This is a genomic window from Chryseobacterium sp. ERMR1:04 (assembly GCF_001297705.1).
In the GTDB taxonomy this organism is placed as follows: Bacteria; Bacteroidota; Bacteroidia; order Flavobacteriales; family Weeksellaceae; genus Chryseobacterium.
In genome coordinates, this window is record NZ_LIRF01000003.1 from 1,614,803 (window position 1) to 1,672,473 (window position 57,671).

Annotated in this window: 46 protein-coding genes and 1 pseudogene (1 of these 47 cut by a window edge); 21 read left to right on the forward strand and 26 right to left on the reverse strand. The window is 34.7% G+C overall.

Annotated elements, in window-relative coordinates:
* Positions 1-70: 70 nt before the first annotated feature.
* Positions 71-1,675 (reverse strand): AraC family transcriptional regulator, encoded by a 1,605-nt coding sequence (locus AMQ68_RS07330; RefSeq protein ID WP_054509912.1) that lies wholly within the window; start codon positions 1,673-1,675, stop codon positions 71-73.
* A gap of 289 nt (positions 1,676-1,964) precedes the next feature.
* Here AMQ68_RS07330 and AMQ68_RS07335 point away from each other — a divergent pair, with 289 nt between their 5' ends.
* The gene (locus AMQ68_RS07335; RefSeq protein WP_054509913.1) at positions 1,965-3,125 is read left to right on the forward strand and encodes a thioredoxin family protein; all 1,161 of its coding nucleotides are present in this window, start codon (positions 1,965-1,967) and stop codon (positions 3,123-3,125) included.
* Positions 3,126-3,186: 61 nt separating this feature from the next.
* On the opposite strand, the gene AMQ68_RS07340 is transcribed toward AMQ68_RS07335, so the two are convergent.
* The 7 genes from AMQ68_RS07340 to AMQ68_RS07370 all read right to left on the reverse strand — a co-directional run bounded on the left by AMQ68_RS07340 (position 3,187) and on the right by AMQ68_RS07370 (position 12,289).
* Positions 3,187-3,765 (reverse strand): hypothetical protein, encoded by a 579-nt coding sequence (locus tag AMQ68_RS07340; RefSeq protein WP_123905634.1) that lies wholly within the window; start codon positions 3,763-3,765, stop codon positions 3,187-3,189.
* Positions 3,766-3,977: 212 nt separating this feature from the next.
* Positions 3,978-5,333, reverse strand: coding sequence for a hypothetical protein (locus AMQ68_RS07345; protein ID WP_054509915.1), 1,356 nt, complete (start codon positions 5,331-5,333; stop codon positions 3,978-3,980).
* 316 nt (positions 5,334-5,649) lie between these two features.
* Positions 5,650-7,305: a hypothetical protein gene (locus tag AMQ68_RS07350; RefSeq protein WP_054509916.1), complete on the reverse strand. Its 1,656-nt coding sequence runs from the start codon at positions 7,303-7,305 to the stop codon at positions 5,650-5,652.
* A 286-nt stretch (positions 7,306-7,591) separates the two neighbouring features.
* Positions 7,592-9,220 (reverse strand): hypothetical protein, encoded by a 1,629-nt coding sequence (locus AMQ68_RS07355; RefSeq protein ID WP_054509917.1) that lies wholly within the window; start codon positions 9,218-9,220, stop codon positions 7,592-7,594.
* Between the two features lie 315 nt (positions 9,221-9,535).
* The gene (locus AMQ68_RS07360; protein ID WP_054509918.1) at positions 9,536-9,778 is read right to left on the reverse strand and encodes a hypothetical protein; all 243 of its coding nucleotides are present in this window, start codon (positions 9,776-9,778) and stop codon (positions 9,536-9,538) included.
* 54 nt (positions 9,779-9,832) lie between these two features.
* Positions 9,833-10,642, reverse strand: a complete 810-nt coding sequence (locus AMQ68_RS07365; protein WP_123905635.1) for a hypothetical protein — start codon at positions 10,640-10,642, stop codon at positions 9,833-9,835.
* A gap of 624 nt (positions 10,643-11,266) precedes the next feature.
* Positions 11,267-12,289: a 3-oxoacyl-ACP synthase III family protein gene (locus AMQ68_RS07370; RefSeq protein ID WP_054509920.1), complete on the reverse strand. Its 1,023-nt coding sequence runs from the start codon at positions 12,287-12,289 to the stop codon at positions 11,267-11,269.
* 73 nt (positions 12,290-12,362) lie between these two features.
* Here AMQ68_RS07370 and AMQ68_RS07375 point away from each other — a divergent pair, with 73 nt between their 5' ends.
* From AMQ68_RS07375 to AMQ68_RS07400, 6 genes are all read left to right on the forward strand, one after another.
* Positions 12,363-13,262, forward strand: a complete 900-nt coding sequence (locus tag AMQ68_RS07375) for a CorA family divalent cation transporter (RefSeq protein WP_054509921.1) — start codon at positions 12,363-12,365, stop codon at positions 13,260-13,262.
* 323 nt (positions 13,263-13,585) lie between these two features.
* Positions 13,586-15,172, forward strand: a complete 1,587-nt coding sequence (locus AMQ68_RS07380; RefSeq protein WP_054509922.1) for a patatin-like phospholipase family protein — start codon at positions 13,586-13,588, stop codon at positions 15,170-15,172.
* Between the two features lie 43 nt (positions 15,173-15,215).
* On the forward strand, positions 15,216-16,685 hold the full coding sequence (locus AMQ68_RS07385; RefSeq protein WP_054509923.1) for an FAD-binding oxidoreductase: 1,470 nt from the start codon (positions 15,216-15,218) through the stop codon (positions 16,683-16,685).
* A gap of 8 nt (positions 16,686-16,693) precedes the next feature.
* Positions 16,694-17,194, forward strand: a complete 501-nt coding sequence (locus AMQ68_RS07390; RefSeq protein WP_369678615.1) for a DUF2199 domain-containing protein — start codon at positions 16,694-16,696, stop codon at positions 17,192-17,194.
* A gap of 2 nt (positions 17,195-17,196) precedes the next feature.
* On the forward strand, positions 17,197-17,682 hold the full coding sequence (locus AMQ68_RS07395; RefSeq protein ID WP_054509924.1) for a hypothetical protein: 486 nt from the start codon (positions 17,197-17,199) through the stop codon (positions 17,680-17,682).
* An 11-nt stretch (positions 17,683-17,693) separates the two neighbouring features.
* The gene (locus AMQ68_RS07400; RefSeq protein WP_054509925.1) at positions 17,694-18,167 is read left to right on the forward strand and encodes a hypothetical protein; all 474 of its coding nucleotides are present in this window, start codon (positions 17,694-17,696) and stop codon (positions 18,165-18,167) included.
* 565 nt (positions 18,168-18,732) lie between these two features.
* Here the strand turns inward: AMQ68_RS07400 and AMQ68_RS07410 are convergent.
* Positions 18,733-19,263 (reverse strand): NAD(P)H-dependent oxidoreductase, encoded by a 531-nt coding sequence (locus AMQ68_RS07410; RefSeq protein ID WP_054509927.1) that lies wholly within the window; start codon positions 19,261-19,263, stop codon positions 18,733-18,735.
* 91 nt (positions 19,264-19,354) lie between these two features.
* Between AMQ68_RS07410 and AMQ68_RS07415 the strand changes: the two genes are divergently transcribed.
* Together AMQ68_RS07415 and AMQ68_RS07420 are read left to right on the forward strand one after the other, a co-directional pair.
* A complete protein-coding gene (locus tag AMQ68_RS07415; protein ID WP_054509928.1) occupies positions 19,355-19,723 on the forward strand; it encodes a helix-turn-helix domain-containing protein in 369 nt (122 codons plus the stop codon).
* A 407-nt stretch (positions 19,724-20,130) separates the two neighbouring features.
* Entirely contained in the window at positions 20,131-20,535 is a 405-nt protein-coding gene (locus AMQ68_RS07420; protein ID WP_054509929.1) for a hypothetical protein, read from the forward strand.
* Positions 20,536-20,983: 448 nt separating this feature from the next.
* Here the strand turns inward: AMQ68_RS07420 and AMQ68_RS07425 are convergent, their stop codons facing one another.
* The 9 genes from AMQ68_RS07425 to AMQ68_RS07465 all read right to left on the reverse strand — a co-directional run bounded on the left by AMQ68_RS07425 (position 20,984) and on the right by AMQ68_RS07465 (position 32,008).
* The gene (locus AMQ68_RS07425) at positions 20,984-21,535 is read right to left on the reverse strand and encodes a DNA-3-methyladenine glycosylase I (protein ID WP_054509930.1); all 552 of its coding nucleotides are present in this window, start codon (positions 21,533-21,535) and stop codon (positions 20,984-20,986) included.
* A complete protein-coding gene (locus tag AMQ68_RS07430) occupies positions 21,532-21,852 on the reverse strand; it encodes a MazG-like protein (protein WP_054509931.1) in 321 nt (106 codons plus the stop codon). Before AMQ68_RS07430 ends, AMQ68_RS07425 begins: the two co-directional genes overlap by 4 nt.
* Positions 21,853-22,018: 166 nt before the next feature.
* Positions 22,019-23,419 carry an efflux transporter outer membrane subunit gene (locus tag AMQ68_RS07435; protein WP_241775072.1) on the reverse strand — a complete coding sequence of 467 codons (1,401 nt, stop codon included), beginning with the start codon at positions 23,417-23,419 and terminating at the stop codon, positions 22,019-22,021.
* 1 nt (position 23,420) lies between these two features.
* Positions 23,421-26,579 carry an efflux RND transporter permease subunit gene (locus tag AMQ68_RS07440; protein ID WP_054509933.1) on the reverse strand — a complete coding sequence of 1,053 codons (3,159 nt, stop codon included), beginning with the start codon at positions 26,577-26,579 and terminating at the stop codon, positions 23,421-23,423.
* A 37-nt stretch (positions 26,580-26,616) separates the two neighbouring features.
* Positions 26,617-27,732, reverse strand: coding sequence for an efflux RND transporter periplasmic adaptor subunit (locus AMQ68_RS07445; RefSeq protein WP_054509934.1), 1,116 nt, complete (start codon positions 27,730-27,732; stop codon positions 26,617-26,619).
* Positions 27,733-28,080: 348 nt separating this feature from the next.
* The gene (locus tag AMQ68_RS07450; protein ID WP_054509935.1) at positions 28,081-28,845 is read right to left on the reverse strand and encodes a LytTR family DNA-binding domain-containing protein; all 765 of its coding nucleotides are present in this window, start codon (positions 28,843-28,845) and stop codon (positions 28,081-28,083) included.
* On the reverse strand, positions 28,842-29,945 hold the full coding sequence (locus AMQ68_RS07455) for a sensor histidine kinase (protein WP_054509936.1): 1,104 nt from the start codon (positions 29,943-29,945) through the stop codon (positions 28,842-28,844). Before AMQ68_RS07455 ends, AMQ68_RS07450 begins: the two co-directional genes overlap by 4 nt.
* Positions 29,946-30,119: 174 nt before the next feature.
* Positions 30,120-31,052, reverse strand: coding sequence for an AraC family transcriptional regulator (locus tag AMQ68_RS07460; protein WP_054509937.1), 933 nt, complete (start codon positions 31,050-31,052; stop codon positions 30,120-30,122).
* 149 nt (positions 31,053-31,201) lie between these two features.
* The gene (locus AMQ68_RS07465; RefSeq protein WP_054509938.1) at positions 31,202-32,008 is read right to left on the reverse strand and encodes an SDR family oxidoreductase; all 807 of its coding nucleotides are present in this window, start codon (positions 32,006-32,008) and stop codon (positions 31,202-31,204) included.
* Positions 32,009-32,186: 178 nt separating this feature from the next.
* On the opposite strand from AMQ68_RS07465, the gene AMQ68_RS07470 reads away from it, so the two are divergent.
* The 3 genes from AMQ68_RS07470 to AMQ68_RS07480 are packed head-to-tail and all read left to right on the forward strand — an operon-like array spanning position 32,187 to position 34,256.
* The gene (locus AMQ68_RS07470; protein ID WP_054509939.1) at positions 32,187-32,792 is read left to right on the forward strand and encodes a hypothetical protein; all 606 of its coding nucleotides are present in this window, start codon (positions 32,187-32,189) and stop codon (positions 32,790-32,792) included.
* A gap of 17 nt (positions 32,793-32,809) precedes the next feature.
* Positions 32,810-33,187, forward strand: a complete 378-nt coding sequence (locus AMQ68_RS07475; protein ID WP_054509940.1) for a hypothetical protein — start codon at positions 32,810-32,812, stop codon at positions 33,185-33,187.
* A 55-nt stretch (positions 33,188-33,242) separates the two neighbouring features.
* Complete coding sequence (locus AMQ68_RS07480) at positions 33,243-34,256, forward strand: TQO small subunit DoxD (RefSeq protein ID WP_054509941.1); 1,014 nt, start codon at positions 33,243-33,245, stop codon at positions 34,254-34,256.
* 257 nt (positions 34,257-34,513) lie between these two features.
* Here AMQ68_RS07480 and AMQ68_RS07485 read toward each other — a convergent pair whose 3' ends face one another.
* The 4 genes from AMQ68_RS07485 to AMQ68_RS07500 form a co-directional block, all read right to left on the reverse strand.
* On the reverse strand, positions 34,514-36,088 hold the full coding sequence (locus AMQ68_RS07485) for a DHA2 family efflux MFS transporter permease subunit (protein ID WP_054509942.1): 1,575 nt from the start codon (positions 36,086-36,088) through the stop codon (positions 34,514-34,516).
* A 604-nt stretch (positions 36,089-36,692) separates the two neighbouring features.
* On the reverse strand, positions 36,693-37,796 hold the full coding sequence (locus tag AMQ68_RS07490) for an HlyD family secretion protein (RefSeq protein ID WP_054509943.1): 1,104 nt from the start codon (positions 37,794-37,796) through the stop codon (positions 36,693-36,695).
* A gap of 14 nt (positions 37,797-37,810) precedes the next feature.
* A complete protein-coding gene (locus AMQ68_RS07495) occupies positions 37,811-39,124 on the reverse strand; it encodes a TolC family protein (RefSeq protein ID WP_054509944.1) in 1,314 nt (437 codons plus the stop codon).
* Positions 39,108-39,734, reverse strand: coding sequence for a TetR/AcrR family transcriptional regulator (locus AMQ68_RS07500; RefSeq protein ID WP_054509945.1), 627 nt, complete (start codon positions 39,732-39,734; stop codon positions 39,108-39,110). Before AMQ68_RS07500 ends, AMQ68_RS07495 begins: the two co-directional genes overlap by 17 nt.
* Positions 39,735-40,022: 288 nt before the next feature.
* Here AMQ68_RS07500 and AMQ68_RS07505 point away from each other — a divergent pair, with 288 nt between their 5' ends.
* Entirely contained in the window at positions 40,023-40,616 is a 594-nt protein-coding gene (locus tag AMQ68_RS07505) for a hypothetical protein (protein WP_054509946.1), read from the forward strand.
* Positions 40,617-40,651: 35 nt separating this feature from the next.
* Here AMQ68_RS07505 and AMQ68_RS07510 read toward each other — a convergent pair whose 3' ends face one another.
* Positions 40,652-41,770, reverse strand: a complete 1,119-nt coding sequence (locus tag AMQ68_RS07510; RefSeq protein WP_054509947.1) for a DNA polymerase III subunit delta' — start codon at positions 41,768-41,770, stop codon at positions 40,652-40,654.
* Positions 41,771-42,028: 258 nt separating this feature from the next.
* Here AMQ68_RS07510 and mdlD point away from each other — a divergent pair, with 258 nt between their 5' ends.
* The 4 genes from mdlD to AMQ68_RS07530 all read left to right on the forward strand — a co-directional run bounded on the left by mdlD (position 42,029) and on the right by AMQ68_RS07530 (position 46,486).
* Positions 42,029-43,348, forward strand: coding sequence for an NAD(P)-dependent benzaldehyde dehydrogenase MdlD (gene mdlD, locus AMQ68_RS07515; protein ID WP_054509948.1), 1,320 nt, complete (start codon positions 42,029-42,031; stop codon positions 43,346-43,348).
* Positions 43,349-43,545: 197 nt separating this feature from the next.
* Entirely contained in the window at positions 43,546-44,841 is a 1,296-nt protein-coding gene (locus tag AMQ68_RS07520) for a hypothetical protein (protein ID WP_054509949.1), read from the forward strand.
* 1 nt (position 44,842) lies between these two features.
* Positions 44,843-45,433, forward strand: coding sequence for an LPS export ABC transporter periplasmic protein LptC (lptC, locus tag AMQ68_RS07525; RefSeq protein ID WP_054509950.1), 591 nt, complete (start codon positions 44,843-44,845; stop codon positions 45,431-45,433).
* Between the two features lie 9 nt (positions 45,434-45,442).
* Positions 45,443-46,486 (forward strand): anhydro-N-acetylmuramic acid kinase, encoded by a 1,044-nt coding sequence (locus AMQ68_RS07530; protein ID WP_054509951.1) that lies wholly within the window; start codon positions 45,443-45,445, stop codon positions 46,484-46,486.
* A 31-nt stretch (positions 46,487-46,517) separates the two neighbouring features.
* On the opposite strand, the gene AMQ68_RS07535 is transcribed toward AMQ68_RS07530, so the two are convergent.
* Positions 46,518-46,907, reverse strand: coding sequence for a hypothetical protein (locus tag AMQ68_RS07535; RefSeq protein WP_054509952.1), 390 nt, complete (start codon positions 46,905-46,907; stop codon positions 46,518-46,520).
* Positions 46,908-46,943: 36 nt separating this feature from the next.
* On the opposite strand from AMQ68_RS07535, the gene AMQ68_RS07540 reads away from it, so the two are divergent.
* On the forward strand, positions 46,944-47,555 hold the full coding sequence (locus AMQ68_RS07540) for an NUDIX hydrolase (RefSeq protein ID WP_054509953.1): 612 nt from the start codon (positions 46,944-46,946) through the stop codon (positions 47,553-47,555).
* On the opposite strand, the gene murF is transcribed toward AMQ68_RS07540, so the two are convergent.
* Together murF and gldJ are read right to left on the reverse strand one after the other, a co-directional pair.
* Positions 47,548-48,819, reverse strand: a complete 1,272-nt coding sequence (gene murF, locus AMQ68_RS07545) for a UDP-N-acetylmuramoyl-tripeptide--D-alanyl-D-alanine ligase (protein WP_054509954.1) — start codon at positions 48,817-48,819, stop codon at positions 47,548-47,550. The genes AMQ68_RS07540 and murF overlap by 8 nt on opposite strands.
* Positions 48,820-48,974: 155 nt before the next feature.
* Complete coding sequence (gldJ, locus tag AMQ68_RS07550) at positions 48,975-50,576, reverse strand: gliding motility lipoprotein GldJ (protein ID WP_054509955.1); 1,602 nt, start codon at positions 50,574-50,576, stop codon at positions 48,975-48,977.
* Positions 50,577-50,741: 165 nt separating this feature from the next.
* On the opposite strand from gldJ, the gene porU reads away from it, so the two are divergent.
* The 3 genes and pseudogenes from porU to AMQ68_RS07565 form a co-directional block, all read left to right on the forward strand.
* Positions 50,742-54,641, forward strand: a complete 3,900-nt coding sequence (gene porU / locus AMQ68_RS07555) for a type IX secretion system sortase PorU (protein ID WP_054509956.1) — start codon at positions 50,742-50,744, stop codon at positions 54,639-54,641.
* Between the two features lie 59 nt (positions 54,642-54,700).
* Positions 54,701-55,864 carry a type IX secretion system outer membrane channel protein PorV gene (gene porV / locus AMQ68_RS07560; RefSeq protein WP_054509957.1) on the forward strand — a complete coding sequence of 388 codons (1,164 nt, stop codon included), beginning with the start codon at positions 54,701-54,703 and terminating at the stop codon, positions 55,862-55,864.
* Positions 55,865-56,167: 303 nt separating this feature from the next.
* Positions 56,168-57,671 (forward strand): annotated as a pseudogene (locus tag AMQ68_RS07565) (hypothetical protein); its annotated part runs 682 nt beyond the window's last position; the annotation flags it as partial.

Sequence of the window (57,671 nt, forward strand, 5' to 3'; positions counted from 1 at the left end):
TATTACATAAAACAAAAGGCTGTCTGTTTTCGGGAAAATGAAAAGCATTCGTTAATACTGGCTTAACATTTTAATTGTTTTCCTGAAAATGAACATTCTTATCTAATTGGTTTTCAGCATCAAGAAGCTTAATATAGGAGGATGGAGATAAATCGGTCACCGCTTTAAAGACAGAGGCAAATTTACTATGAGATGAGAAACCACATTCTTCTGCCAGGATACTGATCTTATATTGTCTGTATTTATCATCATTAATGAGCTTATCAACAATATAATTGATCCTTAATCTATTGATATATGTTTTGAAATCAGCACTTTTATGTTGGTTGATTATATAAGAAAGATATTTGGTATTGGTATTGAGTTCTCCAGAAAGAAAAGGAAGAGACATATTCTTGTTATTATATAGATTTCCCTTTTCAAAATCAGTAAGAAATTCCAACAATTTAGTTTCTGTTTCCAGGGTCATCAAAGATTCAGTTCGCTTTTTACCAACTTCTTTTTCTTTATCCTCCACTTCTTCTACAGAGATATTTGAAAACTCGGGTTCTTCGGTTTCTATATTTTCTTTTTCAGTTAGTTTTTGCTGACTTCTAATAATCGTTCGAAACTTTGAACGTTGTTTTTTCTGCTTTGATCTAAAAAAGATAAACAATCCGCCCAGCGCAATACACAGAATAACAATAGCAATATTTTTAGCAATATTTATTTCACCATTTCCTTTATTGGGTATTTCTGCATTTAGCTTTCCATTGGTAAAGGCATTGTTTTTAGCATTAATCTGCTCATACACTTTTACGTATTTTACGGCATATACAGAAGCATTATCGCCATCCTCTATTCCTTCATAATAATCATTAAGGTTAGAATAGACTCCTTTTTTAAGATCCAGGTGATTATATTTTTCAGCAATGTCTTCCGCTTTACTAAGGTAAAATTCTGCTTCTTTCCAAAGTTTCTGCTTCAGCCTGATCCCTCCCAGCCCATTATAGATCCAGCCTAACAGACATGATTGCTCTTTTACTAAAGCTTCAGCCTGTTTATAATAATTTTCGGAGACGGTATAATTATTTTGTTTAAAATAAACATCACCCAATAATCGGTAAGAAGCTGCCGTAACCACTTCCTCTCCCATTGTTCCTGCTTTTTTAAAGAAGTTCAGAGATATTCCAAGGTATTTTACAGCGATAGGATAATTCTCAAGTTCCATTTCACAATGAGCCAGCTCCTGATTAAGAATTCCCAGTGTTTCATTATGCCTTTTAGGATCTTCTATCCTTTTTGCTATTTCAAAGCCTTTGTTGATGTATTTTTTGGATCTTTCGCGGAGGCCAACCAATCTATATTGGCGGGCAAGAAATTCAGTAATTCGGGAAGCCAGATCCGGATCATTTACTTTATTGATCAAGAGATCAGCATTTTCTGCATAGTAAATGGCTTTCTTAAAATCTCCTTGTTGCTGATATAAATGAGCCGTAAGCATCAGACTTTTCATCTTATGCAAAGGATCTGGTGAAGACCGATACAGAGAGTCTGCGGTTTTCAGAGCCCCCGGCAGTTTTTGTTGAGTCGTTTTTGCTGTTGTTTTATCGTATATACAATCAAAATCATCTTGAGCGTATATGGACCCGGTTGTGATTAGAAAAAACACGAGGCCTGTCAGGATTTTGAGCATAAATCAATAAATTATTATTTTTGTTTTATAATAATTCATTACTATCATGGTATTTAGTTTTAGTTTTTACAAAAGTAACGATATTTTATTTTTTACTAAAACATTATTATATATTTAACTTTTTTAACAATAAATCACTTTTACATTAATTTTAATAACAAGATTCGAATAATAAATTTTTAATATTAAATCAATCTTTATTTCAAAAGAAAAATGATGTAACTATTTTTTATTGGCAACGACTTATGTATTTACATAATTATTACATTTGCAATCAATAAAAAGTATTATGAAAAAAATAGCCATATTCTCATCCCTTTTTATCGGGGCTCTTGCAATGGCGCAAGGAATTAAATTTGAAGACAGTAACTTCACTGCTATTCTGGCGAAAGCTAAGAAAGAAAACAAGCTTGTATTTGTAGATGCCTACGCTTCTTGGTGCGGACCATGTAAGCTGATGGTGAAGAATATCTTCCCTCTTCAATCTGTTGGAGATTATTATAACGCTCATTTCGTCAATGCAAAAATTGATATGGAAAAAGGAGAAGGGGTTGGTCTTGCTAAAAAATATAACGTAAAAGTTTTCCCGACGTATTTATTCATTGACGGAAACGGAGAAGAAGTACACAGAACGATAGGGTATGTGGAAGAAAAAGATTTTATACAGTTTGCAAAAGATGCCGGAGATCCTACTAAAAGATTGGTTGCTTTAAAACAACAATTTGAAAACGGAGAAAAAGATCCTGAATTCCTAAAAAACCTTGCCGGACTTACCCTTTATACAGATGCTGAGTTTACAGGTAAAGTATTGGACCGTTATTTCAAATCTAAGCCAAGCCTGGATCAGGAAGATGTTGAGATGTTACTTGCAGGAACACAAAGCACGGAAAGCCCTTTATACAAAATTTTCCAAGCTAAAAAAGCAGACATCCTAAAAGTACTTCCTGAAGATAAGTACCAAATGTTTGATAAGAACATCAAGCTTACGACCATTCTGAAAAAATCATACAATGCTGATGCTAAAACATGGAATGATGCTTATTTTCTAACAGAAACACAAAGCTTTTTAAGCAAAGAAGAAGCTGAAAAGATCTTAAAAAGAGCAAAATCAAACAGAGCTTTAAAAAACAAAGATATTCCTACGTATGAAAAACTATCTTTAGAGCTTTATAAAGATTATTCTGCAGCAAATTCTGATGAACTGAATGCCATTGCCTGGAACTTCTTTGAAAACGTAAACAATAAGGCTTCTTTGGAAAAAGCAGTAGCATGGGCTCAGGAATCTGTAAAAAAGAAAGAAAGCTATGCGAATACAGATACGTTAGCTAATCTTTACAACAAAATTGGAGACAAAAAGAACGCTAAAATATGGGCAGAAAAAGCAGTTGAACTGGCAAAAAGTTCAGGTCAAGATTTTTCTGACACCGAGAAGTTATTAAAGACTCTTTAATTTCTATCAAAAATATAGACCAAGCCGCAGATGATCTGTGGCTTTTTTATTTCTGTAAAACCTACTCTCCTAAGTAAATAAATCTATTGGAAGCTGCATCCGAAGAAACAAGAGTTGAAGCTTCAGCTATTGATTTACCGCTTACTGATCCCGATCTACCGCTTACTGATCCTGATCTACCACTTACTGATCCTGATCTATTGGCATTCAATACTTGACCATTTTTAGGTAATGCTCCATTTTCAGCACTTACAGCTGCTACCTGCTGTTCTGTTCTTTCAGACTCGGTAAGACGTTCTTTAAATCCTAATGTATTTGCCTTTTTCTGTAGAGGCATCGGTAAATCTGCAATCGCACGTCCGTTCATCAGATACCATCCGTTATGATCGGTTGATTGTGCATCATTCTTAATATCTCCAATTGCAGGAGTTTCTACCGAAGTCATCTGCTCTGTTTTTTGAGAATTGACTGTTGTATTTACATTTGCTGTTCTCGTTTGAGAAAACCCCAGGCCAGAAATGGTAAAGGCCAAGATGATAAAGATATTTGTTCTCATAGATTCAAAATTTTTAACCTGCTGAGCGGTGATAAGAATACGCATTAAAATCTGAGGATATTTCAATATTGTTTTCTTGCTCACTGACTCTGTATTATGGTCCATCGTTTTCATTGATTATGGATACAAAACTAAGCCATTATTTTATGTTTCCATTCAGTATAAGTTACTATTTTTTGATGAATTTATAAAAAAACAATTAGAGGGAAATGAGCTATTTCACTAATATAACGGGACATTATTACAAAAAAAATCCGCTAAGGGAATAGCGGATTTATATGTGTTTTTAGAATCGTTTAATTATTATAAACCAATACCTGCATTTTTGTCAACATCGCTTCTGTATCTCCGTTATACCCTGCATAATTAGTTGGATTATAATTTACAATTTGGTCCCCGGACCATGCAGAATACTGAACTTTAAAGGTATAAGTTCCTGCAGCAAGCGTCACAGCCTTTAAAAAAGTTACAGAACTTGGTAACCTTACTAATTGGCTTCCACTTACCATTGATGTATAAGCAGAAGATATTTTAACTCCGTTTTGCAATAAAGAGAAGGCTCCTTGTGATTCTGTACTTACAGTACTTGGTGCAAATCCTAAAATAGTAAAAAGAAAAGTCTGTGTAATTCCTGCAGGTACGGTTAACGTAATCGTTACTCCAGGAACATCTGAAGTTGTTCCTTGAACCACTGTTAATGCTGTTGTTCCTTGCACATAATTTGCAGTAGAAATGGTTCCACTTACTGTATTAAGTGTTTTCCAAGTGGGGGCAACACCTGCACCGTTAGAGGCAAGAATTTGCCCTGTGGCACCTGCACTTCCCGCCGTAGAAGCATTTCCTCCTACATTAAGTTCGTTGGTAACCTGTAAAGCACCGTTTACATGCAATGTTTTTTGAGGCGTTGAGGTCGCAATTCCGACATTTCCTGATCCTTTGATACGCATCAATTCATTAGATCCAGCCCCACCAGTTAATCCTGCATAAAACACATGATCAGTCGTTGTTCTATCTGCCTGATAACGCATAATACCGGAATTTACACCAAAGCCATAAAATTCATTATCATTATCCCCTGTTTCATACATTACGATCTTACGGCTAGCCACCGTACTTCCTAAATGTATCTGCGCATGAGGAGCAGCCGTTCCAATTCCTACTCTACCATTAAGAGCATCTACTGAAAATGTATTTCCTCCTACAGAAAACCCGTTGACCAAACTATTCGTAAATGTTAAAGGAAAAGCACCTTGAGCTACCGTTCTGTTACTGTTAAGAGCACCATCTGTTGTATAGATATTCCCTAAAACATAAGGAGCATTACTAGGATTATATAATTTCACCCATACAAAACCATCAAAATAATAATACCCCATAGAGTCTATGTTCACTGCCGTTCCTGCTGCCGTTCCTGTAGCAACACTATTTACATACAATAAGGTAGAAGCAGGAACACCTACCATACTTTGGGCTCTTTGTCGGTCTACACGGGGGATAAGAACCCCATCTACAGTAGGAGAATTACCTGTCGCATTTTTAGCGGTAATATCTAGTGAAGCAGCAGGCAAAGCCGTATTAATGCCTACCTGAGCGCTTGTTTTAGCGTATATTGCTGATAACGCAACAATAATTGATACTATTAATTTTTTCATATTTTTTTAAGTTTTCTGGTATTTAGTTTATTGATACTATAAAATTACAACAATAAATTATTAAATCACGCATTATATTTCTATATAAAGTGAAAAGTTAAAATATAATTTATATTCAGAAGGTTTATTTACAAATAATTACACTATTTTAAATAAATGTCTTAAAAAATTATTTCACAAAATGAAAGACGAGCCAAACAGACTCGCCTTTCTTGAAGATTGTATAAAAAATTGTTATTTTTTAGTTATAATTTGACTTCCATTATCCAATGAAAGCATTAAGATTAATTGTTTTATAATTTGAAGATACAGCTGATTAATCTATACGTACAATATTCAGTGTAAAAGCACCCACTATAGGAATTGCTACAGTAGGTGTTGAACCAAAAGTAAGACCATCAAAGGTAAGTGTATTACCCGTAACCATTTTTACCAACCCCGAATACGTCGCAGAAATAGAAGCAGGAGCCCCACTTGTTTCATTCACTGTTACTTTTACAATCTGAACATTACCATATTGTACTCCACCCAAGCTCATTCTTGCATACGCAATATATCCGTCTCCTCCATCTTCAGCAGTTGTTCTTTGAGGATAATTAATTTGAAAATCTACCTTATATAATCCATCAGCTGCGGCTGTAAATGTATTCCCTCCAAACTCATTGAGGTTATCAAACGTTTCTGCTACTGTCGTAATACCTGTAAAAGTATTGTTAACGGTAACATTAACGGTTCCCGTAGCTCTTACCGCACTGATACTAGCTGAATTACGCAATTGTACAACACCTGTACTGTTTACTGCTAATGTACCTGCTGAACCGGAAGAAGCCTGTAGACCTTGAAGTCTTAAAGGATTGGTTGCATTTACATGTAAAATATTAGTAGGCGCGGCAGTACCAATCCCCACATTTCCAGATCTGATAGAAACAACCCCTCCAGACGAATTATTTACGATTGTACCTCCTAATGAAACATCTCCATTATCATTAAAAACCATTCTTCTCACACTATTCACACGATCAACTATTTCAAATGAATTTGACGCACCCGTAGTCCCTCCAAGCGATGGTGATAATGCCCATGCAGAAGTTCCCGAACTAAATCGAGACTCTCCGCCATCCACATGAAATCTGGCTAAAGGCGTTGTAGTTCCTACTCCCACTCGTCCTGCATTTCCGTCTGTTAGATACATCAATTCGTTGGGTACTATTCCTACACTAAATGATAGATATCGTGGTCCCGCCGCAGTTCCTAAACTCGTATCCCCGAAATTAATACGCGAAATCGTTCCTGGAAAAATAGAAGATAAAGATTTCATATTGATCCCATAATTATCTGTACGGTTACCGTATCCAAAGCCATCTAATCCTACATTAATATCTAATGCATTTTTTGTGGCAGCTCCTGTTACTGCGGCATTCAAAAGCTGACTGCCCTGCACATCTAATTTTACTGAAGGTAAAGCATTTCCTATCCCAACTCGGTTATTAGCTGCATCTACAGAAAAGTTAGCTCCTGCTACCGAAAAGGCATTCACTATGTTTCCGGTAAAAGTTAATGCATGGGAAGCTTGATTTACAATTCTATCTGTTTGAAGCGTACCATTCGTTGTATAAATATTTCCCAAAGCATACGTAGCATTCGTAGGGTTGTATAGTTTCACCCAAACAAAGCCATCAAAATAATAGTATCCCATAGAATCTATGTTTACCGCGGTTCCTAATTGCGTTCCGGTAGCAACGCTATTTACATACAATAAGGTAGAAGCAGGAACGCCTATCATACTTTGGGCTCTTTGTCGGTCTACACGGGGGATTAGGACCCCGTCTACAGTAGGAGAATTCCCTGTCGCATTTTTAGCGGTAATATCTAGTGAAGCAGCTGGCAAAGCCGTATTAATACCTACCTGAGCGTTCGTTTTAGTGTATATTACTGATAATGCAACAATAATTGATACTATTAATTTTTTCATATTTTAAGTTTTCTGGTTTTAGTTTATTAGTATTGTAAAAATAGTAAAAAAATAGTATACAATGTATAATATTTACATTTAAAGCGAAAAATTAAAATACAATTTACATTCAGAAGATTTATTTACTAATAATTATACTATTTTAAACAAATGTCTTAAAAATGGTTTGACAAAAAAAGACGAGCCCCCATAGACTCGCCTTTCTTGAAGATTGTATAACAACTTGTTATTTAGTTAAAAAAATATAATGATGTGTTTTTAGAATCAATTTTAATAATTATGAACTTTAATTTACGGTAATGATCATTCTTCTGTCTTCTGCATTTGTATTAACGTTACCTCCTGTTGCATTAACCCTAAAAATAATCGTATGACTACCGGGTGCCAATGTAGTTGTCCAGTTCCCTACACTACTGTATCTGTATAAAAAGTTACCTGCATTCTGAGTTGAATATCTCAAGTTACCACCTACTACAAGACCATCTATCAGTATTTGATAGGTACCCACGGCATTAGCATCCACTCCATTTGTAAATGTTTGTGGGTTAAAACTTACCTGTACGGTTACATTTTGTGTTCCTGCTAAACTAATAGTCTGTGTAAGGTCAGATGAGCTCCCAATCGCAACTTGTACTGCTCCTCCTGAGCTTTGCTGAAAAGTTCTTGCACATAAACTTCTCCAATTGGTTCCGTTAAACAAAAATGTACAGTTTTCATCCGTATTATACACTTGAAGACCAGCGGCAGGTGTTGCAATAGCATTCATCTGGCCAGAATTCATTCGTGGCATCAAAAGACCTGAAGAGGTAGAAGCCACATCTAAAATAGCAGAAGCACTAGGTGTTGAAGTACCTATTCCTACACGACCAGCGGAAGTAACTCTTATGCGTTCTAAATATCCACCTCCTAAAGAATTCCCAAGCATAAATTCTTCTTCAGACGCTAGTCCTAGAGCTCCTGTACGTATACTTCCCATTCCCCATGCCGCACCACCAGAAGTAGGACCCGCGTTGGTAAATCCTAAAAGAGCATAATTTCCTGTTGCTATAGGAGATGTATTTCTTAATGCCGTTATCACAAATTGATTCCCAGCAGAAGGCGCATCGAACAGTGTATATCTATTGGAGACAGCTGTTGCGCTTACTACTTGAAATCTATTTTCAGGAGCTGATGTTCCTATTCCGACATTTCCTGTTCCTTTGATACGCATCAATTCATTCGATCCAGCTCCACCAGTTAATCCCGCATAAAATACATGATCAGTTGTTGTTCTATCTGCCTGATAACGCATAATACCAGAATTTACACCAAAGCCATAAAATTCATTATCATTATCTCCAGTTTCATACAATACAATCTTACGGTTAGCCAATGTACTTCCTAAATGTAATTGCGCATGAGGAGCAGCTGTTCCAATTCCAACTCTACTATTAAGAGCATCTACTGAAAATGTGCTTCCGCCTACAGAAAACCCATTGACCAAACTATTCGTGAATGTTAAAGGAAAAGTAGCCTGATTTACGACCCTATTACTATTAAGGGTTCCGCTTGTCGTATAAATATTTCCCAAAGCGTAGGTAGCATTCGTTGGGTTGTATAATTTCACCCATACAAGACCATCAAAATAATAGTATCCGATAGAATCTATGTTTACCGCGGTTCCTAATTGCGTTCCGGTAGCAACGCTATTTACATACAGTAAGGTAGAAGCTGGAACACCTATCATACTTTGGGCCCTTTGTCGGTCTACACGAGGGATAAGAACTCCATCTACAGTAGGAGAATTTCCGGTCGTATTTTTAGCGGTTATATCTAATGAAGCCGCCGGTAAAGCCGTATTAATTCCTACTTGAGCCTCTGCTGTTCCATACAGCCCTGATAAAGCAACAACTACTGAAAATGTTAGTTTTTTCATATTATTCAAGTTTTATGATATTAAGTTTTTGGTATCATAAAAATATAAAAAATATTAATCAAAAAATCAAAATACACACATAAATTACTAATAAACAATAATTTGTATTAAAATATATCTAATTATAGTGAAAAACATAAATATAATTCATTTTGATTAAATTTAATCCTAAAAAACATCTCTTTATAGTGATATAATTGAATAATTGCTAAAAAAGACAAACCGTAACGGCTCGCCTTTTTCAGAACATTAAAAAAAGGAAGTTGGAAAACATTAAAATACGACCACTTTTTATAAAATAATGGGTTATTAAAATTAATCACCCATTCTAAAGACAAGTAACTGAGTAGAGCCTGCATTTAAAATCATACCTGTACCACCACAGTTACCGGATTGCCCTCTGCCAAGATTTATCTCCCAATTGGTATTTGCAGGAAGTGTAGTGGTATATGTGATAGCATTACCATGAACAGAAAGGCCTCCCTGAACATGAGCTGCTGTATTATGTACCCTTTGGAAACCAGAAGTAAGAGGAAAATCTACAAAATAAGAACTCAATGTACACCCTGTATTATTATGAGAAGCTTCATATACAAAAGCTATCTGATATGTTCATGCAGGAAATGTAATAGTACTTGAACCCGCATTATAAGTTAAACCCGGTATTGTACTTTTAACAAAAGACATCGGTACAACTTGAGAGCCTCCTGCACCATATCCATTTAAAAAATTATTTTGATCTGTTGCTAATTTAAAAATAGCCGGATCCGGGATAGATAAAGAAGCTAGCGTACTGATTGTTTTTACGACTCCTGTAGCACTAAGCACCATTAATTTATCAGTTTGTTTATCTCCTGTGGTGATGCCTTCTAACCGTAAAGGATTATTTCCTGTTACATGCAGTTTATTAGAAGGCGTAATGGTTCCAATACCTAATCGGTCGTTGGCTGCGTCTACAGATAATGTAGTTCCAGCTACAGAAAAAGCATTGGTTGAAGTACCTTTAAATGTAAATTTCTTCGCTCCCATATGTACAACCCTGTTTTCAGTAATCGCACCATCTACATTATAAACATTTACATTTGAATTTGTACTAGCAGAATTTAGTTTAGACCATGCGATACCATCATAAAAATAATGTCCAACAGCATCTACATTCGCTGCAATTCCTGTCTGTGATCCTGTAGCAATGCTATTTATATAAATCAAAGTAGAAATAGGAATTGCATTCATACTTTGCGCTCTCTGTCTGTCTACCCTTGGAATCAAAAGCCCATCTACAGTGGTTGCTGTACCTGTTGTATTTTTCGCCATGACATCCAGAGTAGACGTGGGTGAAGATGTATTAATGCCCACCTGTCCATTTAAATTCATTGAATACGCTAAAATAGCCAATACACTAAATAATTTACTGTTTTTCATTTGTTTATTTTTAATTATAGTTTTATTTATATGCTATACTTAAACCTTGTATTCAATAAACTTCTTGGTACATCAATCTAAAAAACCATAGAACCAATACTGAAATTTCTGAAAATGAACTGATCCTTTTTTATTGAGAATTAAAATTCTTTACAATGGCAAAAGTGCTCGGCAAAACTATGTGGAGCATACTTAAATTGATGATAAAAGACCGTTAATTAATGTTAGTTGTAGACATAACATCAATGAGAAAGTGTTAATTAAAAAAATACAAACAAAAGAATTACAAACTATTACATATTTTAAAGTGCTATTTTAATTGAAAATCCTATACGATTAATCCTATCAGTCAAAAAAATAAACCCATCCGTTACCTCTGCCTCTCAACCATTTTAGAAGTTAAAAAGACGGTATACATTATGAACTAAAAGGCAATCTTGGGGGAATATTCAAAAAGCTGCTTTTCATTTTATAGCTTGAAGATCAGGCAAATCAGACACATTTTTAATACCACTTAATTTGTTCTATTTACTTCCGTTTTTCAAGGATTAAAATTCAAAAAAAAAATCACAAAAAAAGGTGAGAAAAAAATTCTCACCTTGTCTTATATGGATATCAATAATTTTAATATTCAAACAAAATACTTCCCCAAGTAAATCCACTTCCGAAAGCGGAAAGAAGAACCAAATCTCCTCTTTTAATTTTACCCAGCTCAATGGCTTCGCTTAGCGCAATAGGAATAGAGGCTGCGGTTGTATTTCCGTATTTCTGTATATTATTATGAATCTTTTCATCCGGCAACCCAAATTTCTGCTGCACAAACTGCGCAATTCTTAAATTCGCCTGATGCGGGATAAACATATCAAGATCCTCAATGGTTTTTCCTGCTTTATCTAATGCTTCCTGCATGGTTTCAGGAAATCTGGTTACTGCATGCTTGAATACGAAATTACCGTTCATGATCGGGTATACTTCTTTATTCGTTACATTTTCAGGTTCTTTTCTCATCCTGTCACTCCATCCGTATTTAGAACCCGGAAACTGCGTACACAATTCGTCTGCATATTTCCCCTCAGAATGCATATTCATCGCTAAAATATCTCCAGCATTAGCATCTTCTGTTGCAGAAAGAACAATCGCTCCTGCCCCATCTCCGAATATTACAGAAACCCCTCTTCCTTCATCAGAAAAATCTAATCCGAAAGAATGAATTTCAGCGCCTACCACCAAGATATTTTTATACGTTCCCGATTTAATAAAGGCATTCGCAACACTCATCGCATACACAAACCCTGAACACTGATTTCTCACGTCCAACGCACCAATGGTATCACAACCCAACATATCCTGAAGCAAAACTCCACATCCAGGAAAATAATAGTCCGGAGAAAGAGTCGCAAAAATAATATAGTCTATGTCTTTAGCCGTTAAACCTGCTTTTTCTATAGCTTTTTCAGAGGCTTTAAAACCTAAATAAGCGGTTGTTTCCTGAGAATCATTTCTGTTGGTACGGTGTCTTCTTTCTTTAATACCAGTTCTTTCCGTGATCCATTCATCATTTGTGGTCATTAATTTAGCTAGATCATCATTCGTTACAACATTATCCGGCACATAAAATCCGATCCCTTTTATTGTACTTTTAATCATATAGTTTTTTAATTTTGGCAAAGATAAAACTTATTTAACACATAGTATTTCAAAATATTAGTATTTTTACTTTATGCCAATTGATACGATATACAGAGACTCCCAATGCGAATGGGTGGATGTAGAAGCTCCCACAGCGGAAGACATGAAATTTCTTCACGAAAGATATGAGATCAACAATCTCCTTCTGGAAGATACCTTAGACCCTAATCACCTCCCAAAATATGAAGAAGACGGAAACGTGAAGTTTTTCCTCTTTCGTGAAAGCACCGAGCTTGAAAGGAAGAACCTAAACACCATTAGCGACATCAGTACCAAGATTGGCGTTTTTTTGTTGGATAAAACCATCATTACCATCCACCGGATGAAAACCAAAAGTATTAATGAAACGAAAAAACAACTTTCCAACTCAAAGGAAGAAACCACTTCGCAGAACATTGCATTAATGATTGCTTTATTGATGATGAAAAGTTTTGATGATGAAGCGGTAAGCTTAATGGAAACGATGGATAATATTGAAAATGAGATCTTCCTTAAAAATACAAACCATACCAATCAGATCCGAAGATTGTATAAACTGAAAAGAAAATCAGGATTAAATTCCCGGGTATTAACGATCTCCACAGATGCAATTGATAAATTTAAACTCTTAGGATTACAGGATTCTGAAGTGGTGGATTTAAAAGATAAACACAAAGATGTTGTGGCAGATTTTGATCATCTCAATATCCAAATCACCAACTTAATCGGGATGTTTTTAGCCCTTTCTGATCAAAAAGCGAATCAGGTGATGAAAGTTTTGGCGATCTATTCCGTTTATTTTTTACCGATTACTTTTATTGCCGGAGTTTACGGAATGAATTTCGAAAATATGCCCGAACTGCATACCCAACACGGTTATTTTTATACGCTAGGTTTAATGGCGCTGATTGTGATCTGTACTTTTATTTATGCAAGGAGAAAGCAATGGTAGGATTACTTACTCATTACAGTGAGCAAGCATATACATACTGTAAAGATTGATTTTGGTAAACGCAAAGGCGCAAAGCTGATTGAAATATGTTGTCTTTAAGGCGCAAGGATTTTATCTTTGATAAAATTGATTGTGTTATAATTGAACGTACACTTTGTCATTCCGGAGGAATCTAGATTTATTAATTGATCAAGATGATAAACTTTGAATATTTATTCTCGCAGATTGAGCGAATAATGCAGATGATTATGTGAAAATTAAAAATCCGTTGAAAGATCTGCGCTATCTGCTTAATCTGCGAGAGAAAAAAAATAAAACCAACCATGAAAACCGAAATTCTTAACAAAATCATTGAAGAAAATGTTCTTTCCCAAGAATCAAAAGAAAAGCTCAAGGCTTTGCATGAAAATATTTCATCCAAAGAGTTTTCTGATCTTTTGGATGCTCATGGAAATCAATATGTAGAATTTGTGCAGGAAGGTGGCGGCGTTTGGGGAAGCGCGTTGGTGGGTTATCTGTATGGATTGGAAATCTTCGGAGTTCGTTTTCTGAAAATTGCAGGAACGAGCGCTGGTGCTATTAATACGATGTTAATTGCTGCCTGTAAAACCAAAGAAGAATCTAAAAGTGAAGTCATTAAAGAAATTCTGTTCAACTGGAACTTCGCCGATTTTATGGATGGAAAAACCTATGTAAAAACCACCATTCATGCAATGTTGAATAACAAGAACTTCCTGAAAATAAACGCCATTATTGCGGCTGTGATGATGATTATTCTTGTCATTATTCCATTTGCACTTTCCTCGAAAACTACCCTGAATGCAAAACTCCTTTTTCTTGTTCCGCTTATTCCCATTACCATCGCATTCTTTTGTATTAAAAAGTTTTATAATGATTTCAGGAAACAAAATAGCGGACTTAATCCCGGAAAAGTTTTCTTAGATCAAATGACGGATGTAATGAACGGATTCGGAATCAAAACAGTAGCCGAGCTTAATGAAAAATTCATTCAAAAAGAACGTGAGCTTAACCTCAACTACCGCTACGGAAATAATCAGGAATATTACAATATTGCTTTACAAAGTATTGAAGCCATTAAAGCAAAAAATATAGAACATATTGATCAGACTCAATATAAAATATTCTACGAAAGTGCGGTTAATAACGATTACTATAAAAATAATCCGTTTCATTTATTACGATCAGAATATATTGTTATTACCACCGATATCAATGCCAAAATAAAAGTTGAACTGCCAACAATGGCTAATTTATATTGGTCTGAAGAGGAATTGAAACGCATCAGCCCGGCCGAGTTCGTTCGTGCTTCTATGTCGGTTCCTTTCTTTTTTGAACCTTTCCAAAAAGCAATTGATAAGAATGATGATTCTGTGAAATACGCCTGGAAATTCTGGATGAATACCAAACCCGAAGACATCTACCCTGTCGGTGTTTTTATTGATGGCGGAAGTATTTCTAATTTCCCCATTGATCTTTTCCATTCAAGCGATGTTTTTTATCCCAGAATGCCTTTGTTTGGCGTACAGCTCACCAATGATTCAGATATTCTTTCCGAGAAAGGAAAAACCAGTGAACAGATTCTGAAAACTCCCTTCTCATTTGCCGGAAATATTATCGATACTTTAAAAGGTTTTAACGATAAATCATTCCTTACCAAACATACTTTTTACCATTTGTACAGCATTCAAACCGTGAATTGCGGAACCAGCAGCTGGCTCAATTTCTTTATGAAAAGAGAAGAAAAAGAAGAACTTTTCAACAAAGGTTTTCTCGCCGCTTTGGATTTCCTCAATCAATTCGACTGGGAAAAATACAAATACGAAAGAATGATGCTCTCCATGAAAGAGAAAAAAATATTGAAGGAAGAGGATACGAAGACGGTGGGGTAAGGGAATTTGAGTATTTTTAGCCTTTAAATATTTTATATCGTAAATGAAGAAAAAACATTTTTTTATTCTTGGATTTCTGTTGATCTTACTTTTCATTTCAATTCCTATTATTCATGTTTTCAAAACAAAATGGGGAGAATCTAAAAATAAGGTCATCATTCCAAATGGATATAGCAACGACGCCAGTCAGCTAAACCTAACAAAAATAGATACCTTAATAAAAGTTCCCGAAACTAAAGTTGAAATAGAAAAGCAACTTCGCCAAATACTAAAATATGCGAAGGAAAAGAATTTAAAGATCTCTATTGCCGGCGCCCAACATAGTATGGGAGGACATTCTATTTATCCAAACGGAATTCTCCTCAATATGCTTCCTTACAAACAAATGGAGCTTGATACTAAAAATAACATTCTTACCATCGGATCGGGTGCACTTTGGGAAGATGCAATCAAATATCTAGACAAATATGGAAAGTCAATTGCTGTCATGCAGGCCTTTAGTTCGTTTTCAGTAGGAGGTTCTATGAGTGTGAATGGTCATGGTTGGCAAAAAGATTCGCCTCCAATTTCTTCAAGTGTAGTATCATTTACTTTGATGAAAGAAAATGGCGAAGTGATTAATTGCAGCAGAAATGAAAATCCTGAACTTTTCAAATTAGTTATTGGTGGATATGGACTTTTCGGAATCATTCTCGATGTGAAACTAAAAGTAGTAGATAATCTTGCTTTACAATATAAATATATCCGTATAAGCTCAAAGAATTATCCTGATTATTACAAAAAATTCGTCTCAGATAATCCGAATGTGAACTTAGTTTTTGGAAGATTAAAAATATCCAACAAACATTTTCTGGAAGATGCAACGATTAATTATTTTGAAAGAACAGATGAAAAACCGTTATCACTTCCAGCACAAAATGCTAAAAATGAAGAGACAAAGCGTTTAGTTTTCAGAAGTACCGTGAATAGCGAATATGGAAAAAGACTTCGTTGGGATCTGGAAACCGGAATGAACAGGATTACAAGAAATACTGTTTATTCAAGAAATGAATTGTTGAATGATCATGTTTCCCTAATAGAAAATAAAGATCCAAATTCTACAGATCTTTTACAGGAGTATTTTATTCCAGCAAGAAATTTCAACCAATTTATAGAAGATATAAAACCGGTGCTAAAATTTTCTCAAATTGATTTACTCAACATTACGATTCGAGCAGTAAATAAAGATGAAGACAGTTATATGAATTATGCAAAAGAAAATGTTTTTGGTTTCGTTCTTTTATTTAATCAAAAGAAAACAGATCAACAGGAACATAAAATGAAGATACTCACCAACAAACTAGTTGATGCAGCCCTAAAAAATGAAGGAACTTTTTATCTACCGTATCGACTTCACATAGACCGAGTGAAAATGAGAAAAGTTTATCCTCAAACTGACTCATTTTTTCAACTCAAAAAGAAATATGACCCTAAGGAAATCTTTGAGAATAAATTCTATCTCCACTATAAATAAAAAATAACATGATGAAATACCTCTGCCAATGCTGCGGCGAAGAAAAAGAAGACTGGCCTGCCATAGCTTATTCTGCTCCATACCCGTATTTTCAATTGTCTGAAGAAGAATTAGAAAACACAGAGTTAACCTCTGATTTGTGTATTATAAAGTATTCCGACGAAACCTGCTATTTTATCCGAGCAGTTCTCGTACAGGAAGTCAATGATAGTTGCCAAGATCTCGAATATGGGATTTGGGTTTCGTTAAGTGAAAAAAGCTTCAATGAATACGTTGAAAATTATGACAATAAAGATTTTGAAGGAGGATATTTCGGATGGCTCTCCAACTATCTTCCTGATTATGAATTTAAAGAAAGTATTCCTACTGATGTATTTGTAAACAATACAATAGGAAGACCTTTTATTCATCCTCATGAAAGTTTTGACCATCCTTTTGTTCATGATTTTTATAATGGAATTTCAAAGGAAGAAGCTGAGGAAAGAATTAATAAAATGCTTAAAAACTAATAATGGCAAGTTGTTTTATTATATTTAAAGATGGGAGATGTTTCTCCAGAAGATGGACTGGATATGATTATATTATTAAAATTGTCATCCATGAATTATATCTGATTGAAAATGGAAAAGAGCTCGCAGCATGGCTGGAATTACAGATTCCTCCTGACCATGAAGACGAGTCTGAAAGAGCAGAAAGTGGATACGGTTTTTATAGTGAACGAACACACGAATGGATTAACAGAGATTTGGACACACGAAGTCTTACAGAAGAAAACCAAAAATTGTTCTGGCAAGCTATCGAAAACGGACGTCCAAAAGTACACGATTCAGAATTACCAGATTATACTGATCTAAATCCGGAATATTTTGAAATCTTCTATGAAATGTACAGGCTTTCTGAGGAAGGAGCTCCACCGCTGGAACACTCACACTGGGGAAGAGTCACGGAATGTAATATCAAAAATGGCCCGGGCTGGGAAGAAGAAACAAATGAGTAAATTATAAGACTATGAACTGGATTATCAGAAGCACAAAAATTGTAAAATTTCACACTAACCTACATGAGGTTTTAAAACCAATTTGGGAAGACCTTATTGATTATGACTGGGTTTTAACAGATTTAGATTTTGTAACAAACAATGAGATCCCCATCAGTTTGGATAAAGATTATTTTGTTTTAAGTAATGAAGAATTTGAAACGCTTTATCAATCTAGAACTCAAATAATCTGGGGAATTATTTCTGCTATTCCTAAAAATTCTCAATTAGACTTTAGTATTATTTCAAAATTACCTGCAGAGCATGAAAATGCATGGAAACCCAACGAATTTTTAATTAAAGAATCATTTCTTGAAATTGTAGCATTCGACAGTGGGTATACTATCGTTAAATTTAAGGATGAAAAACTTTCAAATCAGTTTAAAGAGTATTTTCAGGAACAAGCTATAGATTTACAAAAGTTTAATGATAAACATATCCAATGAGATTAAAATCTATTCATAAAACGTTTTTTTTCACAGGAATATCTATGGGTATCCTTTCCATCTTTATGTTTCTAATAGGTATAAGTATATTTAGTTCTACAGGACAAAATCCAATAAAGGTTAGAATAGGTGAGTTCTGTTTTGCATTTTGGCTCCCCTTTTTAGTAATTGGTTTTCTTTTATCTATTCTTGGGCTTATATTGTATCTTATAAAAAGTAGTACAAAATAAATAGCAGAACACTTAGATACCTTTTTAGAATTAAAGGCATTGATTATGTTGGATATGGATATTAATAATCACCTTTATTAAATTATGCAGATTTCTCCTCCGTCGAAATGACAGACAGTATAAATCCTAAACTTCATTTTAAAACGCAAAGTTTTACTATGCAACTATATTATTTTTAGGAAGCAAAGAAATGCAATAAAGTCGCTCATGAACTAAACTTCTTAAGAATCAATTATATTGATTCTTTTCATTGCTCCCTTAAATATCCAGAATTCAAAATAAATCTTTGCGTTAAAATACTTTCCTAAGGCAAACACAGGATACAAAATCAGTATCTACAACCCATCAATAAACTCCAAATACAACGGTATACTTCTTTCAATGGTTTCTTCAGAAGCGTCCTGCTCCATTCCGTAAAAAACAAACGGTTCTTTGTAGTCTGCCTTTATATAATCGAAGGTTAGTTCAAAAGGAGTTGTTAGTTCTTTCATCGTGTATTTATATTTTCCGGATGCGCTGTAACCTTCTTCATCAATTCCTGCGGTGATGGCCAAAGAGATCTTTTTCCCTTCTACTTTGTAACCACTTTTGCTTCCGTATGCCCAGCCATACAATACCACCTCATCAAACCATTTCTTTAAAAGCGGCGGACTGCTGAACCAATAAAACGGAAACTGAAAAACTATTTTATCATAAGATTCTATCAGTTTCTGCTCTTTTAGAATATCGATCTTTTCGTCAGGATATACTTGGTATAATTCATGAACCGTATATTTTTCGGGGTATTTATTTAATTCATCGATCCATCTTTTATTGATGACAGATTTTTCTATTTGCGGATGAACGACTATAACTAATGTTTTCATTGTATTTAAATTTCTATTGCAAAAATAATATACGTAACTTACATTTTCAATAGTAGTACCCCATTGTACGGTACTATAAAAAATGTAAGTAATGACTAAAATAAAGGAAACATCCACCAATTTTGCCAACAAAAAAGCCCTTGCTGACGTATGTCTGGAAATCTATGCCTCCAATGTTATTGGCGGACAATGGTCTTTGGCTATCTGCTGTTATCTTATCAATGGAAAGCTGAGGTTTGGCGAACTGAGAAAATGTCTTCCCAATATTACCGAACGTATGCTCACCCTTCAACTCCGCAAGTTGGAAGAAGATAAAATCCTTACAAGAACGGTATTCGCAGAAGTTCCTCCCCGCGTTGAATATGAACTCACCGAGATTGGCTACAAACTAAAACCCATTATTGAAGAGCTCGAAAAATGGGGAAAAGAGCATAAAGAAATACTGAATCCAGAAGAGTAATAAGATATTAGATTTATAATACAAACTTGTTTACACTTTTTATTTTTAACCGCAAAAGAATCAAAAGAATTACATATTATTTAAGTTAATTTTGAACTGTAAACAAGTATACATAAGTTTTAAAAAATCTTTGCATATTGAGCCGAGTCGAAATATTATTCTTTTGTAAGCTTATGTTTTCAAAATAGCTAAGCTTTATAATAATAGAATAAGCTAATATAAGTCATTCTTCAAATCTTATTTTCCATTCATAATTTTCGTAATTTTAAGTATTATTAAACACAATATAAACTAATTACGTTATTAAAAATTCAATTCTTTTATTTCTGTTTTTTGCAGTAATCAGCTTTGGAAATTCACTGAATGCTCAGAAAATTACGGATGGCCAGACCATAGAGGTCAACGGCATGAGCGTCACTTTTAACATTACCAATAAAGAAAGTATTGAGGCAGGCGGAAAACCCTATGACCGTTACAAAGTTTCTGCTACGGTAAAAAATACCTCACCCCAATCTTATAATATCAGATTATCTTCCTTCCCACAAATTGTCAGTAATATTGGTCTTGTAGAATTAGACTGCATCAATGCAACCGGTGCCAAACTGACCTCAAAAAAGATTGAACTGAAAATGAAAGCACAGATCATCAATGTGACCTATTCTGCTTATGATAAATCAGGAAAATTCACCAATGGGATAATTCCTGTCACCGGAAGTTATTATTTTGATGCAGGAGATACCATTAGTGATCATGCTATTTTTATTGTTCCTCAGGGGCAGGCACCAGATGTTACGGTGAGAAGCTTGAAGTAATGCACTTTGTGTCATTCAGAGCGAAACGAAGTGTAGCGTGGAATCTTTTTAAATGTATAATAGATGCTTCGACTTCGCTCAGCATGACAGTTCTAATACTAACTGTTTTATTGTAACGGTATATTTTTAGCAATTTTACACTGAGCGGAGTCGAAAATTCTAGTAATAGTTGTTCTAAAATAAATGCTAATTGATTTTTCAAACACAAATTACACGAATATTCTTCACAAATAATACAAACATTATTTTCAACAATATCAATAGGAACGGGCTTTAGCCCGTTTTCATTTTAAAATACCTCCAACTGGCTTTAGCCAAAACTTACTGTAAATAAAATGAAATGCTTCGACTTCGCTCCAGCATGACATTTCTAATACTAACGGTTTTATGATATCGTTCTTTTTTAGCGTTGTCATCCTAAGCGAAGTTGAAGCGTTTTAACAGAAGTCTAGATCTTATTCCACATCGGATGATGCTTTAAAACATCCTGATACACAGGGCAGCTTTCTTCATGACATCCTTTTAAAAATCCGATGCTCATTAGAAATTCATTGATGATTTCTCCGCCTGTAAACTTGAATGTTTTTTTGAATATTTTCATCCATTCCTCTAATGTTTTAGGATGATGATGCTCCAGCCATTTTTCAAATGAGCCGAATTCTTTTTGTAATGCAATAATGGTTTTCGCATTTTCGATGGCGGCGTTTACTTTTAATTTATTTCTGATAATTCCCGGATCACTCAACAATCTTTCACGATCCTGTTCTGTGTAAGCTGCTACTTTTTGAATATCAAAGTTATCGTATGCATTTCTGAAACTCTCTTCTTTCTTTAATATCGTTTCCCAGCTCAACCCTGCCTGATTAATCTCCATAATTAGTCTTCCGAATAATTCATTATCATCATGAATCGGAAATCCGTAATGGTTATCATGGTATTTTTTGTGAAGCTCTTTTCTGCTTTCGGGCTGCATTCCTTCTATTGCTGAACAATAACTCATTTCAATATATTTTCTGTTTTGGTTAAAAATTTATCTAACGCCTCTTTCATATCAATTCCGGTTCGGTCTGCTAATATAATCAACCACCAGATATTTTCACCTAATTTATGCTCGAGTTCTTCTCTGGAGTTTGCTTTTGTCCATGTCTTTTCATGTGACATGATATTTCGCCCTACCAAACCTGCATCTGTAAGATAAGCCAAAGCATCTTGCTCTAAGATCCATTCTTTACCGTTCTGCTGAATTTCCAGTTGGTGGTATTTCTCTCTGATTTCAAGAGAACGTTTTATGATTTCGTCGAAATTATTCTGACTCATTTTTTTAGGTTTAATGGTATAAAGATATAATTGTATTGTGACAACTACCTGTCAGTAGCATCCATAATGTATATCAAAACATCATTTTTCATTGAATAAAAAAAGCCCTGAATTACTTCAGGACTTAGAAAAAACCTATAACCATAACCTCCTTCATTGTCAAACATCAATTCGTTCCACCTCCTAAAGCCCTGTAGAGATCTACTTCTGCAATAAGCTTTTCCTGAACCACATTAATATATTCTAAGTCGTTCTGGAGTTTATTATTTTGGGCAGTTATTACGTCAAGGTAAGTCGCCATCCCATTTTTATATAATTTCAGGGCATCATTAATTCCTTTCTCTAAAATTTCTGTTCGTTGTGACAGTAAAGCCAATCGTTCAGAAGTTCCTTTAGATTTTGCCATAGCATCAGAAACCTCAGCAACGGCTGTCATTACCGTTTGCTTAAAAGTTACCGCAGATTTTTCCTGCTCAATAATGGCTGTTTTATAGGCCGTACTCAATTGTTTTTTCTGTAAAAGCGGCATTGCAAGATTGGCAGCAATCGTTTTGGTGAGTGATCCGGGAAGGTCAAACCATGTATTAAACTTACTGGAATTCACCCCAATTTGTGGTGTTAGACTAAGACTGGGATACATTGCGGCTTTCGCCAATCCCGTTTTTGAATTAAGGCTAATGACCGCAAATTCTGCAGCTCTTACATCCGGTCTGCGACTGAGTAGCTCAGCTGGAACTCCTTCAGATAATGTATTTTCAAACATCATACTTTTTAAATTTTCTCCACGAGAGACCTGAGTTGGATATTCTCCGCAAAGAATACTTAAAGCATTTTCCTGCACCGAAATATTCTGTTTGGCTAAAGGAATCAGCAGTTCGGCTGTTTTCTTTTGTGCTTCAGATTGTTGAATAGCCAACGAATTGATCTGTCCGGCATTAAATTGCAGATTCATCATCTGAAGTGTACGGTTACTCAGTTCAATATTTTTCTCGGCTATTTTTAACTGTTCATCCAAACTTACCAAATTATAATAGGCCTGTGCTACCTGCACAATGATTCTTGTTTTAAGCGCATTCAGGTTTTCTCTTTGCGAAAAATAATCTGCAGCGGCAGATTCTCTTTGCATTTTAGCTTTCCCCCAAATATCAACTTCCCATGACAGTCTTATGGTTGCACTAAAATCATCAATATACTTCTGTCCTGAAAATTGTTGATTCAACGACCCGTTCAGTGAATTTCCTGATGCCCAACTTCTATTGGCTCCTGCACTTACATCCACGGTAGGCATCATAGAATGTCTGGCCTGTTTGTATGCCAGATCCAGCTGATCCATTGTTTTTAACGCATTCACTACTTCATTGTTTTTATGTAAAGCTTTATCAATCAGATCCGTTAATTTTGGATCTTTGAAAAACGTCTTCCAAGGAAGCAAAATACCATCTCCGGTTACCTGTACAGAATTATTATACTGTTGAGGAATAGCAAGCTCCGTTCGTGTATATATTTCCCCTACGGAACAAGAGACCACTAATGCCGCCATTGTACCTGTTAAAAGGATATTTTTCATATTAATTATTCTCATCTGTTGAATTATTGTGTGAAACAATTACTTGTTTTTTAGAGGATAGTTTTTCGTCCACATATTGGAAAAACATATATAAAACAGGAATTACAAAAATCCCCAATACCACGCCGCTCAGCATTCCCATCGCAGCACTTACACTGATGGATTTATTTCCTGCTGCCATTCCACCTCCTGATAACATTAAGGGGATCATTCCCACAATAAATGCCAGTGATGTCATGATAATCGGGCGAAGTCTTGATCTTGCTCCTTCCAATGCAGATTCAAGTATAGATAAACCGGACTGTCTTCTTTGTACGGCAAATTCCACAATCAGAATGGCATTTTTCGCCAATAGACCAATCAACATAATTAATCCGATCTGTACATAAATATTATTATCTAAACCGATGGCTTTAATTCCCAAAAAGGCTCCGACAATACCCGTCGGAATAGATAACAATACCGCCAAAGGAAGGATATAACTTTCGTACTGTGCAGATAAAAGCAGGTAAACGAAAAGCAAACAAAGTCCTAAAATCATCATCGTTTGATTGCCCGAAGATTTTTCTTCTAAACTTAAACCCGTCCATTCGTAGCTGTAATCCGAAGGTAATTTGTCTAACACTTTTTCAAGATTACCCATTAACTGTCCGTTACTTACCCCCGGTTTTGGGCTTACATTGATACTTAAAGCATTGTAAAGATTATATCGGCTTACCGATTCGGGTCCATATACTTTATGTAGCGAAATCAGCGTGTTGGCAGGAACCATTTCTCCTTTATCATTTTTAACAAAAATATCATTGAAGGCCTGCTCATCCATTCTGTACACTCCGTCTGCTTTAATATTTACTCTGTAAAATTTACCAAATCTTGAGAAATTCTGTGATTGGTCTCCTGAGAAATATGTCTGAACCGTTCCTAAAAGACTGGCTACACTTACGCCTAACTGTTCTGCTTTATCTTCATCTACTTCCAGCTCAAGCTGCGGATAATCTGCACGGAACATGGTGTACGCATAGGCAACTCCGGGCGTTTGCATTAACTGTCCTATAATTTCGTCGGCTTTCGCTTTCAATACTTTGGGATCTCTTCCCATACGGTCCTGAAGCATAATTTCAGCATCACTCGTCATTCCGTAGCCTTCAACAGGAGGCATTCTGATGGTCATTATACTTCCTTCTTTAACAACCGCTAATTTTTCATTAACAACTTCTAAAATGGCATCAATATCCTTAATTGCTCCCCTTTCTTTTTTAGGTTTTAATTTCACAAATCCAACAGCATAAGCAGGTCCTGTACTATTGCTCAAAATATTAAACCCTGTGATAGAAACATTTTCATGGATGGCTTCTACCCCTTTTAAAATCTTATTGACCTTATCTGCCACTTCTGTAGTTTTCATTAATCCTGTTCCGGGTGGCATACTGATGCTGTAAATAAATAAGCTATCATCTTCCATGGGAACAAAACTTTTTGAAGTGCTCGTCATTAACCAAGCTGCCAAGCCAATTATTACGACTACTATGCCGGCGCACAGCCATTTTTTAGTAATTAAAAATCGGACTCCTTTTACATATCTGTTGGTTAAATTATTGAAACTTGCATTAAATGCGGTAGAAAACTTCTGCCCGAATCCTTTTTTCTCCCCATGTCCTTCTGCATGATTATTTTTAAGGAATACCGCACACAAAGCAGGCGTTAATGTCAATGCATTTACAGCTGAAATAATAATCGCGATGGCTAACGTATAGGCAAACTGCTTATAAAATATCCCTGCAGATCCGGTCATAAATCCAATCGGGATAAATACCGCAGACATCACCAAAGTAATGGATATAACTGCCCCCGTAATTTCGCTCATCGCTTTATGAGTTGCTTCTTTACCGGTGAGATCAGTTCCTTCCATATTACTGTGAACGGCTTCAACCACAACGATGGCATCATCTACAACAATACCAATGGCCAGCACTAAGGCAAATAACGTTAATACATTAATGGTAAACCCTAACACCAACAGGAAGAAAAACGTCCCTACAATGGCTACCGGAACAGCAATCGCCGGAATGATGGTAGATCTGAAATCCTGCAGAAATATAAAGACCACAATAAACACAAGAATAAAAGCTTCTATCAACGTAGATTTTACCTGCCCTGTTGCTTCATCCAGTCTTTCTTTGGTGCTGATCATTTTCGAATATTTTATACCCGGCGGAAAAGATTTTGAAATTTGATCAAGAGACTTGGTTACCTCTACCTCAATATCGTTGGCATTAGAACCTGTAGTCTGCAAGATTCCTACAGTAACTGCATTTTTGCCATTAACAATATTATCGCCGCTGTAGGAAATAGATCCGAACTCCACTCTTGCCACATCTTTAAGACGGATGATATTGGTTCCATCATTTTTTACAATAATGTTATCATATTGCTCCGGCTTATTTTTCTTCCCTTTGTATCTGATGACATATTCTAAGGCAGCTTTAGATTCCTCACCCAATTTTCCTGGAGCAGCTTCTAAGCTTTGGTTGGCAATTGCAGTTGAAATATCAGAAGGCAGTAATCCGTAAGATGACATTTTCTGCGGATTCAGCCAGATTCTCATCGAATAGTCTTTAGAACCGAATACCTGTGCCTGCCCTACTCCTTTAACCCTTTTAATTTGCGGAATAATATTGATGTTGGAAAAGTTTTGCAGAAAGACCTCATCATATTTAGAATTGTCATCCGTATAAATATTAAACATCATGATCATACTATTCTGCTGTTTAGAAGTAGTAAGCCCCATCCTGATGACTTCCTGAGGCAAAATAGGCGTGGCCTGCTGCACTCTGTTTTGTACGTTTATCGCAGCCTGATCAGGATTAACACCTTGTTTAAAAATAACAGAAATAGAAAATGTTCCGTCATTACTTGCAGTAGATTTCATGTACTGCATATCTTCCACCCCGTTTATTTGTTCTTCCAGGGGCGTAACTACTGAACGGACAACCGTTTCACTGTTTCCACCAGGATAAGACCCCGACACCATTACCGTAGGAGGTGAGATATCGGGAAATCTTGTTACCGCTAATTGATTAAGCCCTATGATACCGAGTATAACAATGATAAATGATATTACCGTTGCCAATACAGGGCGATCTATTATCTTTTTAAGCATTATTTAATTTTCTAAAAATGAATACATTATTGTGAGATTATTTTACAGGAACCACCTTAGGAACTACCTGGGCACCTTCAGTAAGAACATCTACCCTGTTAATGGCAATCTTATCGCCTGCCTTTACCCCTGACGCTACGAAATAATCATTGGCAGTACCTCCCGAAAATTCTACAGGAGACATGATCACTTTATTACCCACACCCAATTTATAGACGAAAAACTTATCCTGAATATCTTTCACTGCAGTTTTAGGCAGCTTTACCACTCCGTTCATAAATTGATGTACCATTACTCTTGCTGTACCACCTGCTCTCAACAGTTTATCAGGATTTGTGAACACAGCTTTCATCTGCATACTTCCGGTATTGGCATTAATATTTCCACTGGCAGATTCTAATTTCCCTTTGTAAGAATAGGTTGATCCATCCGCCAATAAAAGCTCTACCATTCCTGTATTGTTATCTAATAAAGTCTTGGAATGTCTAATATAATCGGCTTCATTCATTGAGAAATAAACATTCACCGTATTGATATCAGAAAGCGTGGTTAACGGTGCTGTAGCTGATGGTGAAATAAGATTTCCGATACGGTTGGGTATTCTGCCAATATATCCGCTAACCGGAGCTTTAATACTCGTAAAATTCGCATTGATCTGGGTAGATCCCAACGCAGATTTTGCCTGAGTTACCTGAGTCGCCGCTGCCTGATAAGCCGTCTGCGCTGTTCTTAGCTGCATCTCAGAAACCACTTTACCCGCCACAAGAGGTTTCAGCTTTTCAACTTCCAGTTTAGCTGTTGCAAGGTTGGCTTCAGCTGTTTTTACCGCTGCACTACTGCTTGTTACTTCCTGATTATACACAGAAGGATTGATTCTGAAAAGGGTCTGCCCTTTATTCACATATTGTCCTTCTTTTACATAGACAGCTTCCAGATATCCCGTTACCTGCGCACGGATTTCCACATTATCTTTTCCTTCTATACTCCCGGGGTATCCTGTAGAAATATCGGCATCTCCATTTTTAAGCTGAATGAAATCGGTAGGCAATGCTACAGCCTGAGGCATTTCATTTTGTTTATCGCCTGAATGGCAGGAATACATCACAGTTGCCAATGCAATAACCGATGCAGCATAACTTATTTTATAGTTCATAATGGTTTAATTTTCCTTTTAATCCTTGGCAAAATAACTTATTAAACAAGGTAGAAAAGTTGAAAATCTTAGTGAACCGACAATAATAGGCTTTGAAATGTTGGATACCCAAAATGAAAAGAAAATAGGCAAATATTGAAAAAATCAAGCCTTTAAAATTTAAGAATTAGAGTAAAGAAATCAATAGAAATAGAGTAATCGTTGATTATTAAAAACGCATCAGAAATTCAGACTAAATTCCTATCGGAATAGCCAACGAAATGAAGCATGAAAATAGAATATTTTAAAAGTTTAAATAGCTTCGATGAGGTTTATCGTAGCCAAAAGAATGAGTCAGAAACTCCTGCACTAATATTCCATCCAAGATTTAAACAGAGGCGCTTTTTCTCTGCTAATAATAACCTCAATATCAGAATGCTTTTTTAGTTCTACTTTCAATTTATTATTAAACAGATTATACACCTGACTTACAGAATCAATATGAATAATAAACTGTCTGTTGGCCCTAAAAAACAAGGCGGGATCTAACTGTTTTTCTAATTCTTCCAACGTTTGAGGAACAACCTCAGCACTTCCGTTGTTAAGGATTGCTTTACAGACTCCGAGTTCTGTGTAAAAGAAAGAGATATCGTTTATTAATACCGCTTTATATCCTTCTCTATGCGCCAAAAGAAAACGTTTCCTATATTCTTTGGGCTGCATATAATTCATCAAACCTTCTATCGCAGTGCTTACCATTGGTATCTTTTCCAGAATATTTTCATAGCTTTTTAAAGCAGTGTCCAATTCTTCTTCTTCCACAGGTTTCAAAAGATAATCAATGCTGTTATACTTAAAGGCTTTTACTGCGTATTCATCATAAGCCGTTGTAAAAATTACAGGACATTTTACTTCAATCTGATTAAAAATTTCAAAACTCAAACCATCTGCCAACCGTATATCCATCATAATAAGATCGGGATGTTCATTAGCTGTAAGCCAAGCTACAGATGAAGCTACAGATTCTTCCACCGATACGATTTCCACTGCAGAACGCAATTTTAAAAGCAACCTTTTTAAACGATCTGCATTAGGTTTTTCATCTTCAATGATTAAAATTGTATTGAGTTTCATAATAATGGGATTTTTGCGATGAAGTCTTTTTCAGTTTTTATAAGTAGCGGCTTTCTGTCACTTAACAGTTCAAATCTGCTGATAATATTTCTAATACCAACACCAGAAGATTCCGCTTTAGTGAGAAGTGGAAGCAAAGTATTATGAACCACTAAATATTTGTCTTTCGTGGTATAAATATTTATCTGTAAAGGGTTAGTCTTTGTGGTTTGATTATGTTTAATTGCATTTTCAACTAAAAACTGTAAGGTTAAAGGAGGGATTAATGCCTTAGAAAATTCTTCAGCCACATTAATTGTAAATACGACTCCATCCCCAATTCTTTTTTTGGTAAGAAAAATATAGGAATCCAAAAATTTCAGTTCGTCATCCAGCGCAATTATATCTTTCTTTGAATTAACGAGGAGATAGCGATAAACTTTAGCAAAATTTTCAGAATATTCATATCCAAGCTGTTGGTCTTGTAAAATAAGCTCAGAAAGAACACTGAGATTGTTAAAAATGAAATGAGGATCTATTTGTAATTTAAGCGATTGAAGTTCAGCCGCCATGGCTGCCTGTTTGTGCTGAAGCGCTGTAAGTTTATGTTGTGCTGCCTCCAATGATGTTGCTCTCCAATTATTAAGTAAAAAATTCCCTGTATTAATCGCATTTATGATAAAAGAAATAACAATATTGGTGGCTACCCATCGTGCCAGTTGTGTTAGTTCATAATAATTTTGGGTTTCCCATAAATCCTCAAACGGATTTAAATAAATAATATTGAAAATGACAACAATAGCCACACTTGCTGTTACATGAAAAAAAGCCTGTAGAAATAATCTTTTTTCTGGTTTCTCAGTCCATTGAAACTTCTTATTGAGTACGCTGTCAATTAGCAAACTTATTTCACAAAGAACAACACAAAGAAGTAAGGTCCATAAAATATCTTCTATAATACTACTCCAATTTCTAGAAGTATATATTTCCCAATCTGAGTCGAAAGGATCTATAAGATATGAAAAAAGATAAACAAAAACAAAAGAAACAAACCATATAACCACTCGTTTTTTACCGGCTGATTTTATTATTTTCTCTCTTTTCTTTAATTTTTTTAACATACACAGAATAACAACCTAGGTCTTTTTATATCTATAATTTTGTAAAGATAAATATTGTGCTATAATCAGAAATATGTTTTTACACGAACAAACAAAATTAAACCATGAAGTGTGCTTTATTGAATTTGAAACGTTTTGAAAACTTAAGACACCGATTCTTTATACTCATCAAGATTATTCTGATGGATTGTTTACATTTTGAAGAGATTGCTTGTATTCGTTGGGGGTAAGTTCTGTCTTCTTTTTAAATAATTTACTGAACGATTGTGGATGTTCAAACCCCAATTGATACGCCGTTTCAGAAACTGAAAACTGAGATTCTGAAAGATATTCTTTAGCCTTTTCAATCAGTTTATCGTGAATATGCTGTTGTGCATTTTGTCCTGTATGATGACGAAGCATATCACTCAAATATCTTGGTGTAAGGTTGAGTTGTGAAGCTAAATATTCTACTGTCGGAAGGCCTTTTATTTCTTTTTCTTTATCGAAATAATCATTTAATAAATCCTCCATTTTAGACAACAGATCATTATTGGCTGATTTTCTGGTGATAAACTGTCGGTTGTAAAAACGATTGCTGTAGGTCAACAATAATTCGATCTGAGAAATAATAACATCCTGACTGAATTGATCTATCCGTTCATTCAATTCATTCTGAATATTTTCAAAAACATTGGTAATTGTTTTCTTTTCTTTTTCAGAAAGATATAAAGCTTCTGCCGCTGAATACGAAAAGAAACCGTAGTCTTTTATTTTTTTGAGTAAAGAATAAGGTCTGATAAAATCTGGGTGAATATGTAATGACATCCCGCTATAATCGGTCTCTTCACTATTCAACCTCAGCACTTGCCCCGGCGCCACAAAAGACATTCCTCCTTCTTGAAAATCGTAATAGCCTTGTCCGTATCGGATCTTACCGTTGAATTTTGTTTTAAAAGAAATTTTATAGAAATCCGTCTTCATTCCATGCTCAAAGTCTGCAGGATTAAAATGAACTTCTCCATAGTCCATAATACTGATCAGCGGATGCTGTGGTACAGGCTTTCCCATCGCTTTATGCAAAGCCGACAAAGATCTAAAATGAATGGGCGACGGGCTGGTTTTCATAATACAAATATAAGATGAGAATGGGATAAGTGTTTGTCTGGAATGGGAAATTATCAATTTTGCTTCGCAAGTGAATTGTTAATGGTGAATCTGAAAACATACTCAATACATTCACAAGCAAGGCGAATTCATAACTGGCCATTCAACTGTTAGAATACAAAACCTGATTTTATTTTCTGTACCTGAGCTTCGGCACCAATTTCAGTTCTTTCGTTGTATAAAGCATTGGCATCTTTTCCGGCAACATATCTTAACTGATCTTTTCCGTCTGTAGCCGCTTCATAAATAACATAGGCAATATCTTCCGGTTTTGAATAATTCGCGATCTGTTCGGGGCTATATCCTTCCTGAACTTTATCCATTAATTTTTGATACGCCTTATGTTGCGCTCCGTCTAAAGATCGCCCGGCAAAATCAGTTTGTATTCCTCCGGGAGCAACTACTTTTACCTGAACCCCGAATTGTGCCAATTCGTATCCCATACTTTCTGAAAATCCGTCAACCGCAAATTTTGTTGCGCTGTAAATAGAGCAGGTCGGAAAACCAATTAACCCAAAACTTGAAGTTATGTTAATAAGAACGCCCTCTTTTCTCTCTCTGAAATAAGGCGTAAAACCTTTCGTAATACGAATTACACCCATTAAATTAGTTTCAATCTGCGTTTTGATCTGTTCGTCCGTAAAAGCTTCCAAAGGCCCTACCAATCCGTATCCTGCATTGTTGAGAACAACATCTATTTCATAATTGGTAAGAACATAATCGATCGTTTTTGTAAGCTCTTCCGGATTAGCCACATCAAGCTTCAACACCGTTACATTTTCCAATTGGGTAAGCTCTGTTTCCTCTTCTGGTTTTCTCATCGTTGCAATCACATTCCAACCTTTGCTTTGAAATAATTTTGCGGTTGCTTTTCCTAGCCCCGAAGATGCTCCTGTAATAAAAATTGTCTTTTGCATGATCGTAAATTTTATACTGCAAAGTTGCTCAGAAGTCACGATTTAAAAGTAGCCAAATTGAGTTTCGTTGTAGTTGTTTTGACGAAAAAACATATTTTGATATAAATACTTAAATAAGTATTTTAGCGATTGAAGCAACAAATAATAGTTTGGCTTTCACACTTAAATAAAATTTAAAATGCTTCGATTACTTTTTCTAATCCTCACAATCATTTCAATACAGAATGTATCATCTCAAACCATTCAGGAGTGTGATGAAATTTTGAAAATCGAAAACCTTAAATTCCATACCAATGAGATTCGGGTTTATAAAAAAGATGCAACTTCAACAGGTTTAGAATTATTCAGATTATTTCAAGATGACAAAGAAAACTGGAAAGCAGAATTGTATGAAACAATTGCTTCAAATAATAATGGCGAAATCAAAATAAGAGCAAGAAAATCTAAATTAAACTCATTGAAAAATTTTGAACTCATTTGGATGCAGATTCTAGATACTGATATCATTCATTTACCTAAGTGGAAGACTTTTAAATATAAACTAGAAAAGAAAAATAAAAAATATGAAATCGAAGATGGAGAAATTATTTCATTAACTTCCATGAGCAATTTTTTATATGGGTTTTCATATTATGTAAAAATTAAAAATGGTAAACAAGAAAATGAGATTGAATATTCTAATCCTGAATCTTATTTAAAAACATATCCTAATGTGGATGAATTAATTTCATTTAAAGAATTATTAGATGTATTAAGAGATGACTTTAAGATATTCTCTAAATAAACCGTAGTTTTGTAAAAATGCCAGGCACCAGAACATATATTAATTTTTATAAAACAATTGTAGTGATTCTACTTTTGTCTTTTTCATTATCTCCTTGTTCTGTAAAAAGAGATCTTCTGGGTGTTTTCGATATTCAACATGTCAGTACTTTAAACAAAGCAAAAACAACAGTTAGCCCAACGGTACATTGTGATCTTGTTCATCAAAATTTCTCTTCAAAAACTTCTGTTTCAAAAGCAGATTTCAAGGGTAAAGAAATTTTCTCATTTCAATTAACTTCAGTTTCAAACTTTTCTGAGGATACAATTTCTCAAAACAAATATTCTGGAGCAACTACCGGAAACAGCCCACCAAAATATATTCTATTTAAACAATTGAGGTTGAATTTGGATTAGATTCAGTTCTAAGATCATTTTTAAACAATCAATTATTTAGTAAAATATCAATTCAATGAAAAATAGTACCAATCAGCCTACTGACATGGCTGGTTTATATACGTTGTCGATCCGAATGGTTATCGGGTGGACTTACTTCTCAGCATTTTGGCGCAGACTCGTTCTCGAAAACAAACTCGACCCTGATGAAGCAGGATATATCGGAGAAAAATTCAATCATTTTTTACCCAATGCCTTAGGCATCAAACCGCTCATCGAATATTTGGTAACCCATCCGGAAACACTGCATACTTATATGATGACTTTTACCATTGTTGAAGCAGTGGTAGGATTATTTATTATTTTAGGTTTATTTACCAGATTAATGAGCATCGGAATTTTTGGTCTTGCCATGGGAATTTTATTAGGCTCAGGCTGGATAGGAACAACCTGTTTGGATGAATGGCAAATTGGCGTTCTAGGAATTGCAGGTGGATTTACCTTATTTTTAACAGGAAGTGGTTCTTATTCATTGGACCATTATTTCCTGAAAAAAGGCTTTAAGTTTACTCAGAACAACGGGTTCAAATGGACGGGCTCTGGCGTGTTCCCTATTGTGAATCCTAAACTTTTTGTATTGACGGGCTCCCTTTTAATTTTCGGACTTACGCTTTACACCAATCAATATTTTCATGGAGGTGTTTGGGGAACTTTGCACAATAAATCGGTAAAACCAAAAATTGAGATTTCTAATATTTCGCTTAACAATTCTAATTTAAAGTTTGAAGTTTACAGAACGGAAGGTGTGGATGTCTATGGCTCTTTCCTCATCGGAATTCATATTTTAAATGAAAAAGGAGATGTTTTAAAAGCATTAGATCATATCGAACTTTCAAAGTTTTCAAAGGAAAATATCAACAATCATTATGTCGCCAAAGTGAAAAATGGTAAACACAGTTTGATTATTCCGCTTGGAGCAAAAGCTGATTTAACCATTAATATCGATGATCTTATGGCTCAAAAAGATGAGATTTATACGTTGAAATTAATTGATATTAGTGGGATTGAATGGAAGGCGAAAATCAAATAAAAAACGGCAAAATCTGTCATTCTGAATGAAGCGAATGCGTAGTGAAGAATCTAACCTTTATTAAGCTTGAAACATTAAGGTTTTGTTAAGCTGTTAAGAATATTAAGTTTAGATCCTTCGACTATGCTCAGGATGACATCACTAATACTAATCGTTTAATAGTAAACGTATCGAAGCATCTTCTTTTCTGCAAAAAATCTTTCACAACAAAAATCCTCCGAAAAGTTTCGGAGGATTTGTATTTATTTCAATATCATTTAGTGTACACCACTTAAATCTATTTTTTCTTTGCTCTTTCGTTCTTTTACTAATAAGATAAACGGAATACAAACCAGGAAAGCAATTCCTAAATAAAGGAAAACGTCCATATAAGATAATACCGTTGCCTGTTTGGTGACCGAAAGATCAAGCATTTTATACGCTGCATTCATTGCTGCATCGGGAGTCATTCCTTTTGCCATGAAGCTCGCTTTTAGTCCTGCTAATCGTTGCTGGACATCAAAGTCATTGGAATCTAAATGGGAAACCAAATTAACCCTGTATTTCTGGCTGGCATTCGCAATAAATGTGGTGATGGCTGCGATCCCGAAAGATCCTCCCAACTGTCTCATCATCCCTGTAAATGCTGCTCCTTGTCCAATTTCCTGACCTTTTAAAGTACTTAATGATAAAGAGGTGATTGGAATAAACAGTAATCCTAATCCGGCTCCTCTTACCATCAACATCCAGAAGAATGCGTCTTTACCAGTGTCGGGAGTCAATATTTTATATCCCCAGAAACTATAAATGAAGAACGTAAATAATCCTAAAGAAACCAAGATCTGTTGTTTTACTCCTTTCGAAAGCAACTTACCAATAATTGGCATCATGAAAGCGGTTGTTAACGCCGCCGGAATCATTAATGCTCCGGATTCTAAGGCTGTCCATCCCAAGATACTCTGAGTATATAAAGGAACAATAAATGTTGAACCATACAAACCAAATCCTAATACAAAGGACATGACCGTTCCGATCCTTAAATTACTGTTTTTCAAAACCCTCAACTCTACAATCGGATATTTGAATGTAAGTTCTCTCCAGAGGAATAATATAAATCCTAAAATTGCTGATACGGTAAATAATACAATCCATCCACTCGCAAACCAGTCTTCTTCGTGACCTCTTTCTAAGATATACTGTAATGAACCTACGGTAATGGCCAATAAAGCAATTCCTAACCAGTCTACATCCGAAGCTTTACGCTTTTCAGCATATTTCGGACTTTTTATAAACTGTAATGTCATTAAAGTTGCTGCAATCCCGATTGGAATATTAATATAGAAAATATACGGCCAACTAAAATTATCAACAATATAACCTCCTAATGGCGGACCTAGTGTTGGGCCAATAATTACTCCCAAACCATAAATAGCCTGAGCCATACTTCTTTTTTCAATAGGATAAGATTCTGTAATAATGGTTTGCGATGTTACCAATAAGGCCCCACCTCCAATTCCCTGACATAATCTAAAGAATACCAATTCCCAAATATTATCTGCATTACCGCATAAAAATGAGAACACAGTAAATATGATAATAGAAGCTGCAAAGTAATTTCTTCGTCCGAACTGTTGAGAAAGCCAACTCGTCATTGGCACCACAATTACGTTACCAATGGCATACGCCGTAATTACCCAACCCACTTCAGAAAGTGTAGATCCCAGGTTACCTTTCATCTCGTTCAGGGCAACGTTCACAATCGTGGAATCCACAATTTCAAGCAAAGCACAAAGAATAGCTGTGATCGTAATGATCACTCTTCGGGCTCCATATTCTACTAATGAATCTTCCATAGTTTTTTTATAGGTATTAAAAAATTAAGAGATTATGAGATCTAGAAATTTTAGAAATAAGAACAAGCATTTTTACGAACTAACTTTGTTCTTTATTAAAATTTTTGCTTGATTTTTAAGGATTAAGATTAATATTCTGTTTTGGCTAAAGCCAATTGAAATTTCAATCTTTTTATTAAACGGGCTAAAGCCCGTTCCTATTGATGAGCCTACTCGGCTGTAAATTATTTATGTATTACATATGTAAATAATTCAAATCAAGCATCAATTTCTAAATCCCTTAATTCCTTATTATTTTTAATTATTTTTTAAAAGTGAATTGTCAATTATTAATCAACTCCATTGTCAATTTTACGACTTCATTTTCCAACTTCATCATTGATTTTCATCTACAAAGCCGATATCAACTTCTCTGTCAGTTTTCTGCTGCATTATCCTCTGCATTGAACTCCATTTGCAATATCATCTTCATTACCTCATTTCCCTCTTCATCACTGAATCCTTCCACAAGATCGGCCTCAAACTTCATCATCAATTTTCCTGCTTCATTTTCTTTTCACAATTGACGTGCTTCAGCAAAATTGACAATCCACCTATTTAAATATTATTTCAAAGAAACTTCGGCTTTCACGTTCATTCCAGTTCTTAGCTTTTTAGCAATGTTTGGATCCAGTTTTACAAAGTCGATTTTCACAGGAAGTCTTTGTACTACTTTCACGAAGTTACCACTCGCGTTATCTGGAGGAAGAATAGAGAATGTAGAACCTGTAGCCGGAGAGAATGAACTTACGACTCCATCAAATTCTGTATCTGGGAAAGCATCGATTTCGATTTTTACTTTCTGACCTTCTACCATTTTATCAACCTGAGTTTCTTTAAAGTTAGCAACCACCCATTTTTGGTCATTTTTCACTAAGCTGAATAACTGAGATCCTGCCTGTAAATACTGTCCCACCTGGATTGGAACTTTCCCTACATATCCGTCTTCTGAAGCAAGGATAATAGTGTAAGAAAGATTTAGTTTTGCATTTTCTACATCAACTTCTCTTTGTTTAGCAACTGAACCTGCAACACTGATTTGTTGAGAACTTGCAGCTGTCTGAGAAGAAGCGATGCCCGTTTGTTGAGCAATTTGATTTCTCTGATCAACCAAAACCTGTAATTGTCTGTCTGCAGATTGTTTTGCTGCCAAAGCCTGCTCGTATTGTTGTTCTGTAATGGAGTGGTCTTTTACCAAAACAGAATATCTTTTTAGATCCTGATTGGTTTTCCAAACGTTTACTTTTGCAGCTTCTATTTGAGCATTTGCTGTTGTAACAGCAGCTTCTGAACTTCCTATATTTTTAGACGTTGCTGTTGTGCTTGCCTGAGCGTTTGAAATATTGCTTTTCGCTGTAGATAAAGCTGCTTCAGCTTGTACCAAAGCCATTTTTTGATCTCTGTTATCAAGGATAACCAACGTATCTCCTTTTTTAACTAACTGATTATCTTTCACTTTTATCTGCGTTACGTATCCTGAAACTTTAGAAATCACAGGGCTCATGTTAGAAGCAATTTGAGCATCATCAGTCTCTTCATGAAACTGTCCGTAAGAATATGTTCTGTATCCGTAGATCCCTCCCACTACTACGACAACCGCTAAAATGATTGGGAAAACTAAACTCTTTTTCTTTTTAGGTTCAGTTACTGGTGTATTATTATTTTCCATTTTTGGTCTTAATCTTATTTAATTGTTAAAGTTCCTGTAGTTTGTAATAGTTTTCTGTAAGCCAATGCTGCATCTGCTTTTGCATTAATAACCCCAACATTTGAAGAGATCTGTGCTGCATCTGCGTCTAACAATTCAGTCATAGTAGACAAACCGTTATCATATTTATTTTTTGTAATTCTGTAGTTTTCATTAGCCTGTTCAGCAGCTTTTTCATACACTGCGATTCTCTTTTTAGAATAATCTGTGTTTTGATATTCTCTGTTGACATCAAGCTTAATGTTGTCATTCAATAATTCATCATTGGCAGCTAATTGCTTTTCTCTTGCCTGAGACTGTCTTAATGAAGAATTTTCTTTCCAAATATTAGATAAATTATAAGAAACTCCCACTCCAACATTTACCGCATTATAAAGGGTAAGAAATTTCGGAATGTCAGCTGCTACATAACCACCTGTGAATGCTATTGAAGGAAGGTTTTCAGCTTTTGCCGATCTTGATCCCAATTCAGCCGCTTTTCTTTGTTGAGCCAAAGCTTTCAAATCTTTACGGTTTTCTCTGGCTTCATTTACGTAAAAGTCTACTGCTTTTACTTCAGCACCTTCATCAATATAATTTTGGTCTACTTCAATTTCTGTATTGTCAGGCAATCCTAACAACAGATCCATATTGATATTGGCAATATTATAGTTATTTTTTGCCTCCAGTAATTGCAATTCAATATTTGAAGTTTGAAGATTTGCCTTTAAACGGTCATTTCTAGCAATCACTCCGTTGTTTTCAAGTTTAAGAAAAGTATCGTCTCTTTTTTGAGAAGCTGTAAGGTTTTCTTCTAAAACTTTGATAGATTGGTTTGCTTTAAATAAATTATTATAAGCCTGAGCAACGTTATAAGCAATTGCTATTTTGTCATTCTCTGTGCTTAATTTTGATGCTTCCACCAAATATTTTGCAGACTGTATCCCATATTTAATTCTTCCACCGTTGTAAATCGGAACACTAAGATTCACAGATCCATACGCAACCTGATGTACTTCGGGACCTCCAGCTGCTGAAACACCGGGAAGTTTTAGATCAATATTAGGTTTAATCGGTAGATACATATAGCTTCCTGAAACTTTCAATTCCGGAAGTTGCTTGTTCTTTGCTTCCAAAAGATCTGCGGTAGCTTCTTCTATTTTAGCTGCATCGATCTTAAGACTCTTGCTATTTTGGATTCCCAACTGCACAGCTTCATCAAGGGTGAGTTGTTTTTTCTCCTGAGCATTTGCGTTTGCCATTCCTATAAATAGAGAAAGTGCAATAACTGAATTATTTATTCTCTTCATAACCTAAAAGGTCTTTTAGTATGTATTTAATATGTTTATTGAGGTCTGTATAGTATTTTTCATCAAAAACGCTCTCTTCTTCGGTATCGTTTAAGAATTCTTTATACATTTCTTTACCATTTGAGGCATAAAATAAAGTTCCGCTCACCGTTGCATGAAGCAAGTAGATGGGAGGGTTTTTTGTAAAAACACCTTTCTTTAATCCACTTTCTAATATTTTCGAATACATGGCGATAAACCCCATTTTTGTCTGCTTTAAAAACTCTAGGATCTGAGGGTTTTTTGCATACAGTTGCTCTCTTTGCATGATTCTGTAAAAACATTGGTTATGTCTTACTTTTCCAGCAAACTGATCTACTATTTTTTCTATTTTTTCCCACTCATTGATGTCGGTTCTTTCCAAAATATCTTTTGAAAAGAATTGCCCTTCACTCATTCTGTACTCCACTAATTTCTCGTACAGCTTTTCTTTAGAACCGAAATAGTAAGATATCATAGAAATATTCACATTTGCAGCCTTAGCAATCTCTCTGGTAGAGGTTCCTTCGAAACCCATTTCAGCAAATATTTTTTCAGCGGCGAATAAGATATTTTCTTCTTTTGAAATCATTATACTCTCATTTTTCAAGGCGCAAATTTACACAACATTTTCAAATAATCAAACGATTGATTGATTATTTAATTAAAATTTAATTTTAACTAATGTAATACACTGAAAATTACTATATTTAAGTTAAATAAATTTAAAAAAGTATGAAAAAATTGATTTTCCCGATAAACATTGATTTATTCGCTTTAATATATATGTAGAAGATGGCTAAAAATCAGTAATAGTCATCGTAAACGATGCGAAACAAAAAAACTACGAAAACCAGCAAAACAAATTAATTCAAAAAATATGACATCAAAATTTATCCCTTTATTACTATCCGCAACATTATTATTTTCTCTTAACTGTAAAAATGATGATGATGACAACAGCAGTCAGCAAGAAGCAAAAGTGCAATGTGACTCTTCAAATACAACTTTTAATAAGCTATACATAAGTCTCGTAACACCCACAAACCTTGGAATTGCTCCTACACTAGATTTAGTAGCACACTCTTACACTTTCAGCGTCACAGCTAATAAGACTATCTGTAAGGTTGGTTATCAGAGTGTTCCCGCAATGAGCTCAACGCCTTATTTGATTGAAATTTATGACAATACTTCTGCATCTATTTTATACTCGGGAAGTCATACATTTTCATCAACTGCAACTTCTTATGCTACAATTACACCTGTTGCTATTCAAACCGGACATTCATATACAATAAAAAGAATCCAGAATAATTATGCAAGTAGTATTGTAAACACGATTGGACGACTAATCAGCAACTCAACCTACCCTGTAATTTATGGAGATCTTAAAATTACAGGATCTTCATTTTATGGAACAGGAGGTCCCGTTAATAATAATTCTATTCCTTACATCGATATTGTATTTGAATAAAAATTAAAAACTCCGACGTAATGGTCGGAGTTTTTCTATGTGCTTTTATGAATATATCTTGATAGTTTTATACCCAGATCCGTCCAGATTATTTTAGGGTTTCCATTTCGGGTTAAATGTAAATCTGCCGTTGAAATTTCTTCCAGAATGCTTTCTATATTGGCCCCACTGATGAATTTTGAAAATCCTGCCCAGTTAAAACTATTTGCGTTGATCTTTTTATACACCAAACTTTCTGATTGATAATTTTGAAGCAATGCCAACCTGAAAATTTCAGAACAGTAATTTAAAAAGTTCTTTTGCTTTTCTCTGTTCCAGCCAGCAATTTCTCTTGCCCAAAGTATGATACTTTTAAGAAATTCGGGTTTCTTTTTCACCATAAATGCATCACGAACCCATTGAACAAATAATTTCTCAAACTCATCACTTTTATTTCCTGAGTTCAACAGTTTGATGGCATCATTCAAATCTCCCTGAGCTTGGTGAACAATCTCTTTTATCTTATCATCAGGTACAGAAAAATTCTTTTTAAGATAGCTTTCTATATCGTTATCATTAATTCTTGGAATCTCCACCACCTGCGTTCTGGAAAGAATAGTGGGAAGAATATCATTAATATCTTCGGCAGTAAGAAGAATAATTGTTTTTGCAGGTGGTTCTTCTAAAAATTTCAGAAACTTATTAGAAGCTGCAATATTCATTTTATCAGCTCTCCAAACAATTAAAATTTTAGTTCCTCCTTCAAAACTTTTAAGAGCAAATTTTTGGTTTTGATCATCCACTTCATCCGCAGAAATAAAAAGCTGTTTGTTTTCGGACTCTAAAAAAGCGGTCCAATCATCATAGCTTGCATAAGGCGATTTCAGAATCATCTCTCTGAATTCATCAAACTTATTTTTACTTAAAGAGTTTCTGTTATCTGTAAAAACCGGGAAACTAAAATGCAGATCCAAATGGTTTAGATGCTCCACTTTTGAGGCAGCGTGCTCATTCTCACCTTTTAAAATTTCTTTTGCATACGCCAAAACCATAGGAAACGTTCCATATCCTTCTTTTCCTATGAAAAGCTGGGCATGGCTCACTCTGTTTTCAGCGATACTGTCTCTAAGAAGTTTTTTAAGATTTTCCTGTCCGGCAATGTTCTCCCAATTCATGTCCCAAAGATAAAAAATCTTCGCTCATTTTCTGAATATTAAACGCTATTTAATATATCAAAAAGCAATTGGTATTAAATTTCCATTGACGATATCCCGTATATTATAGGCTATATCAATAATTGAATTAGAATAAATTTTAATTTAAATTTTACACAATATAATTTTTAACAATACTTTTGTAGAGTGATTTTTTAGTCTTAATTTTAAATAAAAATAGGATAGACCACAGAAATTATACGCACTAAAATAAATAATATGGACAATCAACTTGAACAGAAAATAAGGGGAATATTTGAAAAACAAAAAGCTTTCTTTAAAACGCATCAAACGAAAGATATTGCATTCAGAAAAGCACAGCTAAGAAAATTCCGTGAGGTATTTCTGAATCATTCCGATGCTCTTTGTGAGGCTTTGGATATAGATTTGGGAAAAAGCAGAAAAGAAGCTGAATATGTAGAAATTCAAATTGTAATCAGTGAGCTCGATTATCTTTTAGAAAATATCGATGAGTGGGCAAAACCCATATCTGTTGAATCTAAGCCAGACTCGTCGGGGGCGGAGGTCGTGAGTAAAATAATCCATGAACCTTATGGTGTAAATTATATTATTGGACCGTTTAACTACCCTGTTCAATTAACTTTCAGTCCACTTATCGGAGCTTTGATTTCAGGAAATACCGCTATCATAAAGCCTTCTGAAAATACACCTCATGTAGCAAAAGTTTTGGAAGACATCGTAAAAGAATCATTTGACGAATCCTATGTTGCTGTAGTCCAAGGAGCGATTGAAGAAAATACATTACTACTGAGTCTTCCCTTTGACTACATTTTCTTTACAGGAAGTCCAAATGTGGGAAAAATTGTAATGAAAGCCGCAGCAGAACAATTGATTCCTTTAACATTAGAATTAGGTGGGAAATCGCCAACCATCGTTCATAAAGACGCAGACCTTGATAAAGCTGTTCAAAAAATATCTTACGGAAAATGGATCAATTGCGGACAAACCTGTGTGGCTCCAGACTACATTTATATTCATGAATCCGTGAAAGATGCTTTTGTTGATAAATTTAAAGCTTATCTAAAAACAACATATCCGGATGGATCATTAGGGAAAATTGGAAAAATAGTTAATCAGAATCAAATTAAAAATTTGGCAGCCTATCTTGAAGCAGCTCCTGATAAAGTAATTTATGGAGGGAATTATGACCTTGAAACCCGTCATTTCGAAGCTACTTTAATGGAGAATGTGACTTGGAATGATAAAGTAATGCAACAGGAAATTTTCGGACCTATTCTTCCAATCCTCACTTATACTGATATTGATGAAGTATTAGAAGAAATAAACAATCGTCCGAAACCATTAGCCTTATATGTATTCACCGAATCTCAAGAATTTGCAAATGATATTTTGAACCGTACAACGAGTGGCGATGCTGAAATCAACAGCACTATTGTGCATGTTGGCTCTCATCATTTACCTTTTGGGGGTGTAGGAACTTCCGGAATGGGGAAATATCACGGAAAATTTAGTTTTGAGAACTTCAGTCACAGCAGATCTGTACTTCAAGTGAAATAATTTTCATATCAATTAAAACTATATAAAAGGTTGCTCTCATACAATGAGCAGCCTTTTTTGTTTAATAAAATTTGAATTTTCTTTAATAAAAATTGCATTTTTCACCTAAAAATAGGCCCTTAACAAACTTTAACCTCATGAAACTTTTACAATTCATTAATATTTAAGATATTTGCGCATTATTTTAAAAATAAAGAATGAAAAAAATCTTTGTACTATCATTCATATCAGTTGGATATTTCCTTAACGCGCAGAGTTTGAGCAATTCGCCCTATGCAACTTACGGAATTGGAGATGTAAAATATGATAATACGATTGAAACTGCTTCTATGGGAGGGATCTCCACCGCTTATATAAGTGACTTTACAAGTAGTTTCAACTTCGCAAACCCTGCAAATAATGCTAATTTCGAGCTTACAAGTATAAGACTGGAAGCTACCAACGAAAATAATTATTTCAAAACTGATTATAATAATACGAAGTCTACAAAACATTCTACGTATTTATCAAATATTTCATTGGCTTTTCCTTTGTCACCAAAGGTAAAAATGGGACTATCCTACCAGCCATACAGTTCTAAGAGCTACGATATCCTAAATACTGAAACAATGGCTGATGGAACAGTTATTGGTAATAGATTCAGAGGAACAGGTACATTGAATACTGCTCAGATCGCCTTGTCTTATAAAGTAGCTGATCAGTTCTCAGTAGGAGCAAGAGCAAATTACTATTTTGGGAATCTTTATGATACCAACGAACTTGCTTATTCAAACTCACAAGGGTATCATAATGCAGAATTAATCAATGGTTACGAAACGAAGAATAATATTAAAAACTTCAATTTTACATTAGGAGCTAGTTATCAAAAGCTAAATTCTCGTTCCGATCGTAAATTAACCATTGGAGCAACTACTACTTTTGGAAACACGAGTAATATGATGACTGATTATAAAAACAGCACCTATTACTATACAGCAGGAGAAGTAAAAGCAGGAGAAAGTATCATTGATCAAAAAAGTACAAGTTCTAAAAACCTTTTACCGTTACAGGCTTCTTTGGGAGTAGGATATGGTGAAGAAAATAAATGGTTCCTTTCTGGTCAGCTAGATTACAAAAAAGGAGAATCAATTTCTTATTTTGGAAGTAGTTTAGATTTACAGGATTCTTATAGAATTTCTGCCGGAGGTTGGTATTTACCTAACTATAATAACTTTAGAAATTATTTCTCAAGAGTTGTTTACAGATATGGTGCATTCTATGAAAAAGGAAGTCTACAGATTGCCGGTACCGACATCAACAAGTTTGGTATTTCTGCAGGTGCATTATTTCCATTCAAAACAAGTAGCATAACAAGAATGAGTGGTCTTGAACTTGGTTTGGAAGTTGGAAAAAGAGGAACACTTAAGAACAACTTGATTAATCAAAACTATATTAACCTAAAAATAGGTTTCAACTTTGCTGATAAGTGGTTCAGAAAGACTTTATATAACTAACATGAAGTTTGTTAAAAACAGATCATATAAAAATATAGCATACCTTTTAAGTTGTGCTATATTTTTTATATTGACATCCTGTGAAGAAGATCTTACAAAAGATAAAACCGTTCAAAGTAAAAATTTTCCTTCAACAATCATTTACAACGCTAAAATTATTCAGAGAGATTCAGGTTTTATAAGCATGAAGGCTTTAGCACCTATTATTGAAAAATATGAATTGATAGACAGCCCATATACGGTTGCTAAAAAAGGGATTAACATTGAATTTTTCGACAAGAAGAAACCTAAAGTTCCAGGTAGAATCACTGCAAAATATGCCCGAATTTTTGAATATAAAAAATTCTACGAAGCAAAAGGTAATGTAAGAATTACCACGAATGAAGGTCAAAAATTTGCCATGCAAAGTATTTTTTGGGATCAGAGAAAGAATCGAATTTATACTCATGATACTGTATTTGTAACAATGGAAGACGGTTCCACCCTTGTGGGAGCCAATGGGATGACAGCAAAAGATGACTTTTCCGAATATACTTTCTATAAAAATTCAGGAAACTTTAGCACTAAAAAGCTAGCTGAATCTAAAAAATAAATACCTGCTATGATTTTGCATGCCATAGGATTAATGTCTGGGACCAGTTTAGATGGTTTAGATATCTGCTATGCAACATTCGAAAAAAGAAAAACATGGAGTTTTCAAATCATACAGGCCGAAACAATTCCTTATCCTAAAAATTGGGAAGATAAACTTCGAAATTCAATTCATCTTTCTGCAGAAGAATTATTAGAACTACATTCAGAGTATGGTTTTTATTTGGGAAAACTTACCCAAGATTTCATTCAGAAATTTGAATTAAAAAACATTGATATGATCGCTTCTCATGGTCACACAGTTTTTCATCAACCTCAAAAAAAATTCACCTTACAAATCGGAGATGGAAGAGCTATCAAGATACAAACTGGCTTGCCTGTTGTTTATGATTTCCGAACTCAAGACGTTTTGATGGGAGGAAATGGAGCTCCTTTAGTTCCTATTGGTGATGAATTGCTATTTTCTCAATACAATGCATGCCTTAATTTAGGAGGCTTTTCTAATATTTCTTTAAGAATCAACAATAAAAGAATTGCTTTTGATATCGCTCCTGTTAATATTGTTTTGAATAAACTAGTTCAAGAATTCAATAAAAGCTTCGACGAAAATGGAGATTTAGCGAAAACAGGAAATATTGATGAAGAATTGTTACAACAACTTAATTCTTTAGATTTTTACAAACAGTCTCATCCAAAATCATTGGGGATTGAATGGTGTAACAAAAATATTTTTCCTTTATTTGAAAACATTGAGACCTTAAATGTTTTAGCGACCTTCACCGAACATGTAGCACAACAAATTTCTCATGTTATTAATGAACATCAATTAAAAAACATCCTTTTTACAGGTGGTGGAACTTTCAATACGTATTTAATTGAAAAAATAAGAGAAAAAACAACAGCAGAAATCATCGTTCCCGAAAAAGAGATCATAGATTATAAAGAAGCTCTGATCTTCGCTTTTATGGGTGTTTTAAAGCTCAAAAACGAAATAAATGTATTATCTTCTGCTACGGGAAGTTCACACGATCACAGCTCCGGAATTATTGCATAAAAAAAACCTCCATTTCTGAAGGTTTTCTATATTATTTATAAGCTTCGATTTTATCCGTCAAAGTATTAATGAAGTTTTGTAAAGGTTTTTCAACCATCATTTTTATAAATGGATTAAACTTTCCTTCAAAAAGCATCTGTACTTCCGTTTGGTTTTCACTCACTGGGTTCAAAGTAGCTGTTAATGTAAAATCTAAACTTGAACTAGCAGATTTCAAAACCGCTTTCTGATCAGTAACTTCATCTATTTTTAAAGCAATTTCCGGCATTCCCTGTAATCCGAATTTAAAGCCATCTTCTCTGGTTTCAAATTTCTGAAGACCATCCGGCATAAATTCTTTATAGTTTTCAGGGGTTTTTAGTATTTCGGATAATTCTTTAGATGATTTATTGACAATAATCTTTCGTCCTTCTAAATTCATTTTTTATTTTTGTATTTAAATTCTTAATTATTACAAATGTATAAAGTTTTTGTGAACGAAAAAAAATTATTACTGTCTAAGCAACCCGAAGACCTCGAAAAAAAGCTTAGCTATGAAAGTTTCTCAACTTTAGAGATCGCTTTGGATATTTTGGAGAATACATCTGTAAAAGAACTCAATATATTCGGCGAAAATATTGAGGAGATCTGGACTGAATTTCAAAATCTTTTTAGAATTATTGAAGCTGCAGGCGGGCTTGTAAATAAAGAAAATGGCGACATGCTTTTCATCAAAAGATTAGGTAAATGGGATCTTCCAAAAGGAAAAATGGAAAAAGGAGAATCCAGAGAAGAATCTGCTGTAAGGGAAATTGAAGAAGAAACAGGACTGACAGATCTTGAACTGTTGAAATTCATCAATACCACCTACCATATTTATATTGAAAGAAACGGTGATAAAATTCTAAAATGTACCCATTGGTTTGAAATGAATTTCTTTGGAGAAGATACATCAAAACCTCAAATTGAAGAAGGTATTACTGAAGTAGCTTGGAAAAACACGTCTCAAATAGAAAATGAAGTTTTCCCAAGTACTTTTAAAAATATTGAACTTATTGTAAAAGAGTTCTGGAATATGAAGGCTAAATAAAGTCTATCGCTTTTTCCAGAGAAATCCCTCTTGAAGCTTTTAATAGAATATTTTCTGATTGAATAGTATTCAGTTTTAAATATTCTATTAATTCTGCTGTATTCAAAAAAGCAGATGCTGAAGAATTCACATTTTTAAAATGCGCTCCAACTGTTATTATCTCATTAAAACCTAGATCCTGAGCCAACTTCATTATATTTTGATGCTCATGTTCACTCTCCTCTCCTAGTTCCAACATATCACCAATAATGATTGTTTTTGACCCTTCAAAAGTAATGAAGTTATGCAAAGAAGCGGTCATAGAGCTTGGATTCGCATTATAGGTATCAAGAACCAAGGTTTTACCTTCTTTTTTAACGATTTGAGAACGCATATTGGTTGGCGTATAACTCTCAATAGCTTGTTTTATTTTTTCAAACTCAATTCCAAAATGCAATCCTAAACTCGCTGCAGCACAAAGGTTGGTAAAATTATATTCTCCAGTAAGTTTAGATAATGCTTTGCTATCTCCGTAAGACAATCCTACAAAATGTTCTTCAGAAAAAGATTCAAAATTATAATCTGAATTTTCTTTTCCAAAAGTAATTTTAGGTTGATAGTTTTCTGTTTTCTCTAATTGAATTGAATCATTTTCATTAATTAAAATAGTTTGATGATGATTTTTCAAATAATCATACAGTTCAGACTTCCCTTTTATGACTCCTTCAAAACCTCCAAAACCTTCTAAGTGGGCTTTACCAAAATTGGTAATATATCCAAAATTAGGCTGTGAAATGGTACAAAGTAGCTCAATTTCCTTTTGATGATTGGCTCCCATTTCTATAACGGCCATTTCATGTTCAGGTTTAATAGAAAGTATCGTTAAGGGAACACCAATATGGTTATTCAGATTACCATACGTATATTGAATAGTAAACTTTTCAGAAAGAACAGCATGAATAATCTCTTTTGTAGTTGTTTTCCCATTACTTCCTGTAAGTCCGATTATAGGAATCTGTAGTTGATTTCTATGATGAATAGCCAACTCTTGTAAAAATTCTAATGTAGAAGGAACAAAGAAAATATTTTTATCTTTATTTTCAAAATCTTTTTGCTCAACAATCACCGCCAAAGCACCTTGATCTATCGCTTTTTCAGCAAAAGTAGCACCATTGAAATTTTCTCCGGAAAAGGCAAAAAAGATATCATTCTCACCTATTTTTCTGCTGTCTATGGTGATTCTATTAGATTGTAAAAATAAAGAGTAAAACTGTTCTATATTCATGTGGAAATATATATATATTTTTTTTTAAGAGGTCACATGCAATCGCCAAATCTATGTGAGTATTTTAGATTTTTTAACCAAAGCGATTTCATAGGTCAAAAATAAAAAAACCTTCCAATAGTTTGGAAGGTTTTTGAAATTATTTTTGATAAATATTATCTTCTAGTTCTAGCCTTGTCATTAGCTCTAGCATCTTGTGCTACACGGAATCCGATCCATCCGTATGCTTTTCCTTGGTTTTTGTATCTTCTTTGACCTGGGTCCAGCCAATAAGCTGTATCCTGCCAAGAACCTCCTTTTACTACTCTCACTTCATTGTTCATAGCAGAAGTTCTGTCCTTAGTATCTTTTTGTAATACAACTTTACCGTTAGCATTTACAATAAACCTTGTTTTAGGAGAATTGTACATGTCGAAACCAGCAGCAGAATCACTTGCAGTTCTATACTCTAAAGATGATTGTCTGTCACCATCTCTGTAGTCTCTGTAATCAGCAACTGTTTCTCTTTCAAACTGACCTGGTAAGTTTTTATAAACTAATCTACCATCAGCTAAAGTATCATACTTGATATTGCTCTCATCAACCATCTTATACGTTCCATCTCCGTTTTTCACAACAGCTTGAGGCATATTTCCTCTGTAGTAGTTGAAATCACTGAAGTTTTCATCGATAATTGGTCTGTAAACATCGGCAGTCCATTCTGAAACGTTTCCGTACATACCATAGATACCTAAATCGTTAGATGGATATTGTCTAACATCTGCTGTTCTAGCAGCACCGTCATTTTTCCATCCTGCAATACCTGAATAGTCACCAGTACCCATTTTGAAATTTTCAAGGTACATCCCTCTATCTTTTCCTTTAGTACCTCTTAGCAATTCAATTTCAGGTTTTTTACCTTTATATTGATTGTATTCTCTATTTTTAGCCATACCAAGAGCTGCATATTCCCATTCAACTTCTGTAGGAAGTCTGAATTTCGTAACCATAGCAGCGTTTGGAGCTCTGTTTGCAGCAAGCAATCTTTGGTTGGTACTTTTTATACCAATTTTTTGCTGCATTCTTTTTTCGTTAATGTATCCCTGAATTTCCGGATCATTCGACTTGAATTTATCCATGTTAAATGCAGTTCCTCCTTGGTTATTAGATTCATTGATATATAAATCTTTAGCAATTACTCCTGCTTGCATTAAAGCCTTTTCGTTCGCTCTGTCTGACAACCATTCACAGTATCTGTTAGCCTGCGTCCAAGATACACCTACTACCGGATAGTAATCGAATTCAGGAGAACGGAAATACGTTTCGTTGAAATCGTTTCTTGATAGTTTGTTATCCCACAATAAGGTATCCGGTAAAGCACCGTTATAGATTTCCTTAAAGCTTGGATCGCTTGGAGGGAATACATACTTCAACCATGTAAGGTATTCGCGGTATTCATAATTAGTAATTTCTGTTTCTCCGATAAAGAAAGAACTTACCTGCATTCTGCGAGGCGAGTTATTCCAATCGTGCATAACATCATCTTTCACTAATCCCATTGTAAAAGTTCCACCTTCTACATATACCATTCCTGGCCAACCTTTCTGCTTCTGTTGCTTTCCTGCAAAAAACCAACCCTGTTTTTCGTTTGGCTTCCAACCTGTCTTGCTGACAAATTTTTTAGTACCACCACCTTTACTGGTACCTGACCCACCACAACTGGTTAATGCAAGTGTAGAACTCAATGCTATTAATGAAAACAACTTTAGTTTTTTCATAGTCGATTATAAATATTTTCAAAGTACAAAGAAAAAATAAATTATTCAATAAATCAAGTAAAGATTTGATTTTTTTGAAAAACGTTAACAAATTAATTTTATTGTATCGCAATTTAATTCTAAAATTTTCATTTATTTTGTAATTTCGAATTTTCAAAATCAAACATGAAACAAAAACTAACGCTTTTACTCTTATTATCCTTTGTATCAACGATTTGGGCTCAAAGAATGACCATAGATTGGGATGGTTCCAAAATTCAGAATTTTGGAGACACAAAATTGAATCTTCCCAACTTCAAAAATGAAGGATTTTCTTATGGTCGAAATAACATTTTTATGTCGACCAAACAAAAAGTTGGAGAAAAACAGCTGAAGATTTCTAACCAAGTTTGGGAAAATGTTTCCAACAAAGAGTTATTTGACTTAAATAAAGAGTTATTTTCAAGCAACGAAATTAAAGACGTTTCCTATTACTATCTTGAAGGTGAAAGATACGCAGGTATAAACGTCTCTTTATTTAAAAATGTGAATGGACGGGCTCAAAGATTATCATCATTTGAAATTTCAGAAACATCTTTACCTAATAACTTTGGGAGTGCTGCTAAAGTAGGAAGTACTGCTAATCCTTTAGCAACGGGTGGTTTTTACAAAATAAAAGTTGACAAATCCGGTATTTTTAAAATTACAAAACAATTTTTACAAGATAACGGAATCAACCCATCTTCTGTAAACCCAAAAAATTTCAGAATTTATGGGAATGGAGGGATTATGCTTCCTGAATATAATCAGGATGTAAAATATAGTGCTCTACAAGAAAATTCTATACAAGTGGTAGGAGAAGACGACGGCGTATGGAATGACAATGATTATGCTTTGTTTTATGCTCAAGGTCCCAATGGCTACAATCTTTACAACAATGGAAATGGGAATGGTTTCAAAAGAGCAGAAACAAGAAGTGACAGAAGTAACAATGTTAAAAATATTTACGAAGATTTCGCATATTATTATATCAATTTTGATAAAGGGCCAGGAAAAAGAGTACAATCTGTAGATGCTAACTTACCTAATACAACCCTAATCACAAGATACGATGGGTATCAGGTCATCAACAATGATCAGAAAAATTTACTAAAGCTCGGAAGGACTTGGGTAGAAGATACTCCTTTTATTACGGAAAAAGCAATTACTCTTACCACTAATTCGCCGATACAAAGCTCAGATCTTATAAGATACGGAACTAGCGTAATTGGTTATAAATCTCAAAAAAATAGTATTGCATTTAATATTAATAATCAGAATCCCATCACCCCAGCTCCAATCGCTGACAATGCCCCAGACTTTTTTCCTATAAAATATGAAGGAACATTAACGGGCTTAAGCGGTAATCAAATTACCATTAAAGCTATTCCTAACATTACAGTAAATCCTAACGGAACATTTTACTTTGATTATGTAGAGGTACAGTATAAAGAAAATCTAAGTTTTAATGGTTCACAAATGAGTTTCAGAGATTTCTCTTTGGCAAGCGGCACCAACACAGGTTATGGTTTTGGTATAACGAATACCTCTGCAATGGAACAAGTATGGGATGTTACAGATATCACGAATGCTAACAGAAGAGTAAATAAAGCAGTTGGGAATACTAATTTCAATTTTGGATACATTACTGCTGATCAAAATTTCAATAATGAGTTTGTCGCATTTAGAGCAGATGCAGCTTTTACGCCTCAGTTTGTAGAGCGAATTACTAATCAAGATCTTTCAGGATTACAAAATGTAGATTATTTAATTCTTACTGTTCCTCAGTTAATGGGACAGGCTCAAAGATTAGCCAACTACCATCAAACAAAAAATAACTTCAATGTTCAGATCGTAGACATTAGTAAAATTTACAACGAATTTGGAAGTGGAAGTAAAGACCTTACAGCCATTAGAGATTTTGTAACAAAACTAAATACACCAACCGGGAAATTAAAATATGTATTTATATTAGGAGATGCATCTTATGACTATAAAAACAGAATCCCAAACAACTCTAATGTAGTTTCAGGTTATGAAAGTGAAAATTCTGGAGATGTAGTAAATTCTTTCATTACAGATGATTATATTGTCATGACAAAACCTCAAACTTACATTAGCATTGAGAGTAACCTTCCAGATTTACCTATTGGAAGAATTCCTGCAGCCAATACAACAGAAGCAGGGAATATGATGGATAAAATATTGGCATATTACAATAGCTTGTCTGGTCAATCTAGTCCTTTTGGAGAATGGCGTATGAAATTGGATTTTGTAGTGGATGATGATCACAATGAAAGCCCTACTAATCCTATACCATTCCACACTACAATGAACAATGCGTTGGTAAATGTTTTTGAACAGACCGGCTCTACTACTCTTAAAGAGTATAATATAAGAAAGCTATATTTAGATGCATTTCAAGCACAAAGTACAGCTGGAGGACAAAGATACCCGCAAGTAAACCAAGCTATTTCAAATGATATTGGTAATAGTTTATATCTTTTCTATTTCGGACACGGAGGTATTAATGGTTGGGCGCAGGAAAGAGTATTAACTACGGATGAAATTCAAAACTCAAATAATTTCTCTAACGTTTACAGCAGGTTTCCATTTGTATCCACGATAACATGTGAATTTACGTTATGGGATGATCCGGAAATATTTTCTGCTGGTGAACAGTTTATTAAACTAAAACAAGGTGGGGTTTCAACAATGATTACATCAAGCCGTGCTATAGCGATTGATTACGGTATAGATTTCACCAATATTTATACTAAAGAGATATTTAAATTGGTAGGAGATGATTTCCTTTCTTTAGGAGATGCACATTTAAATGCAAAAAAAATAAAAGGTCCCAATTCTAATCATTTAAAAGTAAATCTCCTTGGTGATCCTGCTATGAAGTTAAGCAGACCTAAAAGATTATTAATTATTGATGATATTAATACTCCAGTTCCGGGATTAATCAGAGGATTGGATTTTGTAAAAATAAAAGGACACATTAATAATACAAACGGAACAGTTAATACCAGCTTCAACGGAAGAGTTGTTATTAATATTTTTGATAAAAGATTAAACAAGCATACATTAAATAATGATGGTAATCTTACAGTTCTTAATTACACAGAAGAAGGAAGTGCTATTGTAAAAGCATCTGGAACTGCTGTAAATGGAGTTTTCACAGTAGAATTCTATGTTCCAAAAGATATTAACTATGCTATCGGAGAAGGACGAATTTTAGGGTATGCTGACAATAAAACGATGGATGTATTCAACAACCAAGCGGTACAAGTTGGAGATATTAACCCTAACGGGATTAATGACAACGAACCTCCAAAAGTAAAACTATACATGAACAACACCAACTTTGCTAATGGCGGTATTACCAACCAGAGCCCAATGTTGTTGGCATGTGTTACCGATGATACAGGAATTAATTCTACAGGATCTGGTATTGGTCACGATATAACTGTATACCTGGACGGTCAAATTATCAATACTGTTGTATTAAATGATTTTTATTCTTCTGGGGAAGGAAATGGTTGTTTGAGCCCAAGTTTAGCAGACTATCAAAAAGGGAATGTAACCTACCCTTTCAGAAATTTAGCGATTGGTCAACATCAATTAACATTTAAAGTTTGGGACATAAACAATAATTCGACAACCTCTACGTTAGACTTTGAAGTTAAGGATGAAGCCGATCAGCACTTGGTGATTAACAGACCATTAAACTGGCCGAATCCTTTTACCAACAAAACCTATGTTCAGTTTGAGCATAATTGCGATGATATTTTGGATGTTAACGTTCAAATTTACACAATAACAGGAAAATTAGTAAAAACAATATCACAACCAGTTGTTGCAGAACCCTTCCTACAGGGCTTTAGAACACCACGTCAGGCAATAGAATGGGACGGAAGAGACGATTTTGGGTCAACAGTAGCAAAAGGTACGTATATTTTTAAGATATTTGCAAAAAGTCAAAACCAAGAAAAATGCAAAGGAAGTGCCACAGCTGTAGAAAAAATGGTACTTTTGAAATAAATTAAAATAACATAGATAATAATATTAACAAAAAACTGATAATATATAAAAGACAACATATGAATTTAACTACTAAACTGCTTTTAGGAATTGGGTTAGGTGCTGGTTTTTTAGGGTATTCTCAAGATTTAAGTCTTGTAAGACCTGTATTAACCGGAGCTCCGTTTTTAAGAATCGCGCCAGATGCGAGATCAGGAGGTATGGGAGATCAAGGGGTGGTTACCTCTCCTGATGCATTTTCTCAATTTTGGAATGCTGCAAAATATCCTTTTAGCACGTCAAGTTCTTCCGTAGGTATCAACTATACACCTTATATGGGAAAACTTACTAATGATGTATTTTTACTATATGCTGCATTTCATAAGTTTCTAGGGCAGGAAGAAAGATCCACCATCTCTGCGAGTATTTATTACTTCAACATGGGACAAGTAGATCTTACCTCGTTAGTAGGTTCAGAAGTGACTTCTATGGGTACATCTAAGCCAAATGAATTCTCTATTGATGTTGCGTACGGTCTAAAACTTTCAGATTCTTTCTCAATGGCTGTAACGGGTAGATTTATTCGTTCAGACTTAGCCGGAGGATTCAACACAGATACAACGCTTAAGCCTGCAAACTCTTTCGCAGTAGATATTTCAAGTTACTATTCATCTCCTAAATTCTCAAGTTTCGGTGGATATGATGGTAAACTGAACGCAGGTCTTGCCATTCAGAACTTAGGTCCTAAATTAGACTATACAGGAAATGAAGAATCTAGATCTTACCTTCCTACAATGGCTAGATTAGGTATTGGTTACGATATGTATTTAGATGATGTAAACAGAATTGGACTTAGTGTTGAAGGATCTAAGCTTTTAGTTCCTGGTTCTGAATTCGTAGGAATTGATCCTAATAATAGACAACCAATGTATAAAGTACCTAACGTTGGTGTAATAGATGGTATCAGTAAATCTTTCAAGAACCCAAACAGTATCATGTATAGTGGAGCATTGGAATATTCTTACAACAATGCATTTGCAGTAAGAGGAGGTTATTTCCACGAAAGCGAAGAGCAAGGTGCTAGACAGTTTGCAACTGCCGGTATTGGTTTAAAATACAATTCTTTCGGACTTGATATTTCTTACCTAATTAATATGTCTAAAATTAATACTGCTTTAGATAACACACTACGTTTCGGATTGACCTGGAACATTGGTGATCAAACATCTAATGCCGATAATTAATAAAATATAACACATTTTCTAAAAGACTGTCTACTTGTAAGACAGTCTTTTTTTTGCCACTTATTTTCAATATAACACTACGTATTTCTACTTCATAATTACTGAATTTCTACTTCATCATTGATCATATATCAATGGTTTACAACACACTAGCCCAATTGTAGTAGATAGGTAGTATCCCCTTTTTTTTCCGTTACCTATATATTTGTTATAAAATAATCTTTCCTAATACACTTGAAGAGCCTATAAAAAATAGTATAGGAAAATCTACTATTAGGATATGAAAAATTACACAAAAACGGAATGAAATTATTAACGAACTCCTCGCTAAGACTCAATGTACAATTTACTTACTTCATTTGGTTTGTTTTATTGATACTGCCCCCTAGATATAAACCCCAATCTATTTCTTCCCAAGTTCTTAAAAAAGAGAACATCCTTACCTGTAATAACACAGCCAATATTCCTATTAGCGGAGTAGTAACGATTAATAACATACAAGTAGCCTCCTCCTATACAGGGGATGTAGCACCTTATGTTAATGGTTACACAAGCTCCTGTAATGGAATTACCATGAACCCTGGCTCAATGTTGGTTGGTCAATTAGATGCTTGGTCTTTGACTCTTACCTTTAGCATACCCGTTAATGACTTAATTATTGTCTTAGGAGGAGCTGGTTCGGGTCAAAGTAATGGTAATGAAAATTTTATTTTCAACTCAAATGGAGGCCCTGTATCTATCTTTTCAAATAATTCCTGTTATTCTACCATTATTGGTAACGAACTACTTTCGGGCTTAAATGCCACGCCTGCTGGTGGAGGTGGTGGTTATTTTAGAATCCATGCACCCAATGCCTATACTACATTAACCCTTCATGGAGCTGGAGGACGCGCAGGATCAATACTTGCAATATGTAAAGATAGCATTATCCCAGAGCCTCCTACAATCATAAGCTCTTCAACAACAATTTGTTTTGGAGGTAGCGTTACTTTAACTTCAAACCAAGCTTCAGGAAATACTTGGTCTACTGGGGAAACCACCCCGTCTATCACAGTAACAACTCCCGGTACATATACCGTAACCCATACTAATGGAGGCTCTGCATCTATTATAATAACTGAAGAACCGGATCCCAATTTACAGATAACAGGAGATTTAACGACATGTGGAGAACCTGTGCAACTTACTGCCTTAGCCAACGGAACAGGAAATACCTATTCGTGGTCAACAGGAGAAACAGGAAATACTATTATAGTCAGTAATCCGGGTACCTATACCGCAACAGTAACTACAGTTGCGGGCTGTACATATCAAAAATCTGTCATTGTCACACAAGGCCTAGTTCCTGTAGTCCAAAATACAAGTATAAGCTTATGTTCAGATTCTACAACTGATATTTTTGATCTCACTTCTACACAAGCTGATATTAGTACAACTCCCGGAGTAACCTTTGCATACTATACAAATCAAGCTGACGCTATGCTCGGAAATGCAAATACCATTGCAACTCCTACATCTTACACCTCTGCAAATACTACAATTTATGTACGGGTATTATCTACATCCGGTTGTTTCAATATTGCTGAACTCCAATTAATAATCAATCAAAATATCGTTGCAACAAACTCTGAGATCAGTATCTGTTCCAGTGATTCTACAACAATATTTGATCTTACTTCAGCGCAAGCTGATATGAGTATAACTCCCGGGGTAAGTTTTACCTACTACACCAACCAAGCAGATGCTATAGCAGGAAATACAAATAATATTGCTAATCCTTCTGCATATACTTCTGCAAATACAACTC

What these genes read in the sequence shown, in the direction of transcription:
- AMQ68_RS07370 (WP_054509920.1), bottom strand. Translation starts at nt 12,289, where the DNA reads ATGATTAAAAGTACAATAAAAGGGATCGGATTTTATGTGCCGGATAAT.
- AMQ68_RS07440 (WP_054509933.1), bottom strand. Translation starts at nt 26,579, where the DNA reads ATGCTTAAAAAGATAATAGATCGCCCTGTATTGGCAACGGTAATATCA.
- AMQ68_RS07430 (WP_054509931.1), bottom strand. Translation starts at nt 21,852, where the DNA reads ATGAGTCAGAATAATTTCGACGAAATCATAAAACGTTCTCTTGAAATC.
- AMQ68_RS07400 (WP_054509925.1), top strand. Translation starts at nt 17,694, where the DNA reads ATGAACTGGATTATCAGAAGCACAAAAATTGTAAAATTTCACACTAAC.
- AMQ68_RS07365 (WP_123905635.1), bottom strand. Translation starts at nt 10,642, where the DNA reads ATGAAAAACAGTAAATTATTTAGTGTATTGGCTATTTTAGCGTATTCA.
- AMQ68_RS07445 (WP_054509934.1), bottom strand. Translation starts at nt 27,732, where the DNA reads ATGAACTATAAAATAAGTTATGCTGCATCGGTTATTGCATTGGCAACT.
- lptC (WP_054509950.1), top strand. Translation starts at nt 44,843, where the DNA reads ATGAAGTTTGTTAAAAACAGATCATATAAAAATATAGCATACCTTTTA.
- AMQ68_RS07500 (WP_054509945.1), bottom strand. Translation starts at nt 39,734, where the DNA reads ATGATTTCAAAAGAAGAAAATATCTTATTCGCCGCTGAAAAAATATTT.
- AMQ68_RS07520 (WP_054509949.1), top strand. Translation starts at nt 43,546, where the DNA reads ATGAAAAAAATCTTTGTACTATCATTCATATCAGTTGGATATTTCCTT.
- murF (WP_054509954.1), bottom strand. Translation starts at nt 48,819, where the DNA reads ATGAATATAGAACAGTTTTACTCTTTATTTTTACAATCTAATAGAATC.
- AMQ68_RS07415 (WP_054509928.1), top strand. Translation starts at nt 19,355, where the DNA reads ATGACTAAAATAAAGGAAACATCCACCAATTTTGCCAACAAAAAAGCC.
- AMQ68_RS07335 (WP_054509913.1), top strand. Translation starts at nt 1,965, where the DNA reads ATGAAAAAAATAGCCATATTCTCATCCCTTTTTATCGGGGCTCTTGCA.
- AMQ68_RS07475 (WP_054509940.1), top strand. Translation starts at nt 32,810, where the DNA reads ATGCCAGGCACCAGAACATATATTAATTTTTATAAAACAATTGTAGTG.
- AMQ68_RS07380 (WP_054509922.1), top strand. Translation starts at nt 13,586, where the DNA reads ATGAAAACCGAAATTCTTAACAAAATCATTGAAGAAAATGTTCTTTCC.
- AMQ68_RS07505 (WP_054509946.1), top strand. Translation starts at nt 40,023, where the DNA reads ATGACATCAAAATTTATCCCTTTATTACTATCCGCAACATTATTATTT.
- AMQ68_RS07460 (WP_054509937.1), bottom strand. Translation starts at nt 31,052, where the DNA reads ATGAAAACCAGCCCGTCGCCCATTCATTTTAGATCTTTGTCGGCTTTG.
- AMQ68_RS07450 (WP_054509935.1), bottom strand. Translation starts at nt 28,845, where the DNA reads ATGAAACTCAATACAATTTTAATCATTGAAGATGAAAAACCTAATGCA.
- mdlD (WP_054509948.1), top strand. Translation starts at nt 42,029, where the DNA reads ATGGACAATCAACTTGAACAGAAAATAAGGGGAATATTTGAAAAACAA.
- AMQ68_RS07470 (WP_054509939.1), top strand. Translation starts at nt 32,187, where the DNA reads ATGCTTCGATTACTTTTTCTAATCCTCACAATCATTTCAATACAGAAT.
- AMQ68_RS07465 (WP_054509938.1), bottom strand. Translation starts at nt 32,008, where the DNA reads ATGCAAAAGACAATTTTTATTACAGGAGCATCTTCGGGGCTAGGAAAA.
- gldJ (WP_054509955.1), bottom strand. Translation starts at nt 50,576, where the DNA reads ATGAAAAAACTAAAGTTGTTTTCATTAATAGCATTGAGTTCTACACTT.
- AMQ68_RS07485 (WP_054509942.1), bottom strand. Translation starts at nt 36,088, where the DNA reads ATGGAAGATTCATTAGTAGAATATGGAGCCCGAAGAGTGATCATTACG.
- AMQ68_RS07355 (WP_054509917.1), bottom strand. Translation starts at nt 9,220, where the DNA reads ATGAAAAAACTAACATTTTCAGTAGTTGTTGCTTTATCAGGGCTGTAT.
- AMQ68_RS07420 (WP_054509929.1), top strand. Translation starts at nt 20,131, where the DNA reads ATGAGCGTCACTTTTAACATTACCAATAAAGAAAGTATTGAGGCAGGC.
- AMQ68_RS07410 (WP_054509927.1), bottom strand. Translation starts at nt 19,263, where the DNA reads ATGAAAACATTAGTTATAGTCGTTCATCCGCAAATAGAAAAATCTGTC.
- AMQ68_RS07540 (WP_054509953.1), top strand. Translation starts at nt 46,944, where the DNA reads ATGTATAAAGTTTTTGTGAACGAAAAAAAATTATTACTGTCTAAGCAA.
- porV (WP_054509957.1), top strand. Translation starts at nt 54,701, where the DNA reads ATGAATTTAACTACTAAACTGCTTTTAGGAATTGGGTTAGGTGCTGGT.
- AMQ68_RS07395 (WP_054509924.1), top strand. Translation starts at nt 17,197, where the DNA reads ATGGCAAGTTGTTTTATTATATTTAAAGATGGGAGATGTTTCTCCAGA.
- AMQ68_RS07390 (WP_369678615.1), top strand. Translation starts at nt 16,694, where the DNA reads ATGATGAAATACCTCTGCCAATGCTGCGGCGAAGAAAAAGAAGACTGG.
- AMQ68_RS07490 (WP_054509943.1), bottom strand. Translation starts at nt 37,796, where the DNA reads ATGGAAAATAATAATACACCAGTAACTGAACCTAAAAAGAAAAAGAGT.
- AMQ68_RS07495 (WP_054509944.1), bottom strand. Translation starts at nt 39,124, where the DNA reads ATGAAGAGAATAAATAATTCAGTTATTGCACTTTCTCTATTTATAGGA.
- AMQ68_RS07350 (WP_054509916.1), bottom strand. Translation starts at nt 7,305, where the DNA reads ATGAAAAAATTAATAGTATCAATTATTGTTGCATTATCAGTAATATAC.
- AMQ68_RS07425 (WP_054509930.1), bottom strand. Translation starts at nt 21,535, where the DNA reads ATGAGTTATTGTTCAGCAATAGAAGGAATGCAGCCCGAAAGCAGAAAA.
- AMQ68_RS07480 (WP_054509941.1), top strand. Translation starts at nt 33,243, where the DNA reads ATGAAAAATAGTACCAATCAGCCTACTGACATGGCTGGTTTATATACG.
- AMQ68_RS07375 (WP_054509921.1), top strand. Translation starts at nt 12,363, where the DNA reads ATGCCAATTGATACGATATACAGAGACTCCCAATGCGAATGGGTGGAT.
- AMQ68_RS07345 (WP_054509915.1), bottom strand. Translation starts at nt 5,333, where the DNA reads ATGAAAAAATTAATAGTATCAATTATTGTTGCGTTATCAGCAATATAC.
- AMQ68_RS07510 (WP_054509947.1), bottom strand. Translation starts at nt 41,770, where the DNA reads ATGAATTGGGAGAACATTGCCGGACAGGAAAATCTTAAAAAACTTCTT.
- AMQ68_RS07455 (WP_054509936.1), bottom strand. Translation starts at nt 29,945, where the DNA reads ATGTTAAAAAAATTAAAGAAAAGAGAGAAAATAATAAAATCAGCCGGT.
- AMQ68_RS07385 (WP_054509923.1), top strand. Translation starts at nt 15,216, where the DNA reads ATGAAGAAAAAACATTTTTTTATTCTTGGATTTCTGTTGATCTTACTT.
- AMQ68_RS07435 (WP_241775072.1), bottom strand. Translation starts at nt 23,419, where the DNA reads ATGAAAAATATCCTTTTAACAGGTACAATGGCGGCATTAGTGGTCTCT.
- AMQ68_RS07530 (WP_054509951.1), top strand. Translation starts at nt 45,443, where the DNA reads ATGATTTTGCATGCCATAGGATTAATGTCTGGGACCAGTTTAGATGGT.
- AMQ68_RS07535 (WP_054509952.1), bottom strand. Translation starts at nt 46,907, where the DNA reads ATGAATTTAGAAGGACGAAAGATTATTGTCAATAAATCATCTAAAGAA.
- porU (WP_054509956.1), top strand. Translation starts at nt 50,742, where the DNA reads ATGAAACAAAAACTAACGCTTTTACTCTTATTATCCTTTGTATCAACG.
- AMQ68_RS07330 (WP_054509912.1), bottom strand. Translation starts at nt 1,675, where the DNA reads ATGCTCAAAATCCTGACAGGCCTCGTGTTTTTTCTAATCACAACCGGG.